This window comes from Longimicrobium sp. (assembly GCA_036389795.1).
In the GTDB taxonomy this organism is placed as follows: Bacteria; Gemmatimonadota; Gemmatimonadetes; order Longimicrobiales; family Longimicrobiaceae; genus Longimicrobium.
In genome coordinates, this window is sequence record DASVWD010000090.1 from 1 (window position 1) to 57,250 (window position 57,250).

51 protein-coding genes and 1 other RNA gene are annotated in these 57,250 nt (G+C 71.1%); 26 read left to right on the top strand and 26 right to left on the bottom strand.

Annotated features, from left to right (window positions below; all coding sequences use genetic code 11):
- Positions 1-308: 308 nt before the first annotated feature.
- Positions 309-1,028, bottom strand: coding sequence for a methyltransferase domain-containing protein (locus VF746_11515; protein ID HEX8693042.1), 720 nt, complete (start codon positions 1,026-1,028; stop codon positions 309-311).
- Positions 1,029-1,285: 257 nt separating this feature from the next.
- Here VF746_11515 and VF746_11520 point away from each other — a divergent pair, with 257 nt between their 5' ends.
- Genes VF746_11520 through VF746_11530 form a run of 3 tightly spaced genes read left to right on the top strand, consistent with a single transcriptional unit; the run spans position 1,286 to position 2,609 of the window.
- Positions 1,286-1,678: a helix-turn-helix transcriptional regulator gene (locus VF746_11520; GenBank protein ID HEX8693043.1), complete on the top strand. Its 393-nt coding sequence runs from the start codon at positions 1,286-1,288 to the stop codon at positions 1,676-1,678.
- 14 nt (positions 1,679-1,692) lie between these two features.
- Positions 1,693-2,199: a VOC family protein gene (locus VF746_11525; protein ID HEX8693044.1), complete on the top strand. Its 507-nt coding sequence runs from the start codon at positions 1,693-1,695 to the stop codon at positions 2,197-2,199.
- A 41-nt stretch (positions 2,200-2,240) separates the two neighbouring features.
- Positions 2,241-2,609 carry a VOC family protein gene (locus VF746_11530; protein ID HEX8693045.1) on the top strand — a complete coding sequence of 123 codons (369 nt, stop codon included), beginning with the start codon at positions 2,241-2,243 and terminating at the stop codon, positions 2,607-2,609.
- Here the strand turns inward: VF746_11530 and VF746_11535 are convergent.
- From VF746_11535 to VF746_11550, 4 genes are all read right to left on the bottom strand, one after another.
- On the bottom strand, positions 2,606-3,241 hold the full coding sequence (locus tag VF746_11535; protein ID HEX8693046.1) for a hypothetical protein: 636 nt from the start codon (positions 3,239-3,241) through the stop codon (positions 2,606-2,608). The genes VF746_11530 and VF746_11535 overlap by 4 nt on opposite strands.
- A gap of 8 nt (positions 3,242-3,249) precedes the next feature.
- A complete protein-coding gene (locus tag VF746_11540) occupies positions 3,250-3,816 on the bottom strand; it encodes a hypothetical protein (GenBank protein HEX8693047.1) in 567 nt (188 codons plus the stop codon).
- Positions 3,817-4,189: 373 nt separating this feature from the next.
- Positions 4,190-5,014: a PHP domain-containing protein gene (locus VF746_11545; GenBank protein HEX8693048.1), complete on the bottom strand. Its 825-nt coding sequence runs from the start codon at positions 5,012-5,014 to the stop codon at positions 4,190-4,192.
- Between the two features lie 77 nt (positions 5,015-5,091).
- Complete coding sequence (locus VF746_11550) at positions 5,092-5,667, bottom strand: hypothetical protein (protein ID HEX8693049.1); 576 nt, start codon at positions 5,665-5,667, stop codon at positions 5,092-5,094.
- A 401-nt stretch (positions 5,668-6,068) separates the two neighbouring features.
- Between VF746_11550 and VF746_11555 the strand changes: the two genes are divergently transcribed.
- The 5 genes from VF746_11555 (at position 6,069) to VF746_11575 (ending at position 10,556) form a co-directional block, all read left to right on the top strand.
- Positions 6,069-6,455, top strand: a complete 387-nt coding sequence (locus VF746_11555; GenBank protein ID HEX8693050.1) for an immunoglobulin-like domain-containing protein — start codon at positions 6,069-6,071, stop codon at positions 6,453-6,455.
- A 133-nt stretch (positions 6,456-6,588) separates the two neighbouring features.
- The gene (locus VF746_11560) at positions 6,589-7,194 is read left to right on the top strand and encodes a TetR/AcrR family transcriptional regulator (protein ID HEX8693051.1); all 606 of its coding nucleotides are present in this window, start codon (positions 6,589-6,591) and stop codon (positions 7,192-7,194) included.
- Between the two features lie 2 nt (positions 7,195-7,196).
- Complete coding sequence (locus VF746_11565) at positions 7,197-9,143, top strand: S41 family peptidase (GenBank protein ID HEX8693052.1); 1,947 nt, start codon at positions 7,197-7,199, stop codon at positions 9,141-9,143.
- 545 nt (positions 9,144-9,688) lie between these two features.
- Positions 9,689-10,061, top strand: a transfer-messenger RNA (tmRNA) gene (gene ssrA / locus VF746_11570).
- 147 nt (positions 10,062-10,208) lie between these two features.
- On the top strand, positions 10,209-10,556 hold the full coding sequence (locus VF746_11575; GenBank protein HEX8693053.1) for a DUF4377 domain-containing protein: 348 nt from the start codon (positions 10,209-10,211) through the stop codon (positions 10,554-10,556).
- A gap of 201 nt (positions 10,557-10,757) precedes the next feature.
- Here VF746_11575 and ligD read toward each other — a convergent pair whose 3' ends face one another.
- The 5 genes from ligD to VF746_11600 all read right to left on the bottom strand — a co-directional run bounded on the left by ligD (position 10,758) and on the right by VF746_11600 (position 18,655).
- A complete protein-coding gene (gene ligD, locus VF746_11580; GenBank protein ID HEX8693054.1) occupies positions 10,758-13,508 on the bottom strand; it encodes a DNA ligase D in 2,751 nt (916 codons plus the stop codon).
- A gap of 10 nt (positions 13,509-13,518) precedes the next feature.
- A complete protein-coding gene (locus VF746_11585) occupies positions 13,519-14,535 on the bottom strand; it encodes a Ku protein (GenBank protein HEX8693055.1) in 1,017 nt (338 codons plus the stop codon).
- A 988-nt stretch (positions 14,536-15,523) separates the two neighbouring features.
- Positions 15,524-15,784: a hypothetical protein gene (locus VF746_11590; protein ID HEX8693056.1), complete on the bottom strand. Its 261-nt coding sequence runs from the start codon at positions 15,782-15,784 to the stop codon at positions 15,524-15,526.
- A 90-nt stretch (positions 15,785-15,874) separates the two neighbouring features.
- On the bottom strand, positions 15,875-17,623 hold the full coding sequence (locus VF746_11595; protein ID HEX8693057.1) for a HEAT repeat domain-containing protein: 1,749 nt from the start codon (positions 17,621-17,623) through the stop codon (positions 15,875-15,877).
- A 267-nt stretch (positions 17,624-17,890) separates the two neighbouring features.
- Positions 17,891-18,655: a polyprenol monophosphomannose synthase gene (locus VF746_11600; GenBank protein ID HEX8693058.1), complete on the bottom strand. Its 765-nt coding sequence runs from the start codon at positions 18,653-18,655 to the stop codon at positions 17,891-17,893.
- 156 nt (positions 18,656-18,811) lie between these two features.
- Between VF746_11600 and VF746_11605 the strand changes: the two genes are divergently transcribed.
- The 8 genes from VF746_11605 to VF746_11640 all read left to right on the top strand — a co-directional run bounded on the left by VF746_11605 (position 18,812) and on the right by VF746_11640 (position 28,137).
- Positions 18,812-20,020 carry a glycosyltransferase family 4 protein gene (locus VF746_11605; GenBank protein HEX8693059.1) on the top strand — a complete coding sequence of 403 codons (1,209 nt, stop codon included), beginning with the start codon at positions 18,812-18,814 and terminating at the stop codon, positions 20,018-20,020.
- A 156-nt stretch (positions 20,021-20,176) separates the two neighbouring features.
- Positions 20,177-20,557, top strand: a complete 381-nt coding sequence (locus VF746_11610) for a DUF559 domain-containing protein (protein ID HEX8693060.1) — start codon at positions 20,177-20,179, stop codon at positions 20,555-20,557.
- A gap of 323 nt (positions 20,558-20,880) precedes the next feature.
- A complete protein-coding gene (locus tag VF746_11615) occupies positions 20,881-21,783 on the top strand; it encodes a class I SAM-dependent methyltransferase (protein HEX8693061.1) in 903 nt (300 codons plus the stop codon).
- A gap of 274 nt (positions 21,784-22,057) precedes the next feature.
- Positions 22,058-23,182 (top strand): glycosyltransferase family 4 protein, encoded by a 1,125-nt coding sequence (locus tag VF746_11620; protein ID HEX8693062.1) that lies wholly within the window; start codon positions 22,058-22,060, stop codon positions 23,180-23,182.
- A 9-nt stretch (positions 23,183-23,191) separates the two neighbouring features.
- Entirely contained in the window at positions 23,192-25,636 is a 2,445-nt protein-coding gene (locus tag VF746_11625) for a YfhO family protein (GenBank protein ID HEX8693063.1), read from the top strand.
- A complete protein-coding gene (locus VF746_11630) occupies positions 25,633-26,586 on the top strand; it encodes a lysylphosphatidylglycerol synthase domain-containing protein (GenBank protein ID HEX8693064.1) in 954 nt (317 codons plus the stop codon). Before VF746_11625 ends, VF746_11630 begins: the two co-directional genes overlap by 4 nt.
- Before the next feature lie 603 nt (positions 26,587-27,189).
- Entirely contained in the window at positions 27,190-27,681 is a 492-nt protein-coding gene (greA, locus tag VF746_11635) for a transcription elongation factor GreA (protein ID HEX8693065.1), read from the top strand.
- A 162-nt stretch (positions 27,682-27,843) separates the two neighbouring features.
- Positions 27,844-28,137 carry a hypothetical protein gene (locus tag VF746_11640; protein ID HEX8693066.1) on the top strand — a complete coding sequence of 98 codons (294 nt, stop codon included), beginning with the start codon at positions 27,844-27,846 and terminating at the stop codon, positions 28,135-28,137.
- Positions 28,138-28,217: 80 nt separating this feature from the next.
- On the opposite strand, the gene VF746_11645 is transcribed toward VF746_11640, so the two are convergent.
- Positions 28,218-29,255, bottom strand: a complete 1,038-nt coding sequence (locus tag VF746_11645; protein HEX8693067.1) for a DUF2278 family protein — start codon at positions 29,253-29,255, stop codon at positions 28,218-28,220.
- Between the two features lie 484 nt (positions 29,256-29,739).
- On the opposite strand from VF746_11645, the gene VF746_11650 reads away from it, so the two are divergent.
- Positions 29,740-30,651, top strand: a complete 912-nt coding sequence (locus VF746_11650) for an ABC transporter ATP-binding protein (protein HEX8693068.1) — start codon at positions 29,740-29,742, stop codon at positions 30,649-30,651.
- Entirely contained in the window at positions 30,648-34,280 is a 3,633-nt protein-coding gene (locus VF746_11655) for a M1 family aminopeptidase (protein ID HEX8693069.1), read from the top strand. The genes VF746_11650 and VF746_11655 overlap by 4 nt, the downstream gene beginning before the upstream one ends.
- A gap of 380 nt (positions 34,281-34,660) precedes the next feature.
- Here VF746_11655 and VF746_11660 read toward each other — a convergent pair whose 3' ends face one another.
- From VF746_11660 to VF746_11670, 3 genes are all read right to left on the bottom strand, one after another.
- Entirely contained in the window at positions 34,661-35,590 is a 930-nt protein-coding gene (locus tag VF746_11660; protein HEX8693070.1) for a hypothetical protein, read from the bottom strand.
- Positions 35,591-35,752: 162 nt separating this feature from the next.
- Entirely contained in the window at positions 35,753-36,460 is a 708-nt protein-coding gene (locus tag VF746_11665; protein HEX8693071.1) for a hypothetical protein, read from the bottom strand.
- A gap of 46 nt (positions 36,461-36,506) precedes the next feature.
- Positions 36,507-37,139, bottom strand: coding sequence for a hemolysin III family protein (locus VF746_11670; protein ID HEX8693072.1), 633 nt, complete (start codon positions 37,137-37,139; stop codon positions 36,507-36,509).
- A 408-nt stretch (positions 37,140-37,547) separates the two neighbouring features.
- On the opposite strand from VF746_11670, the gene VF746_11675 reads away from it, so the two are divergent.
- From VF746_11675 to VF746_11705, 7 genes are all read left to right on the top strand, one after another.
- Positions 37,548-38,096 carry a GNAT family N-acetyltransferase gene (locus VF746_11675; protein ID HEX8693073.1) on the top strand — a complete coding sequence of 183 codons (549 nt, stop codon included), beginning with the start codon at positions 37,548-37,550 and terminating at the stop codon, positions 38,094-38,096.
- Positions 38,097-38,183: 87 nt separating this feature from the next.
- Entirely contained in the window at positions 38,184-39,254 is a 1,071-nt protein-coding gene (locus VF746_11680) for a hypothetical protein (protein ID HEX8693074.1), read from the top strand.
- A 433-nt stretch (positions 39,255-39,687) separates the two neighbouring features.
- On the top strand, positions 39,688-41,037 hold the full coding sequence (locus VF746_11685; GenBank protein HEX8693075.1) for a hypothetical protein: 1,350 nt from the start codon (positions 39,688-39,690) through the stop codon (positions 41,035-41,037).
- A gap of 294 nt (positions 41,038-41,331) precedes the next feature.
- Positions 41,332-42,882: a hypothetical protein gene (locus VF746_11690; protein ID HEX8693076.1), complete on the top strand. Its 1,551-nt coding sequence runs from the start codon at positions 41,332-41,334 to the stop codon at positions 42,880-42,882.
- 294 nt (positions 42,883-43,176) lie between these two features.
- Positions 43,177-43,650: a DUF2975 domain-containing protein gene (locus tag VF746_11695; GenBank protein HEX8693077.1), complete on the top strand. Its 474-nt coding sequence runs from the start codon at positions 43,177-43,179 to the stop codon at positions 43,648-43,650.
- Between the two features lie 2 nt (positions 43,651-43,652).
- Positions 43,653-43,889 (top strand): helix-turn-helix transcriptional regulator, encoded by a 237-nt coding sequence (locus VF746_11700; GenBank protein HEX8693078.1) that lies wholly within the window; start codon positions 43,653-43,655, stop codon positions 43,887-43,889.
- Between the two features lie 99 nt (positions 43,890-43,988).
- Positions 43,989-44,426 (top strand): hypothetical protein, encoded by a 438-nt coding sequence (locus VF746_11705; protein HEX8693079.1) that lies wholly within the window; start codon positions 43,989-43,991, stop codon positions 44,424-44,426.
- Between the two features lie 80 nt (positions 44,427-44,506).
- Here the strand turns inward: VF746_11705 and VF746_11710 are convergent, their stop codons facing one another.
- The 4 genes from VF746_11710 to VF746_11725 all read right to left on the bottom strand — a co-directional run bounded on the left by VF746_11710 (position 44,507) and on the right by VF746_11725 (position 46,579).
- Positions 44,507-44,920 carry a hypothetical protein gene (locus VF746_11710; GenBank protein ID HEX8693080.1) on the bottom strand — a complete coding sequence of 138 codons (414 nt, stop codon included), beginning with the start codon at positions 44,918-44,920 and terminating at the stop codon, positions 44,507-44,509.
- Positions 44,917-45,732, bottom strand: coding sequence for a hypothetical protein (locus tag VF746_11715; GenBank protein ID HEX8693081.1), 816 nt, complete (start codon positions 45,730-45,732; stop codon positions 44,917-44,919). The genes VF746_11710 and VF746_11715 overlap by 4 nt, the downstream gene beginning before the upstream one ends.
- Before the next feature lie 239 nt (positions 45,733-45,971).
- Entirely contained in the window at positions 45,972-46,154 is a 183-nt protein-coding gene (locus VF746_11720; protein HEX8693082.1) for a hypothetical protein, read from the bottom strand.
- Positions 46,155-46,408: 254 nt separating this feature from the next.
- Positions 46,409-46,579 carry a hypothetical protein gene (locus VF746_11725; protein HEX8693083.1) on the bottom strand — a complete coding sequence of 57 codons (171 nt, stop codon included), beginning with the start codon at positions 46,577-46,579 and terminating at the stop codon, positions 46,409-46,411.
- 42 nt (positions 46,580-46,621) lie between these two features.
- On the opposite strand from VF746_11725, the gene VF746_11730 reads away from it, so the two are divergent.
- Complete coding sequence (locus tag VF746_11730; GenBank protein ID HEX8693084.1) at positions 46,622-47,650, top strand: hypothetical protein; 1,029 nt, start codon at positions 46,622-46,624, stop codon at positions 47,648-47,650.
- 116 nt (positions 47,651-47,766) lie between these two features.
- On the opposite strand, the gene VF746_11735 is transcribed toward VF746_11730, so the two are convergent.
- From VF746_11735 to VF746_11770, 8 genes are all read right to left on the bottom strand, one after another.
- Positions 47,767-49,158 carry a hypothetical protein gene (locus VF746_11735; GenBank protein ID HEX8693085.1) on the bottom strand — a complete coding sequence of 464 codons (1,392 nt, stop codon included), beginning with the start codon at positions 49,156-49,158 and terminating at the stop codon, positions 47,767-47,769.
- A gap of 486 nt (positions 49,159-49,644) precedes the next feature.
- Complete coding sequence (locus tag VF746_11740) at positions 49,645-50,112, bottom strand: hypothetical protein (protein ID HEX8693086.1); 468 nt, start codon at positions 50,110-50,112, stop codon at positions 49,645-49,647.
- 672 nt (positions 50,113-50,784) lie between these two features.
- The gene (locus VF746_11745) at positions 50,785-51,513 is read right to left on the bottom strand and encodes a hypothetical protein (protein HEX8693087.1); all 729 of its coding nucleotides are present in this window, start codon (positions 51,511-51,513) and stop codon (positions 50,785-50,787) included.
- 158 nt (positions 51,514-51,671) lie between these two features.
- Positions 51,672-53,039 (bottom strand): helicase-related protein, encoded by a 1,368-nt coding sequence (locus VF746_11750; GenBank protein ID HEX8693088.1) that lies wholly within the window; start codon positions 53,037-53,039, stop codon positions 51,672-51,674.
- On the bottom strand, positions 53,032-53,841 hold the full coding sequence (locus VF746_11755) for a CBS domain-containing protein (GenBank protein HEX8693089.1): 810 nt from the start codon (positions 53,839-53,841) through the stop codon (positions 53,032-53,034). The genes VF746_11750 and VF746_11755 overlap by 8 nt, the downstream gene beginning before the upstream one ends.
- Before the next feature lie 80 nt (positions 53,842-53,921).
- Positions 53,922-54,803 carry a 3-hydroxybutyryl-CoA dehydrogenase gene (locus tag VF746_11760; protein HEX8693090.1) on the bottom strand — a complete coding sequence of 294 codons (882 nt, stop codon included), beginning with the start codon at positions 54,801-54,803 and terminating at the stop codon, positions 53,922-53,924.
- Between the two features lie 131 nt (positions 54,804-54,934).
- Positions 54,935-55,783, bottom strand: a complete 849-nt coding sequence (locus VF746_11765; protein HEX8693091.1) for a hypothetical protein — start codon at positions 55,781-55,783, stop codon at positions 54,935-54,937.
- A gap of 107 nt (positions 55,784-55,890) precedes the next feature.
- Positions 55,891-57,147 (bottom strand): acetyl-CoA C-acetyltransferase, encoded by a 1,257-nt coding sequence (locus VF746_11770; protein ID HEX8693092.1) that lies wholly within the window; start codon positions 57,145-57,147, stop codon positions 55,891-55,893.
- Between the last annotated feature and the right edge of the window lie 103 nt (positions 57,148-57,250).

A 57,250-nucleotide genomic window follows, 5' to 3' on the forward strand; every position in this document is an offset into this window, starting at 1 on the left:
CGCCCTTCTTCGCCTGTCCGTGCCAAGGCATCCACCGTGCGCCCTTGTTCGCTTGACCGGATATTCCTACCCGGTCCACCGTTCCTAAGAACACGCTTCGGTGCGTCGAGTCTCGCTCGACTTCACACCCAGCCCTCTACCCTTGTTTTCAATCAGCCTGGTCGCAGCGAAGCAAGCGCTGCGGAGCCCTCTAACTTACCATCCTGCATCGCGTTTGTCAACGGGCGTTTTCACCGTCCCGTTGCCCCGGGCAGCGCCGCCGCCCGTATCGCGAAGGGCCTCAAGTATATGCAGATGGCAGACTTATGTCAACCGTCGCCGCCCGGCGGGCCTCCGCCCTGCCGCGGCGGCTCCAGCTCGAAGAGCCCGATGGCACGCAGATCGTCCTCTTCGCCCACGCTCCACTTGGCCAGCGTGATCCTCCAGCCGTCCGCCTCCAGCTCCTCCAGCAGGCGGAAGCTCGCGGCCCTGAACGGGTCGGAGAGCAGGACCCGCCCCCCCGGCGCCAGGTTGGACTCGAAGATCCGGCGCAGGTGCGGATGCCCCGCCTCGGCGTAGAGGACGTCCGAGCCCAGGATCCACTCGTAGCGCCCGGCGTCGTCCCAGTCGGCCCAGTCCGCCACGCGGTATTCGATCGCCCCGGCGCCGTTGCGCTCGCCGTTGCGCCGGCAGACCGACATCGCCAGCTCGTGCCGGTCGGTCTGCACCACCCGCCCGCCGAGCGACGCGGCGACGATCCCCGGCAGCCCCGTCCCGGCGCCCAGCTCCAGGACCCTCGCGCCCCGGAAGCCGTCCGCGCGCGAGGCGACCTCGTGGGCCAGGGCGATGGCGGCGGGCCAGAGGGCGACCCCGTACGGCAGGCGGTCCTTCAGCTCGCGGAAGAAGTTCCACTCGTCCACGTGGGTCAGCACCGCGCCCGTGTGCAGCACGCTCCACTCCCGCCCACCCAGCTCGAGGCGGTACTCGTGCAGCGGGAAATCCCCCGTGGTGGTGTGCAGCGCCTCTGCCTGCGCGACGGACGTGCTCATTTTCTCCCTTTGACGAGCCGACTCGTGTCTGCGTGGAGCCACGGAGGCTGTTACAAGTTTCCTGCCCGGAGGGACCTCAGGACGGCGGCCTTCGCTCAGTGTCCCTCGTCAGGAAGTGTCCACGGGATCGATCCACACATATAAATACTGTTAGAATCACCACTTAGGTCCAGGACGCCGGGACCGGTTGACAGCGGGGTCTCACGTCCTTATTATATCCGCCGTGGATATATCCACACTGGAGTGAGCACGCCGACGTGACCGACCCGCGCGACCCGCGAGAGCTGGTGCCGCTCACGCCGGCCGTCTTCCACATCATGCTGGTGCTGGCGGACGGAGAGGCGCACGGCTACGGCATCATGCTGGAGGTGGAGGAGCTGACCGCGGGCCAGGTGCGCCTGGGCCCCGGCACGCTCTACCGCTCCATCCAGCGCATGCTGGTGGACGGGCTGATCGAGGAGGCCGGCGACCGCGCCGGCCCCGAAGACGACGAGCGCCGCCGCTACTACCGGCTGACCGGCTTCGGCCGCCGCGTCGCCGAGGCCGAGGCGCAGAGGCTGGCGACGCTGGTGGACGCGTCGGCCGCGCGCGGGCTGCTGCCGGGGCGCTCCGGACCCGGGCCGGAGGGCGGATCCGCGGACCAGGGATGAGGAGGGGGTGAGCGATGGCGCAGCCGGTGAGCCGGGTCCCCGAGGACTTCCACACCCTCACGCCGCACCTGGTGGTGCGCGGGGTGGAGCGGGCGGTGGCGTTCTACCACGCGGCGTTCGGCGCGCACGAGCTGCTGCGCAACCTGGCGCCCGACGGGAAGACGGTGATGCACTCGGAGCTGCTGCTGGGCGACTCGCGCTTCCTGATCAACGACGAGTTCCCGGACTGGGGCGTCGTCTCCCCCGAGACGCTGGGCGGCACGCCGGTGACGCTGCACCTGTACGTGGACGACGTCGACGCCGTCTTCCAGCGGGCCCTGGACGCGGGCGCCGAGGTGCTGATGCCGGTGCAGGACGCCTTCTGGGGCGACCGCTACGGCATCGTGCGCGACCCGTTCGGCCACCGCTGGAGCGTGGGCAGCCGCATCGAAGACCTCTCGCCCCAGGAGCTGCAGCGCCGCGCCGCCGACTGGAGCGCCGGAGAGCGCGACCCGGATTCCGGATCGCCCGCTGAGAGTTGATTTCGCACTTCGCACTTCGCACTTTCGACCGGAGCCCGACCATGATCAGCAGAGTGAAATTCGTCAGCATCCCCACGGCCGACCAGGACCGCGCCCTCGAGTTCTGGACGCGGAAGGTGGGGTTCAAGCTTGTGCAGGACGTGCCGATGGGTCCCGGTCAGCGCTGGATCGAGCTGGAGGTGCCCGGAGCGGAGACGCACGTGGTGCTCTTCACCCCCACGGGGCAGGAGGACCGCGTCGGGAGCTTCGTGCCCATGGCGTGGGCGACGCAGGACGTGGAGAAGACGTACGAGGAGCTGCGCGGCCGCGGCGTGGAGTTCCAGCAGCCGCCGAAGAAGGAGAGCTGGGGCACCTCCGCCGTCTTCAAGGACGCGGACGGCAACCAGTTCGTGCTGAGCTCGGAGAGCTAGGCCTGGACCGGATCGGCGTCGTCGGGGACCTCCGCGACGACGGCGGCCCGCCCCGGCTCGGGGGGCCAGAGGAGGCGCGTCGCCAGGGCCCAGCAGCAGACGGCAACGAAGCCGACGAGCTGCCCGGCGGGGCGCACCGGGCGGTAGTCCGCGAAGACGCGCCGGGCGCTCTCGGCCAGGTCACCCAGCCCGAACGCCGTCCCCGGCGCGGGGCCCACGCGCTCCCAGAGCACGGGGATCATCGAGAACTTGAGCAGCGCCAGCAGGATGGCCAGGCTGGCGAGCGAGGCCACCAGCCGCCGGCGCGTCCCCCCGGCGAACACGCCCCAGGCGGCGATCGCCACCCCCGCCACCACCACCCACTCCAGCAGCCCGGGCGGCGGGAAGAGCAGCTCCAGCACCTGCGCCGTCGCCACCGTCCCGTAGGCGGCGGCCGCCCACCCCGCCACCCCCGCGGGCCTCGGCCAGGCGCCGCGCAGCACCAGCAGGTACGCCAGCAGCAGCGCGAACAGCCCCTCCACCAGGCCGAAGGAGCGGTACTCCACCCCGCCCTCCACCGGCGCGACCCCGGCCAGCACCCCCGCGGCCAAGAAGAGGAGCGCCGCGGCCACCGCGCGCTGGGCGGCCGTCATCCCCGCCCTCACCTGGGCAGCCATTCCAGCGGCCCCGTGCGGAGCTGCCGCTCGATGCGCGCGGCCAGCGCGTCCGCCCGCTGCCGCGCCCCCGGCGACGTCGGCGCGGAGCGCACGCCCTGCACGATCGTCATCGCCTCGCGCAGGAGCTGCTCGTCGTCGCCGCGGTACCAGGGGCGCGCGCCGGCGGCCAGCATCAGCTCCGCGCGGTCGAGCGCGGCGCCCGCCCACAGCTCCGTCGCCGCGGCCACCCGCGTGCTGTCCCCCGCCCGCTCGCGCGCCGAGAGCGCCTCCTCCTCGGCCTCCGCGTAGCGCGCCAGGGCGCCCGCCGTGTCGCCCGCGGCGCGTGCCCGGAGCGCCGCGCTCACCCGCTCGCGCGCGCGCGCCATGCGCGGGGTGAAGGCGTCGGGCGCCACCGACACCCAGGTGGCGCGGCTCACCTCGGCGGCGCTCTGCGGGGCGCTGCGGTAGAGGAGGAGCGCCAGCACGGTGAGCACGGCCAGCAGCGCGAGCCCCGGGATCACCCAGGGGTCGCGCAGTCCGCCGCCGTCCGTGTCCGTGGCTGTCGTCGTCATCGGAGTCGAAGGGTGTCGCCGAACCCCGGGAACCGCGAAACCGCAACTGCTCGCTTGGGCGTGTCCCCCTGCGGGGGCCGGGCTGCGCGCGCGGTAGGGCACGATACCACCGTGCCCAACCGCGCCGGGCCGCCGCCGCCACGATACCCCTGTGGCGGCGCCGTCCCGGCCCTCCGGGCGCGCATCCCTCACGCGGTCCCCGGCGGACCTGGACCCCGGCGCCACGCAGGACGCCGCCCTGGCGCGGCGAAACCCGCGCCCGGATGCCGTTGAAGCCTCGCGGGGTTTGCGAGGCTTTCTGCCGTTGTAGCCGCGGCTTCAGCCGCCCTTCCCCCCCGGCGCACCCGGCGCACCCGGCGCCGGGGGATCTCCCCTACGCCGCGATCCCCCGCGACTCCAGCATCTCCCGGACCTCGTCCCAGCGGATCGCCCAGTCGCCCAGCCGGCCGCGGTGGGGGCCGTGCCAGTCCGAGCCGCCGGTGCGGAAGAGACCCATGTCGCGCGCCACCCGGTCGAAGAGCATCGCCTCCACCGGCGGCGTGTTGGGGCGGAAGCACTCGATCCCGTTCATTCCCCACCCCGCGAAGGTGCGCACCTCGCGCTCGAACACCTCCAGCTCCGGGTGCGCCCACACCGCCAGCCCCCCGGCCGCGTGGATGGTGTCGATCGCCTCGCGCACGCTGGGGAACTCGGTGGCCACGAAGGCGCTCCCCCCGTCCTTGAGGTACAGCTCGAACGCCTCGGACACGCTCCGGGTGTGGCCGCCCGCCTGCAGCGCCCGCGCCAGGTGCGGCCGCCCGAGAGAGGCCGCCTCGGGCCCGGCGATCTTCAGCACCTGCTCCAGCTCCACCCCCACCCCCTGCTCCTGGAGCTTGCGCACCATCTCGCGCATCCGCCCGGCTCGGCGGTCGCTGGCCCGCGCGTGGTGCGCCTGGAGCGCCTCGGAGTCGGGGTCCACGAAGTAGCCCAGCACGTGGATCTCGTGCAGTCCGTGCTCTGTGCTGAGCTCCACCCCGGGGATCACGGTCAGCGGCTGGCCGCGCGCCGCCTCCAGCGCCTCGCGCACCCCCGCCACCGTGTCGTGGTCGGTGAGCGCGATCACGTCCAGGCGCCCGGCCAAGGCCGCGCGCACCACCCCGGCGGGCGGGAGCTGCCCGTCGGAGGCGTGGGAGTGGATGTGCAGGTCTACGCGCTTCATGCCTTTGTGGGGGAAAGGGCCACCACCGGCCCGCGGGCCGGCGGTGGCACCCTGACGCACGATGCTGGCCGCGGGCGTCAGCGGGTCCGCCATGCCAGCCCCACGCCCCAGTCGGTCCCCGTGCCCAGGTTCGCCCCGAAGCGGAAGCTCAGGTTCGGGCGGAAGTCCAGGTTCACCCCCACGTCGGCCAGCACCTCCAGGTCCGCCTCGTCGCCCACGTCGACGATCGCCAGGCGCGGGTGGATGTAGGGGACGATGTTCAGGTCGGGCGTGGCGAAGACGTAGCCGAAGTCGAGCCCCACCTGCGCGCCGAACGCCTCGGCGTCGCCGACCAGCACCTGCCCCGCCGCGGTGAGCGCGACGTCGATCGGCGGCGCCCCCGCCAGCGCCAGCGGGTTGACGTACTCGACGCCCAGCGTGAGCGCCCCGTCGCCCGCGTCGGAGTAGCCGCCGCGGAAGCCCAGCCCGTACCCGCCGAAGCTGCGCCGCCAGCTCCCCTCCAGGTGCAGGGGGTCCTCGCTCACGTAGATCCCCAGCTCGTTGCTGAGCCGCGGGGCCTGGAAGCTGGGCGTGAACACCTGCGCCCCGGCCGCCGCCGCCCCCGCCAGCGTGAGCCCCGCCACCGCCGCCGCCACGCACGCCGCCTTCCTCATCCTCTCTCCCCCTGGACTGGTTCTCACGTCGAAAGCCCCGCCCGGCCTGGATCGGCCGGGCGAGGCGCCCGCGCGGCCCGGCTACAAGTTTCAGACCAGCAACGGCTTGCGGCCGATCTGCCACGGAAAGCGGGAGCAGCCCGCATCGCGCCATCTCCCGCGTTCCCGGGCCGCGCGCGGTCTACCGCGGCCGGGCGGGCGGAGTTCCATCCCCGCCGACGGAAGGGAGCCGGGCTTCGTCGCACAACGTCGCGCACCCGTCACACCCGTCGCCTTCCGGACGTTCGCATCCGGTGAGACGGCGGGAGCGGAGCACGACGGCCCGCCCGCCGCGGATCCAACCCATTCCCGGAGGGATGATGATCGCTTCCATCGTTCGACGCAGGAGATCGGCCGCCGCCATGCTCGTCGCGCTCGCGCTCGCCGGGTGCGGGTCCTCGACCGCGGCCGACCAGCGCGTGGCCGTCACCACCGACCAGCGCGAGTACCGCACCGGCAACCTCGTCACGGTGACGGTGACCAACGTCTCCGACGAGCCGGTCGGCTACAACCTGTGCGTGCACCGGATCGAGCGGCGCACCGGCGACGGCTGGCGCGTGGCGTCGGCCTTTCCCCCGCCGGGCAGCGCGTGCGTCGACATCCTTCTCACCCTGCAGCCCGGCGCCTCCACGGCCATCCAGGTCCAGCTGCCGCAGGACCTCGCCGCGGGCGTCTACCGCGTGCGCTTCGAGTCGCCGGTCCTGGCGACGCCGCCGTTCCGGGTGGAGCCGGGCTTCGTCCTCTTCTGACCCACCGGACCGGGCGATTCCCCGCCCCACCCGCCAGCCGCACGGCGCCGGAGCGATGCTCCGGCGCCGCTGCTTTTGCGGGCGAACACGAGATCCTTGTGCTCCCGCGGCGCCAGGTATACAATGTATACCCATGGTATACGGTGTAGACCCGACGCCGGGGCAGCAGCGGATCCTCGCCGCGGCCGAGCGCCTCTACAAGGGCGGCGGGCTGGACGCCCTCTCGATCCGGCGGGTGGCGGAGCTGGTGGGGGTGACCCCGATGGCGATCTACCGGCACTACCGGGACAAGGACGCGCTGCTGGAGGCGCTGGTGGGGCTGGGGTTCGAGCGGTGGGAGAAGTACCTCGCCCGCGCGGCCCGGCGGCGCACGCCGCTGCGGCGCTTCGAGGCGGCGCTCACGCAGTACCGGGAGTTCGCGCTCGACGAGCCGCGCCTCTTCGAGCTCATGTTCTTGATCCCGCGCCCGAACGTGCCCCACGCGCCCGCGTCGCTCCGGATGACCTCGTCGCCCGCCTTCGGCGTCATGATCGCGTCGGTCAGGGAGGCCATGGAAGCGGGGGCGCTCCGCCGCGGCGACCCCGGCGAGACGATCCTGGCGCTGTGGGCGGCCGCCCACGGCCTCACCGCGCTGCACTTCAGCGGCCGCTTCGGCGGCGACGACGCCGTCTTCCGCCGGGTCTACGACCGCACCATGAAGCAGCTCCTGCAGCTCTTCACCCCCGAACCCCCGAAGTAGTCATGTACGCTGCCGCGACAGGGAGAGCCTTCCCCGGGACCCGCCCGGCCCGCGCCGCCGTCGCGCTGGCCGTGCTCGCCGCGGCCTGCGCCTCGGGCGGCCGGTCCGGCGCCGCGGCGGCACCCGGAGACGCCGGGGCCGCGGCCTCCCTCTCCGGCCCCTGGCTGGTCACCCTCGACCAGGGCGGCGGGAACCAGTTCGCCGTGCGCATGACCTTCGAGCCGGGGGCCGCGGGCCGGTGGGAGGCCTTCTCGCGCCCCGGGGCCGCGGGCGAGCTGGTGGGCGGGGTCCGCGGCATCCTGGCGCGCCTGCTGGGGAAGCTGCCGCCGCGCGGGGCGCTGGTGCGCATCGAGAACGGCACCGCCGTCGGCCGCGGCGACACCGTGGTGGTCCGGGGGAAGCTCGCCTCGCCCCTGCTGGGGGAGCACTACCTGGCCGGCACCGTCGTCGGGGGGAGGCTGCGCGGCGAGCTGCGGCGCGACACCCTGGGCGCGCCCGCGGGGACGCTGGAAGCCGTTCCCCACGCCGGCGGCCGGCCCGTGCGCGACTACCGCGCCCTCGCCGCCGGCATCCGCCGCACGGTGGAGGAGCGCATCTTCAACCCGGCACTGCTGGAGCGCCCGGAGTGGCGCGCGTTCTTCCGCCGGCTGGACGCGCGGCTCGCCGCGGCGCAGGACGACGCCGACGCGGTTGCCGCGTTCTACGCGCTCAAGCCCGGGGTGCGCATCTCCCACTTCGAGCTCTTCCGCAACCCCGCGCGCGCGGCCCTGCCGGCCGACTCCCTGCTGCTGCTCGCCACGGCGCCGGCGGAGGGGCAGGTCGTGCTGTCGTTCCCGGCGCCGGGGGTGGCCCACCTGCGCATCCTGCGCTTCCACCAGGTGAGGGCCGCCGTCGAGCGCGCCTTCGCCCGCGTCGATTCGGCGGCGCCCCACACGCTGATCCTGGACGTGCGCGGCAACCCGGGCGGCGACGCCTCGGCGATCGCGGCGGCCGCGCACCTGCTGCGCGACACCACGGTGGTGGGGGCGTTCCTGGGGCAGAAGTGGTACCGGAGCCACCAGGCGCCTCCCACCCGGGCGGAGCTCGCCGCGCTCCCGGTGATCTCCGACGACCGGGGGATCGGGCTGATCCTGGCGGTGCGCGAGCACGGGGTGGCGGTGGGCGTGATGCCGCCGGCGGCGCCGCACTACGGCGGCCCCGTCTACCTGCTGGTGGACCGCCGCTCCGGCAGCGCCTCGGAGCCGCTGGCGCACCTGCTGAGGAGCACCGGCCGCGCCACGCTGGTGGGCGAGAACACCGCGGGCGCCATGCTCACCGGGCCGCCCTTCCCCGTGGGCGACGGGTGGATCCTGGTGGTCCCCGAGGCCGACTACTACGCGGCCGACGGCACCCGCCTGGAGGGCACCGGGGTGGCGCCCCACGTCGCCGTCCCCTCCGCGGACGCCCTGGGCGCCGTGGGCGAGCGCATCCGCGGAGAGCATCCCTACGCCGGCGCCCTCCTGCGGGCCGCCGCGGGCGTGGAGACCCGGCGCTGGAGCGAGGCCGAGCGCTGGTATCTCGAAGCACGGCGATTGGAGCCCGACAGCGCGGCGCCGGCGCACGGGCTCGGCCGGGCGTACCAGGAGCAGGCGAAGTGGGAGGAGGCCTTCGCCGTGTACGAGGGGCTCCTCGCCCGGAATCCCGGCGAGGTGGGGGCGCTGTACCAGGTCGGGCGGACGGCGGCGCTCTCGGGCCGGCGGCTCGAGCGCGGCGAGCAGGCGCTGCGCGCGTACCTCCAGCGGCCCCACCGGCCGGGGCAGCCCTCGCTCGCCGGGGCGCACTGGCGCCTGGGGATGATCCTGGAGCGGCGCGGCGAGCGCGACCAGGCCCGACGCGAGTACGAGACCGCCAGCCGCCTGGAGCCCCAGAACGCGGAGATCCGCGCCTCCCTGCGCGCCCTCGGCCCCTGACATTGCGCGGGGTCGAGTGCTGGATGATGGCACGCAGAGCAGCAGAGTCAGCAGAGAACAACGCTCCTCTGCTGACTCTGCTGCTCTGCGTGATACAAGGTCGGCTGGTGTGTGCTTGTCATCCTGAGGCCCGATCACACGAAACCAGCATACGCCTGGATGATCGCAGGGCCGAAGGATCTACTCGCCTCGCCACGTGGGTTGGGCGCGGCAGCGGCACGGATGCCCGCTCGCCTCATCACCCACTGTTCAACGGGATTCGGTATGAGGGAGCGTCGGCGCGTAACTCGTTTCCGCACCGATGCCTGGACGCTCCCGAAGGATCTATGGGCTGCCACCGCGCCGACCTGCGGGCCCTGGCGCGGTCCCGGGCCATAGATCCTTCGGGCGCCCGGAATCCTGCCCATTCCGCCGGTCCGGAGCAGCGCCCTCAGGATGACACCTCTTGCTCTTCGAGAGGGGATCTAAGTCGTTGTCAGTCAATCACATTGACATACAGGACCCACTCGCTTAGATTCAAGTCGTTGTTTGACAACACGGGTATTGGGGCTGTCATGGTTTCGACGCGTACGGTGAAGCCGTGGCTGCGTGCCGAGGATCTCGGGACCCTCGTTAAACCTTCCGGGAAATCTGTAACCGCGAACGACAACTTCGCTCTGGCTGCGTAACTGGAGCTTTCGGGCTCGTTACCTCCCATCCGTCGGTCAGCCCTGCCTGAGGCGGGCCGCCGGGTGTCGTTAAAATCGGGCTGGCCTGCGTTCGGCGCCGTGACGGCGCAGGCGAGACTTCCACGGCTGGCTCGCGATAGGCCTCTCACCGGCCGCTGAGCGGGCGAGGAAAAGGAACGGTGGGATACGCACGTAGACGCTGCGGGGGATTCGTGGGCGGACGCGGGTTCGACTCCCGCCAGCTCCACTGGCGAAAGGGCCGCGCCGGCACCGTCCGGCGCGGCCCTTCGCCGTATCTACCGGCGTGCGACGCCCGCCCCTCTTGTGCAAATCCGCCGTATTCATATGTTTATCGGCGTCCGCCACAGGCCCTCACCCGTCCGATTCAGCTCCCGCCATGCTCCGCTGCCGTCACCTCGTCATTGCCCTGTCACTCGTCGCCGCAGTGCCGGTGGCGGGCTGCGAGAACCATCCGTTCATAGCCGAAGAGCGCGTGACGTTCTTCATCGCTCCGCAGCAGGTGGACTGCGTCGGAGCGTTCCCGCAGAAGTGCCTGCTGGTGAAGCACCGGGCGGAGGAGGAATGGACGTACTTCTACGATCCCATCGCGGGGTTCGCGTACGAGCCGGGCTTCAACTACGAAGTGATCGTGGGCATTCGCCGCGCCCCCGAGCCGATTCCCGCCGATGCGCCGGCGTACCAGTACCGGCTGATCCATCTGGTCGCGAAGACGCCGGCCGGCTGACGGAAAGCGCCCGAAGCGAAAGAGAACGGTCCGCGCCCTTCAGTTCTGGTAACGGCGATGAACGTCGTTCTGGTTCCAAAACCGAAATATCACGCAGAGCAGCAGAGTCAGCAGAGAACAACGAAGTCTCTGCTGACTCTGCTGCTCTGCGTGAGACATTCAGTTCAGATCTGAATCCGAACGAACTTCAGCAATTCAGTATCATCCCTTCATTCCCAGCGCCTCGCGCATCTTCTTGGTGATGCTCTGGCGCGACTTGAAGAAGTCGGCCCAGGGGTCCTTCCTGAGCTTCCCCAGGCGGCGGATCACCGCGTCGGGGGTGAAGTCGTCGCTCCGCAGCTTCGGCGTCAGCTCGTCCCAGCCCAGGGGGACGGAGATGGCGGCGCTCGGGCGGGCGCGGATGCAGAAGGCGGAGATGGCCGTGGCGCCGCGGCCGTTGCGCAGGTAGTCCAGGAAGATCTTCCCCTTGCGCTTGGCGATCGTCGCCTTGGTGATGTACTTCCCGTAGTGGCGGGCCGACAGGTCCACCGCCAGCGCCCGCGAGAAGTCCTTCACCTCGTCCCACGTGTGCCGGCGCGCCAGGGGGACGGCCACGTGCAGCCCCTTGCCCCCCGTGGTCTTCACCCAGCTCTGCAGCCCCAGCTCGGCCAGGCGGTCGCGCACCTCGAACGCCGACTCGACCACGCGCGCCCACGGCACGTCGGGCGCCGGGTCCAGGTCCATGATGAAGCGGTCCGGCTTCTCGAAGTCGTCGATCTTCGCGTTCGAGGTGTGCAGCTCCAGCACGCCCATCTGCACCATCCCCACCAGCCCCTGCGCGGAGTCGACGTAGGTGTAGGTCTTCACGTCGCCGTCGTTCTCCGTGATCTGGACCCGCCCGATCTCGGGGATGAAGTGCTGGTCGCCGTGCTTCTGGTAGAAGCACTCGCCGGGGACACCCTCGGGGCAGCGCACCAGCGTCAGCGGGCGGCTGGCCACGTGCGGCAGCATCCAGTCGGCGATCTCCTCGTAGTAGCGCGCCAGGTCCAGCTTGGTGATCCCCTTCTCCCGGAAGAGCGGCTTGTCGGGGCTGGACAGCCGCACCCCCGCCACCTCGGCCACCGCCTCGCCCTTGCGGCCCCGGTGGCTGCGCGTGGACGGGGGAGGGGAGACGCTCGCCTTCCGCGCGCCGCCCGCGCTCTTCGCCTTCGACGCGGCGCGGGGGGAATCGTCCGTTTCCTCCGGGGCGGGGGAGGGCGGGGGAGCGATCGGCTCCTCGCGCACCACCTCGCGCGCCGACTTGTCCTCGCGCAGGCCCTGGAAGGCGGGGTGGCGCAGGATCCCCTCCCCGGTCCACTCGGTGAACGCCACCTCGCCCACCAGCTCGGGGCGCACCCAGTGCACGTCGCGCGGGCGCCGCTTGAGGTTGGCGAAGGGGGACTCCTCCGTCTCCAGCTTCGCCAGCCGGCGGTGCAGGGTGCGCAGCAGGGTGTCGTCGAACCCCGTGCCCACCTTGCCCACGTGCATCAGCCGGTTCCCCTCGTAGACGCCCAGCAGCAGGGCGCCGAAGCCCGAGCGCGAGCCCTTGGGGTCGGTGTAGCCGCCGATGACGAACTCCTGGCGGCGCATGCACTTGATCTTGAGCCAGTCCTTGGTGCGCTTGGAGACGTAGCGGCTGTCGGCGCGCTTGGCGATGATCCCCTCCAGCCCCATCCGGCACGCCTGGTCGTGGAAGGTGGCCCCGTGGCCCAGCACGTGGTCGCTGAAGCGCACCTGCCCGCCGGCGTCGGTCCCCGCCAGCAGCGCCCGGAGCGCCTCCTTGCGGTCGAGGAGCTGGGCGCCGCGCAGGTCGTAGCCGTCCAGGTAGAGGAGGTCGAAGCAGTAGAAGACCAGGTCGTCCTGGTCCTCGGCGTGGATGGCGTTCTGCAGGAGCTGGAAGCTGGTGGTGCCGTTGGGCGCCAGCACCACCAGCTCGCCGTCCAGGATCGCCTGCTTCGCCGGGAGCGCGGCGAAGGCGGGGACCAGGCCGGGGAAGAGCCCCGTCCAGTCGTTCGCCTTGCGGGTGAGGATGCGCACCTCGCCGCGGTCGATGCGCACCACCAGGCGGTAGCCGTCGTACTTGATCTCGTGCAGCCAGCCGTCGCCCGCGGGGACGTCGTCCACCAGGGTGGCGAGCTCGGGGAGCAGCTCGGCGGGCATCTTCGCCTTGCGCGCGCCGGGGATCGAAGCCGGGTCGCCCGCGTCGGCGCCCGCCGTCGAGGCGACGGTCTTCGCGGCGCGCTTCGGGGCGGACCTCGACTCGGCGGCCTTCTCGCGGGCGGCGCGGGCCACGGCGGCGAGTTGCGCCTTCATGGTCTTCGCGTCCTGCGGGGGGCGGTTGGAATGCCAGGTGGCGTCGCGGTCGGCGGCGATCTCCTCCATGGAGCGGCCGGTCTTGACGCTGAGCGGCTCCTCCTCGGTGATGACGCCCTCCGACTCGGGGCGGGCCTCCTCGTCCTTGTCCTTGAAGAGGAGCCACTGCTCCTTGCCGCCGTCGTCGCCGGCCCGGCGCGAGCGCACCAGGTGCCAGGCGCCGCGCAGCTTCTCGCCGTGCAGGTAGAACTTGAGGTCGCCCTTGCGGTAGCCCGCGCGCGGATCGATGCCGCGCGGCTCCCAGGCGCCGCGGTCCCAGAGCATCACGGTGCCGCCGCCGTACTCGCCCCGGGGGATCACCCCCTCGAAGTCGCCGTACTCGACCGGGTGGTCCTCGACGTGGACGGCCAGGCGGCGCACCGAGGGGTCCAGGGAAGGGCCCTTGGGCACCGCCCAGCTCAGCAGGACGCCGTCCAGCTCCAGGCGGAAGTCGTAGTGGAGATGGCTGGCCGCGTGCTTCTGGATCACGAAGGCCAGCACGTCGCCGGACCGGTGCTCGGCGCCGCGCGGCTCGGCCGTCCTGCCGAAGTCACGCTTGCGGTTGTATTCGGCCAGCCCCATCCGCCGCTCCTCAGGCCGTCTTGCGGTGCGGCTTCGGCTTCGCCGTCTTCGCCGCCGGCTTGGCCGGCTTGGCCGCGGGCTTGGCCGCCTTCGGGGCCGGCTTCGCGGCCGCCTTCGCCACGGGCCTGGCAGCGGGCTTCGCCGCCGGCTTGGCCGCGGGCCGGGAGGCGGGCTTCGCCTCCGGCTTCGGCTTCCGCTCGGTGTCGGCGGCCAGGCGGGGGCGGCCGCCGGTGGCCTCCACGCTCTTCTTCAGCAGCGACATGATGTCGATGACGTCGGCGCGCGGCGTGGGCACCTCGGGCGCCGGCGACTCGTCGAGCTCCTCGGTCTGGCCGCTCTCGATCTTCTTGTGGATGAGGGCCATGAGGTCGTCGCGGTAGGTGTCGTGGTACTTCTCGGGCTCCCACTCGCCGGTCATGCTGTCGATGAGCATCTGCGCCATGGCGAGCTCCTTGTCGCCGACGCCGATGTCGTCCAGGTCCTCGCCAGGGAGGTCCAGGTCCTCGTACGAGCGGACCTCGTACGGGTAGCGCAGGATCTCCAGCACCAGCACGCGGTCCTGCGGCACCACGGCGGCCAGGTACTCGCGGGTGCGGATCACCACCCGGGCGATGCCCACCTTGCCGGAGCGCTTGAGCGCCTCGCGCAGGAGGGCGTACGCCTTCATGTTCTTCTTGTTGGTAGGCCCCAGGTAGTACGGCTTGTCGTAGTAGATCGGCTGGATGTCGGCCAGGTCCACGAAGTCGGTGATGTCGACCGTCTGCGTCTTCTCGGGGCTGGCGCGGCGCAGGTCCTCGTCCGAGATCAGGACGTAGCGGTCCTCCTCGTACTCGTAGCCCTTCACGATGTCCTCGAACTCGACCTCCTGGCCGGTCTGCTTGTTGTACTTCCTGTAGCCGACCGGGGCCAGGTTCTTCTTGTCGAGCTGGCGGAAGCTGATCTCGTCGCGATTCTCGGCCGAGAAGAGGCCGACTGGGATGGTGACGAGGCCGAAGCTGATGCTGCCTTTCCAGATCGCGCGTGCCATTCGTGGCTCCTTGGGGACGTGGTGTTGTCTCGACTGTGCAGAAGATGCGCCATCGGCACTCCGGGAGCGTCGTCCTGTCGCCTGGAGCGTTCCCGCAGCGCGGATCGCTTTCCACCCGCTTCAGGATCTAAACTTCGTATAATATACATTATGTAAACTTACCCCAGGAAATCCTGTGGGAAACTCGAGCGGTTCTCAACAGGCTCCCCCGTAACCCTTCTTCCCCGCGCAGACCGCCGCCGCAGTCCGTCGCGCGCAAGCCACCCGTCGCTTCCGTCATCGCCTCAGATCGCATCGCCTGGTTGTCGGCTGCCGCTCTGTAGGTTGTCGTCCAAACCGTTGATCAGCAAGACTTCCGGCGGTCCTTTCCCTCCCGCCTCTCGCTCGGCCCGCCTGCCGAATCCACTTTTCCGCGCTGGTCGAGCTGCCGGACGAGCCCGAGCCGCGATCGAGCCCGGTGCCGTAGTGCTCTCAATTGTAATCTCCAGCTACACAGGCACTTACGTTGAACCGACCACGCGATTAACACCCTTAACAGGTGTGCAGGAGAACTGGACGGGTAACGATTTTAACGCATGTGATCAATGTAGTTGCGTGGCATGCAAGCAATAGATTGATGAACACTTTACCCTGATTCGATGTCATCCTACGGGAACCGCTGCGCGGAATCCCTGAACGCGATGGAGTCGGGCGCGTCCAACCTCTGGCGCGGAGGAAAGTCTTGTGAGGACGCTTCCTCAGGATGACCTCATTGAGTCCGTGTCTGAAAAGCCCGGGAATCGAAGACGGTCGCCCTAGAGGTACCGCGCATGTCCCAGCTCGAGATCGTGCGTCTGAGGGCATTCTCGAAAGCCTTTTTTCCGCACCATCGGAACCGAATGGAAAACCCCCCTGCTCTTCCCGTCGGGAGGCAGGGGGCGCGCAGGTCGCGGAGTGTGGAGCGCGCTAATCGATTGTCGAGAGGATGCGGCGGGCTTTCGGTAACAGCTCAAGCCCTGGGACAGCGCTTGGGAGTCTCGTACAGGTAGTGGTCGTGCTTGCTGGCCCAGTCGGCCGGCATCTCAAGCACGCCGGTTGCCTCGGCAAGCAGTTCCCACGCTCCCGGTTCCTGGGCTCCGCCAGCGCCTACCGCTGACGCATTTGCCGGGCTGTCCGGCTCCATGCTCCGCAGCTTCTGCGCGATCTCGTCCAGGGTCGCGTCTTCGGATAGGCCTTCGATCACGCGGATCGCGCGCTCTTTCGTAGACATACTCTCTCTCCCTTCGGAGGCACCTCTCCTCTGTGCCTGCAGCGGTGCAAAGATAACACAACGCCCCCTGCTCCGCTGCAGAGTAGCGGACTAATCGATTGTCGAGAGGATGCGGCGGGCTTCGGGGGCCAGGTCGGAGTCCCTCCCCGCGGCGAACGAGGCCAGGACGTCGCGGGCGGCGGGCGTGGGGATGCGGGCGATCGCGGCGAGGGCGGCGGTCTTCACGCGCAGCATCTTCTTCCCCCCGAACAGCGCGCGGCGGTTGACGACGTTCAGCAGCGCCGGGAGCGCCTCGCCCGAGCCGGTGCGGCCCAGCGCGACGATGGCGGCCACCTGCAGCTCCTCGTCGCCCGCTTCGACGACCAGGCGCGCCAGGAACGGGACCGCCGCGGCGTCGCCCACCGTGCCCAGGTGCTGGATGGCGGCGCGCTTCACCCCGGGGTCGCGGTCACCCAGCAGGTCCACCAGCACGCGCAGCCCGCCCCGGCCGCCGACGGCCGCCGCCAGCCGGGCCACGTCCGCCCTCACGCCGGCGTCGGGGTGCGCGGCGGCCTCGGCGAGCCAGCGGACGGCCAGGTCGTGGTCGACCTCGGGGAGCGTGGCCAGCTCCAGGACCATCCGCGTGCGCGCCGGCGCGGGGTCCTGCATGGCCCGGGCGACGATGCGCTGGGCCATCCCCTCCAGCGGCAGCAGGCGGCGGAAGACGGCCTTGCGCAGCTCGGCGTCGCCGGTGCGGAAGAGGAGGTTCTCCAGCAGCGGCACGGCCTCGTCGCCGATGAAGCCGAAGAAGTCGAGGATGCGCTCGCGCTCCCGGCCGCCGTGCTCGAGGAGGCGGGCCAGGAGCTGCAGCGTCTCGGGCGTCCCCGCCCGCTGCAGCGCGGTGGCGGCCGAGTCGCGGAAGATGCGGGTGCGGTCGGGGCGCCGGGCCTCGCGCACCAGCGCGTCGAGGAGCGCCACGGCCTGCTCGTGGCTGTCGGAGCGCACCAGCCTGAGCCCCGCGCGGGTGCACGCCTGCGCCAGCTCGTCGAAGCGCGCGGGGTTGTCGGCCGCGTGCAGCAGCGCGGGAAGCTGCTCCGCTTCGTCGTGGTGGCGCTCGTCCTTCGCCACGCGGAAGAAGTGGTACATGTCGTGGCTCCCCGGCTCCTCGCCCGGCGCCCCGGCCGGAGCGGCCGGCGCGGGCGCGGGCGCGTCGAGCACCGGGAACTCGTCGAGCAGCTCGAACTCCGACAGCTCCGTCCCGTCTCCCGCGAACAGCTCGAACTCCCCCACCGCCGCTCCCGCGTCCGCCTGCGCGTGGACGGCCGCCGGCGCCTCCTCGCGCGGCGGCGCCGCTTCGGCCGACGGCGCCTGCCCTTCGACCGCCGGCGCGCCGGCAGACGGCGAAGCCTCCGCCTCCGCGGCGGGCTCGCGCGGCGGGGCGGCGGGCGGGCGGTAGACCTCGCCGGCCGACGTGCTCAGGTAGACGCCGCGCGGCCGGCGCCTGGCGAGGAACGCGACGACGCCCCCCTCCCCCAGCTCGGCGGGGGTCTTCCCCACCGCCTCGAAGAGCACGCGCAGGTCGTCCGCGCCAGCGCCGGGGGTGAAACCGACGCGGCTCACGCGCAGGACGATGAGCTGCCCGGCCGCGCGCAGGAGCCGCGGGTCCGCCCCGCCCAGGAGCCGGCCGCGGAAGGAGAAGCCGGTGAACTGGACGTCGAGCACCAGGCTCTTGAGCTTGGCGAACACGCCCTCCAGCGCCGCGGCGGCCTCCCCGGCGAGCGCGGCGGGGTCGCCCTCGCGGAGCGCGGCGGCGGCCAGGGCGTGGAGGAACCGTGCGGCGGGTGCGGGCTGGTCGGGCATGGGTCGCGGAGGGCGGTGGGACTGGGGTTGTGGAGGGGCGGCTGAAGCCGCGGCAACAACGGCGAAAAGCCTGCCTTCGCAGGCTCCTTCGGCGCCGGGGTCGGCCTCGGCGCGTCGGGCCGGCACGGGCGAGGCAGGCCTCGCCCCTGCGGAACGCGGGTCGGCCGGGTCTCAGGAGAACAGTGCCAGGTTTATGGCAGTGCGCGATTTAGCGCTTTCCATCTCACGTACTTTCGCACTTTCGCACTCACGCACTTTCGCACTTCCCTACAGCTTCCCGAAGATCGACAGCACCCGCAGCCGCCACACCCGCCAGACGGCTTCGCGGACGATCTGCTTCGACATCTTGCTCACGCCCACGTCGCGGTCCACGAACATGATGGGGATCTCGCCCAGGCGGAAGCCTTTCTTCCAGGCGCGGAAGCTCATCTCGATCTGGAAGGCGTAGCCGTTCGACTCCACCCGGTCGAGCGGGATGGATTCCAGCACCTGGCGGCGGAAGCACTTGTAGCCGCCCGTGGCGTCGGCGATGGGGAGCCCGGTGACCTTGCGGGCGTAAACGTTGGCGAAGTAGCTGAGCAGGAGCCGGCCGATCGGCCAGTTCACCACCGTGACGCGGCCGTGCAGGTAGCGCGAGCCCAGCACCACGTCGTAGTTCTCGATCGCCTCCAGGAACTGCGGCAGGTGCCCGGGGTCGTGCGAGAAGTCGGCGTCCATCTCGAAGAGGGCGTCGTAGCCCCGCTCGATCCCCCAGCGGAAGCCGGCCAGGTACGCCTTCCCCAACCCCTCCTTGAGCTGCCGGTGGAGGACGTGCACGCGCCGCTCCCCCGCCGCGATCTCGTCGGCCAGCTCGCCCGTGCCGTCGGGCGAGTTGTCGTCCACCACCAGGATCTCCAGGCGCTCGTCGCGCGAGAGGATGGAGGGGACGAGCCGGGGGAGGTTCTCGCGCTCGTTGTACGTGGGGACGATCACCAGCGCGCGCTTGAGCCCCGCGAGGGCGGGCTCGCCTTCCAGCGCGGTGGCGCTCTCCACGGCTCCGAAGGCGGGTCCGGCTTCCAGGGTGGTGGAGCGCTCCAGGGCTCCCAGGGCGGGTCGGGTGTCCAGGGCGGTGGCGGCTTGTGACGGGTGAGACGGGCCCGTATCTTGGGCGGAATGTACAACATACGCCCGCCGTTCGCCCCCTGACAAGTGAAGGTCCTGTACCTGGTCACGGCGTACGCCCGCGACCCGTCCGACGTCATCACCCCCTGGCTGGTGGAGACGATCCGGCGCCTGCGGGAGCGCGGCGTCACCGTCGAGGTGCTGGCGCCCGCGTACCGGGGCCTGGCGACGCAGGTCGTGGGCGGCGTGACGGTGCACCGCTTCCGCTACGCGCCGCGCGGCTGGGAGACGCTCACGCACGACCAGACGGCGCCCGACCGGATCCGCGAGCGGCCGCTGTTCCTGGGGCTGGTCCCCGGCTACGTGGCGGCGGGCTCGCGCGCGGCGGCCAGGCTGGCGCGGGCGGGCGGCTTCGACGTGCTGCACGCCTTCTGGCCCGTCCCGCAGGGGGTGCTGGGGCTCTGGGCGAAGCGCCGCTCGGGGCTGCCGCTGGTCTCCACCTTCTTCGGGGTGGAGCTGACCTGGATGGAGAAGCAGTTCCCCTTCCTGGCGCCGCTGCTCGTCCGCATCGTGCGCGGCTCCGACGCGGTGACGGCGATCTCCACCTACACGGCGGAGCGCCTGCGGCGGCAGGTCCCCGGCGTGGAGCCGGCGATCATCCCCTTCGGCGCGGCGGTGGACGCCCCGCCCGAGCCGCCGCCGTACACCTACGACGCCCACCGCCCCTTCGACCTGGTCTTCGTCGGGCGCCTGGTGGAGCGCAAGGGCGTGCACGTGCTGCTGGACGCGCTGGCCATGCTCCCGCCGGAGCGCCGCGTGCGCCTGCACGTGGTGGGCGACGGGCCGGAGCGCGGGCGGCTGGAGGAGCGGGCCGCGCGCCTGGGCCTCGGCGGGCGCGCGGTCTTCCACGGCTTCGTCTCGAAGGACGAGCTGCAGGCGCATCTCACGACCTGCGACGCCTTCGTCCTCCCCGCGGTGGTCGACGCCAAGGGCGACACCGAGGGGCTGGGCGTGGTGCTGCTGGAGGCGATGAGCTACGCGCGGCCGGTGATCGCGAGCGCGGCGGGCGGCATCCTGGACATCGTGCAGGGCGGGCGCAACGGCTGGCTGGTCCCCCCCGGCGACGCGGCCGCCCTCGCCGCCGCGGTCTCGGCCTGCATGGACGACCCGGACCGCGCGCGGACGCTGGGGCTCCACGGCCGCGAGGACGTGGAGGCCGGGTTCTCGTGGGACGTGATCGCGGACCGGCTGGCGGAGATCTACCGGCGGGTGGCGGGGCGGGATCGTGCCGATTGACGGACGATCGCGCCGCCGCGGGGGCCCTCACCCGGCCGCCTTAGGGCGTCCACCCTCTCCCAACTTCGGGAGAGGGTACTTTGCAGAGTGTGGTGGTGCGCGCGGGACACGGTCGCGGAAGAGATATCCAACGGACCTTGAGTGCGGAGGCGGCGGATGAGGCAGGGGCGGATTCGCGGGGTGTCGCCGGAGCTGCGGGAGGCGGCGCGGGGGCTGCGGAAGGAGATGACGTACGCCGAGCGGTTGCTGTGGAACGGCATCCGGGGGTGGAAGGTCGGCGGCGGTGGGGCGAAGTTCCGGAGGCAGCATCCGCTGGGACACTTCATCCTCGACTTCTACTGCCACGCCGCGAAGCTGTGCGTCGAGGTCGACGGCGGCATCCACGACCTGCAGCCCGAGCGCGACGCGGAGCGGGACGCCTGCCTCGCCGCCGCCGGCATCAAGACCCTGCGCTTCCGCAACGAGGAAGTGTTCGGCGACATCCGCGCCGTCCTCCGCCGCATCGAGCAGGAGGTGTGGCATCGAACTGCGCCGTAATCACTTCTCGGCGCAGAGATGCGAATGTGTACGGACCGTTGAGTACCCTCTCCCGCAGTTTGGGAGAGGGTGGACGCCCTGAGGCGGCCGGGTGAGGGCCCCCCGCGCCGTCCTCCGCCGCATCGAGCACGAAGCCTGGCATCGCACCGCGCCGTGAACAACCTTGTGTGGCGCCGGGACAGGGATGCGCACCGGACCGGTGAAGTACCCTCTCCCGAAGTTGGGAGAGGGTGGACGCCCTGAGGCGGCCGGGTGAGGGTCCCCCGCGGCGGCACAGAAGCCCGCCGAATCGCACGAATCGTAATCCGGGAAGATCGAGAGACTTGAACACCGCCGAGACCCGCGTCAGCCGCACCGACACCTCGCACGTGGAGCCCCGCTACCTGGCGCTGCTGGAAGCGGAGCGTGCCGCCTGGTGGAGCTCGGAGAACTTCGACACCTGGAAGAACCTCTACGTCAGCGAGTACGCGCGCGGCTTCTACGTGGTCGACACGCTGCGCAGGTACGTGCCCGACTTCGAGGTGAGCGGCGCCCGCGTGCTCGACATCGGCTGCGGCGACGCGGGGGTGCTGATCGCCTTCGCCGAGCGCGGGGCCCGGTGCGCGGGGATCGAGCTGGACGAGAAGTCGCTGGAGCGCGGGCGGGTGCGCGCGGAGGAGCACGGCGTGGAGGTGGACCTGCGCAGGGGGATCGCCGAGGAGCTCCCCTGGCCTGACGGCAGCTTCGACCTGGTGATCCTCGACAACGTGCTGGAGCACGTCACCGACCGCGGGAAGACGCTCCGCGAGATCCACCGCGTGCTGCGCCCCGGCGGGCTCCTCTACCAGGTGACGCCCAAGCCGTTCGCGCTCTACAGCCTGTGGAACGACCCGCACTACGACCTGGCGGGGCTGGTGCTGATGCCGCGGAGCATGCAGATCTGGTACTTCGAGAAGGTGCGCGGCGGCGGCGAGGGCACCTACGACGTGGGCGTGATCCCCACCCGCCCGCGGCTCAGGAAGATGCTGCGCCAGGCGGGGTTCGAGCCGGTGGTCAGCCCGCGCGAGCTGTGGGTGCACTACCTGCGCAACCGCATCGCCCGCCCCGAGGAGGTGCGCCCGGGGCTCAAGCGGAAGCTGGCCTCCTTCTTCGGCAGCCGCCGCTGGCCGTTCGAGAACCCCCTGATGCGCTGGCTCTGGGACGTGTCGATCGGGTCCAACTTCTTCATCGCGCGGCGGAAGGCGTGACAGCCGCTTCTGGTGAGTCGATGCGCTCCGGAACTCCACGGGCTGTCATCCCGAGGGAGCGTCCGGCCGGAATCCTGATCTCGAGCGGGAGGTGGGACGCTCCCGAAGGATCTATGGGCGGCCTCGCACGGGTCCCGCGGTTCCGTTCGGAGGCAGCCCATAGATCCTTCGGCCCTGCCGTCTTCCGTGTGGACGCGGGTTCCGTCTGGCCGGGCCTCAGGATGACAGCGGGTGGGGTTCGCAGAAGAAACGGATTCGGTAGCGGGGCCGGACGATGACGCTGCGCGTCCTGCACGTCATCTACGACGACCCGCAGAACCCGTGGGTCGCGGGGGGCGGCGCGGTGCGGGTATTCGAGTTGTACCGGCGGCTCGCGGGGCGCGTCGACGCGACGGTGGCCACGGGGAGCTTCCCCGGCGCGCGCGACGAGACGGTGGACGGGGTGAAGTACGTGCGGCTCGGCGCGCGCTCGCCGTACGCGTGGAGCCGGCTGACGTACGCGGCGGCGGCCAACCGGCTGCTGCGGAGCATGGAGTACGACGCGGCGGTCTTCGACTTCTCGACGTACACGCCGATCCTGATGCCGCGCGGCCGGCCCTGCGGCATCACCGTGCACCACATCACCGGGCCCACGGCGCGCGAGCGGTGGGGGCCGGTCCTCGCCCCCGCGCTCGGGCAGGCGGAGCGCGCGATGCTGCGGCGCGCCCGGCGCCTCACGGCCACCTCCACGGCGACGTACGGGCTGCTGCGCGGGATCCTGGGGCCCGAAATCCCCATCGACCTTGTGTACGCGGGCGTCCCCGACGAGCTTTTCGCCCTCGGGCGCCGGCCGGAGGGGTACCTGCTCTACTTCGGGCGGATGGACGTCATCCAGAAGGGGCTCGATACCCTGCTGGAAGCCGTCGCCCTCCTCGCCCGCGGCCGCCCGGGGCTCGAGCTGAGGATGGCCGGGCGCGGCAAGGACGCCGAGCGGGTGCGGCAGATGGCCCGCGAGCTGGGGATCGAGGCGAACGTCCGTTTCCTGGGCGCGGTGGACGAGGCCCAGCGGCAGCGCCTGTTCGCGGGCGCGGCCGTGCAGCTGATGCCGTCGCGCTTCGAGGGCTTCGGCATGGTGGCCGCCGAGGCGATGGCGGCCGGCGTCCCCCTGGTGGCCGCCGCGGCCGGCTCGCTCCCCGAGGTGGTCGACGCGCCGAACGGAGGCCTGCTCGTCCCGCCGGGGGACGCGCGGGCGCTGGCGGACGCCGCCGCCGGGCTGCTGGACGACGCATCGGCCCGCGAGGCGCTCTCGGCGTCGGCGCGGCGCTCGGCGGAGCGCTTCCGCTGGGGCGCCGTGGCCGAGCGGCACCTGCGGTTCCTGGAGAAACTGGCCGCGACGCGCGGAAGCGCCCGCCGCCCCTGAATCAGACCGATGAAGAAGCCTGTCGCTACCGCCGCCCCCGCGCGCCGCACCTCGCCGCTGGCCCCCCCTCCCGAGACGGAGCCGGGGATGGGGCCGGGGCTGGCCGCCGCGCTGTACTTCGGCCTGGCGCTCCTCTACTTCCTCCCCGCCTTCCTGCCGGGGCGCCACATCTTCGGGACGGACTACCTGCAGTCGGGGTACTTCTTCTACGACTTCATCTCCCAGCGCACCGCGGCGGGGCACCTCCCCAAGTGGGTGCCCTACGTCTACGGCGGGCTCCCGCTCTACTCCAACCCGGGGAGCACCTACTACCCGGTCCGCTGGATCGCCGACCTGGTGGCGCCGACGTCGCGCTTCTTCCCGATCCTCTTCGTCTTCCAGTTCGGGATGGCGGGGCTCGGGATGTACCTGCTGGCGCGCGAGCTGGGGTGCCGGCGCTGGGTGGCGTTCGTGGCCGGGCTCGCCTTCCAGTGGACGGGGATCCTCACCTCGTGGGTGTACGCGGGGCACGACGGGCGCATCATCGTGGTCACCCTGGCGCCGCTCTTCTTCTACTTCCTGCATCTGGGCGTCCGCACCGGGCGGCTCCCCGCCTTCGCCGGGCTGGCCGCGACGACGGCGTTCGTGCTGCTCTCGTTCCAGATCCAGAACGCCTACTACCTGCTGCTGGCGGGCGCCATCTGGGCCGTCTTCTGCCTCTTCCGCCTGGGCGCGGTGCGCGACGTCCCCCGGCTGGGGAAGGTGGCGGGGATGGGGATCGGGGCGGTGGCGTTCGGCTTCCTCACCGCGTCGGTCAACTTCCTCCCCTTCCAGCACTACGTGGCCGAGTCGCCGCGCGGGCAGACGGGCGGGCGCGGCTGGGATTACTCGACCTCGTACTCGATGCCGCCGCGCGCCATCGTGGGCGTGGCCGTCCCCGAGCAGGTGGGGGCCACCGTCCAGAACGACCGGGGCGAGTACGTCTTCCCCATCTACCGCGGCGAGAACCCGTTCCGCCTGCACACCGAGTATGTGGGCGCCACCGTGCTGGTGCTGGTGGCGCTGGGCCTCTACTACGCGCGGCGGAACCGCTACTTCTGGTTCTTCTCCGGCCTGGGGCTCTGGGCGCTCACCATGGCGCTGGGCGGCAACACCTTCCTCTACCGCATCTACTACGAGCTCCTCCCCGGCCTCAAGCGCTTCCGGGCGCCGGACCTGGCCTACTACGTCCTGGCCTTCTCGCTCGTCTGCATGGCCGCGCTGGCGCTGGAGCGGCTGGCCCAGGCGCGCGAGGCGGCGCGCGCCCGGCGCGGCGCCGAGCCGCAGGGCGACCGGCCGGGGCTGGTCGGGTGGGTCGTCGCCGCGGTCGTCGCCGTCGCCGTCGTCGGCGCGGCGGCGTTCGGCGCGCCCGCCGCGGCGATGGCGGAGGGGACGACGGGGCTCTCCCCGGCGGCGGGGTGGATGCGCTTCGCGGTGTTCGCGGGGCTGGCCGGGGCGGCGCTCTGGCTGTGGATGGAGGGGAGGGTCGCCACCCGCGCGGCGCTCGTCGCGCTGTCGATCGTGACCGTGGCGGACCTGTGGGTGATCGGGAAGAAGTTCTTCCAGACCGTCCCCGCGCCGGGCGAGACGTACGCCGAGGACGACGTGATCGGCTTCCTGAAGTCGCAGGCGCTGCCGGGCGGACCCACGCGCGTCTGGGCGCTCCCCGGGCAGGGCGGCTGGCCGCCGTACATCAACTACCCGATGCGCTTCGGTGTGGAGCAGGCGGGCGGCGAGCACGGCAACCAGCTGCAGCGCTACAACCAGTTCGCGGGCGCCGGCCAGCAGAGCTACATCGACTACCACAACTTCGGCGACCCGCGCTTCCTGGCGGCGGCCAACGTGCGCTGGATCACCTCGCCGCAGCCGCTGGGGGTGCCGTGGCTGCGCGAGGCGTACCGCAGCCCGGCCACGGGGGTGGGCGTCTACGAGAACACGCTGCTGCTCCCGCGCGCCTACATCGTGGGCCAGGCGATGCGCGTCACCAACCCCGACGCCACGCTCCCCTTCCTCCAGTCGCAGCAGTGGGACCCGTCGCGCATCGCGGTGGTGGAGGCGCCGCGCGACCTGGGGCTGCCGAACACCGAGCTCGATGGGAGCGCGCGGATCACCCGCTACGAGCCCGACCGCGTGGACGTGGCGGTGGAGGCCAACCGGCCCGCCCTGCTGGTGCTCTCGGACAACTACTACCGGGACTGGCGGGCGACGGTGGACGGCCGGGCTACGGAGATCTACCGCACCAACCACACCTTCCGCGGCGTGGTGGTCCCTGCCGGGCGCCACCGCGTGCGCTTCGTCTTCGAGCCGGCGGACCTGTACACGGGCTTCTACCTCTACCTGGCGTGCCTGGCGGTGCTGGCGGCGTACGGCGCGTACCTGCTCGTCCAGCACCGTAGACGGCGCGCCGCCCCGGCCGCGGCGCCGGCGGCGGGATGAAGCTGCCGCGCGGGTGGAGGCGCGCCGCCGCCTTGCTGCTGGTGGCGGCGACGGCGCTCTACCTGGCCTGGACCGTGGCCGACAACTGGCGGCAGGTGCGGGCGTACCCGTGGGACGTCGACCCGCTCCGGCTGGCGGCGAGCGTGGCGGCGCACGTGGCGGTGCTGGCGTGGGGTGTGTGGGTGTGGGGGCGGGTGCTGCGCCACTTCGAGCACCCGCCGGTGGGGCTGGGGACGCTGCTGCGGATCTGGTTCCTCTCCTCCCTGGCGCGCTACATCCCCGGCAAGGTCTTCCAGTTCCTGGCGGTGGCGCAGCTCAGCAGCGCCGCCGGGCTCTCGGGCGCGGTGATGCTCACCTCGCTGGTGGTGCACACCGGCCTGGCGCTCCTCTCGGCGACGCTGCTCTCGGTGTGGACGCTCGCGGGCCCGCTCTTCCCCGCCCTGCCGGTGGCGCCCGTCGGCGTCGCGGCGACACTCCTGGCGCTCGCCTTCGTCCACCCGCGCTTCCTGAACGCGGCGCTCGGGGTGGTCCCGCGGCTGCTCAAGAAGGACGTGATCCGCTGGAACGGCACCTGGGCGGACGGCGCGCTGCTGCTGGCGCTCTCGGTCGGGAGCTGGATCTTCTACGGCGGCGCCTACTACCTCCTGCTCGCCGCGCTGGCGGACATCCCCGCGCGCGAGATCCCGATGCTCTCCGGCGTGAACGCGCTCTCGTTCGTGGCCGGCTACGTCTCGATCGTCGCCCCAGCGGGCGCGGGCGTGCGCGAGCTCGTGATGACGCAGCTCCTGCTGCCGCTGGTCCCCGAGTCCGTGGGCGCCGTGCTGGCCATCGCCTCGCGCCTGTGGACGATTGCCGCGGAGGTGGTCGGGGGTGTGATCGTGGTCCTCGCCTTCCGCCCGAAGACGCGCCCGGCGCCCGGCGCGACGGTGGAGGCGCCGCCGCGGGCGTGAGGCTCGACGGACGTCCCCCGCACTTCGACCGGCATCGGCGTGGCCGCGGGCGGGGCGCCGCCTCCCCGGCCCTCGCTGCGCGGGAGAGGGAGAACGGCGGCTCAGGGCTGCCTCTCGTGCACTGGGCCAGCCACCAGGAAGGCGGAGTAGATCCCTCGGGCGCCGCCGGGCTCCGGCGCGGACACGGGATCGGGTGCAGCGGCGCCTTCGGGATGACATCCTCTGGCAGACGGTGGGGAGTCGCGTGCCGCCGTCGCGCGAAGCGCCGAAGTCCCTCCCCTGGAGTTCGGGGGAGGGACGGGCGCGCCAGGCGCCAGGGCGGGGCCGCCCGCGGCCGCGCCAGCGCCGGCCGAGTAGCACCGGACCAGGCGTCGCTCGCGTCTCGGTTGACAAAAGCGGCGGCTCCGGCAATACTGGACGCGAGCGGCAGGACGCACTCGGAATCCGGCCCGGCGAGCGGATTCCGATTTCGTTTCGGGCCAGGACGGCAGACCGGCGGCGCAGGAGCCTCTGCGCCGCCGCTTCGTTGCCGTGCGCGCGCCCGTTCCCCTCGGCACCTTTCCCGGCCGGAAGCCCTCCGCGCCGGTCTGCGACGGACGAAACATGCTCGAAGAATTGAAGAACCGGCTGGGCAACGAGATCGAGCGCCTCTCGCACGAGCTGCAGGTGACGCTGCCCAGGGCGATCCGCACCGCCGTGGAGCACGGCGACCTGAGCGAGAACGCCGAGTACAAGGCGGCGCTCGAGCGCCAGCAGTTCGTGCAGGCGCGGCTGAACCACCTCACCCGCCGCATGAGCGAGCTGGCGAAGATCGACCTCTCCGAGATCCCGGCGGACCGCGTGGGGTTCGGCTCGCGCGTGACGGTGGTGGACATGCGCACGCGCGAGGAGGAGACCTACACGCTGGTCTTCGGCGACTACATCGACATCGACAGCGGGCAGATCTCCGTGGCCTCGCCGCTGGGGCAGACGCTGATGGGGAAGCAGAAGGGCGACAAGGTGACGCTCCAGGCCCCCCGCGGCGAGCGCAAGCTGCACATCAAGGACGTCGTCACCCTCCCGCAGATGGTGGAGAACCCGAACGACGGGGCGTGACCGGCGGCCGGCGGCGGGGCCCTCTCCCTGGCGCCTGAGGCGCCTGTCCCTCCCCCAAAACAGCCTGGGGGAGGGACCTTCCTCGCTTCGCTCGTGACGGGTGGACGCAGGACCGGGCGGTCGGCGAGGCACTCAATCACCAGACGGCGGCGGCGTTGACCGATGAAGTTCACCGTGGACGAACTGCTCGCCTGGGCCAGCCAACACGAGCACGACGACTGGGCCACCCTCGTCCGGCGGATACCGTTCCGCTACCACGTCACCGGGCCCGGCATTGAGTACATCCCGAGCAGCGGCACCCCTCGCAATGTGCCCCATAGCGAGCTGGCGTCGTTCTGCGACGAGGTTCAGGAGTCGGGTTCGTTCTCGCCGGGAAAGTACCCGGATCGCTGGCACAAGTCGTATTCGCTGCCCCTCATCCAGCGGTTTCTACAGGCGCGAGGCCAGCGTTCCTGACAAGGCGCTGATTTGCTGAGGCACGACGAGCCGCGGAGGGCGACCCTCCGCGGCTCGTGTCGTCTGCGATGGGAGGACGGCTACCCGCGGAAGACCACCAGGCGGTTCTCCTCCTGCGCCTGCTCGCGCGAGTAGGCGACCTCGTCCACGGCGGCGCCGGCAGAGTCGACCAGCTTGAGGGCGCCGCCGCGGTTGCCGAGCTGCACCGTCCCCGCCAGCCGCACCGTCCGCACCCCGTGCGGCTCGATGGCGCCCGCCAGCCGCTCCGCGTTCTCCCGGGCGTCCACCAGCTTCCACCCCGCCAGGTCCACGCGCGCCGGCGTGGTGTTGATGAGCGTCACCGTCTCGCGCCGCGGGTCTTCGCCCGGCGGGTTCACCAGCGCCGCCACGATGCGCACGCGGCCGTCGCGGGCGCCTCCACCCATCCCTCCCCCCGTGCCGCCGCCCGTGCCGGTGCCCGTCCCCCTCGGATTGCCCGCCGCGTCCGTTTCCCACGACTGCGACTGGAAGGCGAGGAAGACGGCCACCCAGCGGTTCTCGCCCTCGAAGTGGAAGAGCAGCGCGCCGTCCTGGTCGGCGCCGTTGTCGCCGAAGTGGCGCCCGGGCGGGTTCCCCTGGTTCATGTGGATGTCGTGCACGCCGTTGCCCGGCGAGAAGCGGAACACCTGGTCCTTCTCGCCCACCTCGGGCCCCCAGCGCGCCCCGAAGGCGTACACCATCACGTCGTTGGCGCCCTTCGCCCGCGCGGCGAGGCGCCCGATCTTCTCGTTCAGGTCGTTGTCCGGGCCCGGCAGGTCGTGCGGCAGCGCCTTCAGGTCCCGCTCGTGGACGAAGCCGCCGCGCACGTAGTCCAGCGACAGCCCGTTGGCGGGGCGCGGCAGGGGGTGGAAGCCGGTGCCCAGCCGCGACACCTGCGCCGTCACCGCGTGGCGGAAGTCCTCGTCGAGCCGGAAGAGCAGCTCCGGGGCACCGGGGTCGGTGGAGCGCACGTTCACGGCGATGCGGAAGCTGGTGCCGCCGGCGTTGACGCGCAGCTGGAAGTGCGGCGAGTCCCTCCCCGCCTCCACCCTGAAGTCGGTGACGCGGCCGACGAGCACGCCGTAGTTCTTGATGGGCATCGTGTTCCTCCGGGGGATGGGGAACGGGAGGAAGAGAGTTCCGCGGGTGGGCGCCGGCTGCATCTTCCGAGCCCCGCCGGAGCGGGACCGGCCAATTCTCGTAACGCAGTAGATCGACAGATACTTACGGACGCGTCGCTCCACTTCCGGCGCCATCCGGGATGGTGCCCCCGCTCCCCACTGGGGCGCCCGTGCGGCACCGTCTCGGAATCGCGGCCGCTAATCATGACGACGTTCTCTCGTAGGGGCGAGGCATGCCTCGCCCGGATGGCCACGGGCCATCACGAGGAGCCGGCGTCGCGCCCCTTTCCCAACCTCCTCGCGCGGGCGACCTTGGGGCGGTCGAGGCATGCCTCGCCCCTACGGTTTGGGTTCGAGGCGCGTCCGTCCCCCACCCCGCGCGCGAAACATCGCCGGGGGCGGGAGCGTACACTGCGCGTCTCCCGACCCGGCCCCTGCTCCTCCCCGAACTCGCGGCAACCGCATGGAACTGCGCATCTCGCACCTGTCGAAGACGTACGCGAACGGCACCGTGGCGCTCAAGGACGTCTCGCTCACCATCCCGCCGGGGATGTTCGGGCTGCTGGGCCCCAACGGCGCCGGCAAGTCGACCCTGATGCGCACCATCGCCACGCTGCAGGAGGCCGACTCCGGGAGCATCACCCTGGGCGACATCGACGTGCTGCGCGACAAGGACGCGGTGCGCCGCACGCTCGGCTACCTGCCGCAGGAGTTCGGCGTCTACCCCAAGGTCACCGCCGAGGACCTGCTCGACCACTTCGCCGTGCTCAAGGGGATCACCGGCCGCCGGGAGCGGAAGGAGACCGTGCGCGCGCTGCTGGAGCAGACCAACCTCCACCACGCGCGCAGGAAGAAGCTGGGCGGCTTCTCGGGCGGGATGCGGCAGCGCTTCGGCATCGCCGTGGCGCTGCTCGGCGACCCCAGGCTCATCATCGTCGACGAGCCCACGGCGGGGCTGGACCCGGCGGAGCGGGTGCGCTTCCTCAACCTGCTGTCGGAGCTGGGCGAGAACGCCGTCGTCATCCTCTCCACCCACATCGTCGAGGACGTGAGCGAGCTCTGCCAGCGCATGGCCATCATCAACCAGGGCCAGATCCTGCTGGAGGCCGAGCCCCTGGGCGCGATCGAATCCATCCAGGGGAAGGTGTGGAAGAAGATCGTCGCCAGGGACGAGCTGGCCGACCACGAGGCCCGCTACCGGGTGATCTCCACGCGGCTGCTGGCCGGGCGCACGGTGATCCACGTCTTCTCGCCCGAGCGGCCGGACCCGGGCTTCGACCCGGTGGAGGCGTCGCTGGAGGACGTCTACTTCACGGCCATGGCGGGGCTGCACACCGGGGAGGCGTCGCTGGCGGGCGCGGAGGCGGCGTCGTGAGCGGCAAGTTCGGCGAGGTGCTGCGCTTCGAGGTGCGGTACTACCTGCGCCGCGTCTCCACCTGGGTGTACTTCGCCATCTTCTTCGCCCTGGCCACGCTGCTGATGGCGATCGGCGGGGGGATGTGGGAGGACGCGGCGCTCTCGTTCGGCGGCGCGGGGGGCAACATCAAGGTCAACTCGCCGTACGCGCTGGCGCAGATCACCGCCTTCGTGAACCTCTTCGGCACCATCGTGACCGCGGCGATCCTGGGCAACTCGGTCTACCGCGACTACGAGGCGGTCATCCACCCCCTCTTCTTCACCAGCCCCATCTCGCGCTTCGCCTACCTGGGCGGGCGCTTCGCGGGGGCGCTCCTGGTGGCGGCGCTGGTGCTGGCCAGCATCCCGCTGGGGCTCATGCTGGGCAGCGCGCTCCCGGGGCTCGACGCGGAGCGCTTCCAGGCGTTCCGGCTGGCGGCGTACCTGCAGCCGTACCTGGTGGTGGTGCTCCCCACCGTCCTCTTCACCGGCGCTCTCTTCTTCGCGCTGGCCGCGCGGACGCGGCAGATGCTGCCGAACTACATCGGCGGGGTGGTGCTGGTGTTCGGCTACATCCTGGCGGGGGCGTTCACGCAGGACCTCGACGACCGCCGCGCGGCGGGGCTCATCGACCCGTTCTTCACGCGCACCATCGACTTCGTGACGCGCTACTGGAGCCCGGCCGAGAAGAACGCCCGGCTCCTGCCGCCGGACGGGCTCTTCGTCGCCAACCGCCTGATCTGGGTGGGGCTGGGGCTCGCCGTCTTCGCCCTGGTCTACTGGCGCTTCCGCTTCACCCACGTGGCGCCGGAGCGCGCCTCGCGGAGGAAGGCCGTGGAAGAGGCGTACGCGCCGCCCCGGCGGCTGGCGCTCCCGGCCGCCCGGCGCGACTTCGGCGCGGGGGCCCGGCTCCGGCAGCTCGCCTCGGTCTTCCGGCGCAGCTTCCGCGCGGTGGTGGGGAACCGCTACTTCCTGGCGATCGTGGCGGCGGCGGCGTTCTTCCTGGCCTTCGCCTCCAGCGAGGTGGGGAAGCTGTACGGGACCACCACCTGGCCGGTGACCTACTCGGTGCTGGAGGTGCTGGGGAACACCTTCGGGATCTTCGTGCTGATCATCCTCAGCTTCTACGCGGGCGAGCTGGTGTGGAGCGAGCGCGACGCGCGCATGAGCCAGGTGCACGACGCCACGCCCACGCCCACCTGGGTGCCGCTCCTGGCCAAGCTGGCGGCGCTGGTGGCGGTGATCGCCGTGCTGCAGGCGGTGGTGCTGGTGACGGGGATCATGGTGCAGGCGGCGCGCGGGTACACCCGCTTCGAGCCGGGGCTGTACCTGAAGTGGCTGTACGGGGTGCAGCTGGTGGACTACGTGCTGCTGTGCGTGCTGGTGATGCTGGTGCACGTGCTGGTGAACAACAAGTACCTGGGCCACCTGGTGGTGATCCTGTTCGTGGTGCTGCTGCCCTTCCTCCCGGCGCTCGGGCTGGGGCACAACCTCTACCGGTACGCCTCGGGGTCGATCGGCCAGTACTCGGACATGAACCGCTTCGGGCCGTACCTGCGGCCCTTCGCCTGGTTCTCGGCGTACTGGGCGGCGTGGGCGCTGCTGCTGGCGGTGCTCAGCAACCTGTTCTGGGTGCGCGGCGAGGAGACGGGCGCCCGCTGGCGCACGCGCCTGGCGCGGCTGCGCTTCCGCCGCCCGGCGCTGGCGGCCGCGCTCGTCGCGGGGGCGCTGATCGCGGGGCTGGGCGGGTTCATCTTCTACAACACCAACGTCCTGAACGAGTACGAGGGGCCGCGGGCCGAGGAGCGCGCGCTGGCCCGCTACGAGAAGCTCTACAAGCGCTTCGAGCGCGTGCCCCAGCCGCGCGTGGTCGGGGCGAACGTGCAGGCCGACATCTTCCCCGCCGGGCAGGACCTCCGCGTGCGCGGCGAGCTGCGCCTGGTGAACCGGACGGCCGCGCCGATCGACTCGGTGCACGTGATGGTCCCCGGCGAGGCGGAGGTGCGCTCGCTGGGCTTCGACCGGCCGGCGCGGCGGGTGCTGGACGACCGCGAGCGCCAGTACTCGATCTACCGCCTGGCGGCGCCGCTCGCGCCGGGCGACTCGCTGAAGCTGCGCTTCGACCTGGCGTACGTGACGCGCGGCTTCGAGAACTCGGTCAGCAACACCTACGTGGTGGAGAACGGCACCTTCTTCCACAGCACGCGGCTTCCAAGCATCGGCTACGCGGCCGGCGCGGAGCTCTCCGACGACGACACGCGGCGCAAGTACGGGCTGAAGCCGAAGGAGCGGGTGCCGCGGGTCACCGATCCGTCCGCGCGGCGCAACAACTACATCTCGCGCGACGCCGACTGGATCGACTTCGAGGCCACGCTGAGCACCTCGGCGGACCAGGTCGCGCTGGCGCCGGGGTACCTGCAGCGCGAGTGGCGGGTGGGGGACCGGCGGTACTTCCACTACAGGATGGACGCGCCGATCCTGAACTTCTACTCGTTCCTCTCCGCCCGCTACACGGTGAAGCGCGACCGCTGGCGGAGTCCCGGCGGGAAGGACGTGGCGATCGAGGTCTACTACCACCACGCCCACCCGTACAACGTGGACCGGATGATCGACGCGGTGAAGAAGTCGCTGGACCTCTTCACCCGCAGCTTCGGGCCGTACCAGCACCGGCAGGTGCGCATCCTGGAGTTCCCGCGCTACGCCCGCTTCGCGCAGGCGTTCCCCAACACCATCCCCTACTCGGAGTCGATCGGCTTCATCGCGCGGATCGACGACGAGAGCGACATCGACTTCCCCTTCTACGTCACGGCCCACGAGGTGGCGCACCAGTGGTGGGCGCACCAGGTGATCGGGGCCGAGGCGCAGGGGGCCACGGTGATGTCGGAGACGCTGGCCCAGTACTCGGCGTTCCTGGTGATGGAGAAGGAGTACGGCGCGGCGCAGATGCGGCGCTTCCTGGAGTACGAGATGGACCGCTACTTCCAGGGGCGGAGCATCGAGCGCAAGAAGGAGCCGCCGCTCTTGCTGGACGAGGGGCTCGGGTACGTGCACTACAACAAGGGCTCGGTGGCGATGTACGCCCTGCGCGACTACCTGGGCGAGGAGCGGCTGAACGGGGCGATCCGCGCCTTCCTGGAGGAGTGGCGCTTCCGTGGCCCCCCCTACCCCACGTCGCTGGACTTCTACCGGCACCTGCGGGCGGCCACGCCCGACTCGCTGCGCTACTTCCTGGGGGACCTGTTCGAGCGAATCACCCTCTACGACAACCGGGCGCGCGCGGCCACCTGGCGGCGCCTGCCGGACGGGAAGTACGAGGTGACGCTCAGCGTGGAGGCGCAGAAGCTCTACGCCGACTCGCTCGGCAACGAGCGCCCGGCGCCGATGCGCGACCTGGTGGACGTGGGCGTCTTCGGGCCCGCGCCGCGGGGGAAGGAGAAGGACGAGGGCCCGGTCCTGTACCTGCGCAAGCACTGGGTCCCCGCCGGCGCGCGGCAGATCCGCGTGGTGGTCGACCGGCAGCCGGCGCGCGCGGGGCTCGACCCCTACCACAAGCTCATCGACCGCCACCCCGACGACAACGTGGCGGACGTGCGGCAGCGGGGACGGTAGGCGGGGTCGTCGCTCGTTCGGCCAGCTCCGGCGCGGCCGCCGAAGCCCCCGCCCTGGCGCCTGGCGCCTCTGTCCCTCCCCCGAACTTCAGGGGAGGGGCTTCGGCGCTTCGCGCGACGGGTGGACGGCGGTTCTCAGCGTCGACCAGACGATGTCATCCCGAAGGCGCCGCTGCACCGGTTCCGCTCCCGCACCGGAGTCCGGCGGCGCCTGAGGGATCTACTTCGCGTTCCTGGCGGCCGGCCGATCGCGCGACGGGTGGCCTGGGGTTGTCGTTCTCCCTCACCGCGCAGCGGATCGGAAACGTACGAGGGGCCGCGGCGGATGCTTCCGCCCGCGGCCCCCTGCCCTGAAGCTCGTCCGCTCCTGGTTCCGCGCGGTCAACCAGAAAATTTCTGCCGCGCGGCGATTACGTAGGCCACTTCCTTGCCCGGAGCGCCCTGCTCGGCCTGCAGGAGCGTGATTCGCCCCCGCGCGAGGTCGAACGGCAGCTTGGCGAGCTTGCCGAACTTGAGCTTCACCAGGTCCTCCGCGACCTCCCCGAGGGTGGTGACGATGACCTCGATCCTGCCTCGCGTGGTCTGGATGCGGTGAGACTCCATGTGGGCCTGGTACTCGAACAGCAGCTCGTTGAGCTGGTCGACGACTTCGTATCCGCTCAGCTCGGCCTTGCCCATGCGGTTGATCCAGTTCTTCAGGCGGAAGAACTTCCGCCGGGAGTCCGGATCCCGCTTGAACTGCATCACGTCTTCCCAGGGCGTCGAGTCGGACGGGAACGGGAGGGTGTTCAGCGTGAGCCGGATCACGTGGTCGCGATCGGCCTTCTGGTCGATCCCGAGCCTCTCCGCCGACTCCGCGACCGCGACGGCGTCGAGCCCGTCGGCCTGGCGCAGGTGCGCGGCGGTGCGGCGGAGCAGGTGGCCCGGCCCCGCTTGAGCAACGTCGACGCCGGACAGGGTCAGTGCCGAGCGGAAGCCCTGGACCGCCCCCCGCGGCATCCCGGGAAGCGGCGCGCGAGCCGAGCTTCGCGCGTCCTTCAGCCTGTCGCGGAAGTCCTCTGCGTCACCGCCTCGCTCCGCTTCCATCGCGAGCACGGTGGTGAGCAATCCCTCCGAGGTCAACCAGTCGATGTCGCGGCGCGCGAGCTCCAGCGCCCGCCGCTCCACGACCCCGAGCCGCTGCTCCCCCAGGTTCACGGCGAGGCGGTCGAACAGCAGCAGGAGGCGCTTGAGGTGCGGGGTCTCGGTGAAGGTCGTCGGCTCCACGACCGCGACGAAGGGATGGCTGGCCAGCTCGGCGGTTACGCTCATGAAGTCCTCCCATTGTCGACCCGTCATCACCCCCTACGCTAACGAGATTCCGCGGCAAGGCAATCTTTCCGCTTCCGCCGCACGGGCAGGTACCTCCTCAGGCGAAGATCCCGCGATTTCTGATAACGATCGGTCGACGATGAGGGCCCGCGCGGTCCCGGTCTACAGCCGCAGCATGCGCCCTTCGATCCTCCCGCCCACGCCGAAGCGCTCCCTGCATTCGTGCGTGCCGGCGAGCTCGTGGAACCCCGCGGCGACGGCCGCCCGGCGCGCGCGCTCCGGCCACTCCTCGCCGTAGACCGAGCAGTGCAGGTTGCCGTACTTGCACAGCGTCCCCACCACCGGCGCCTCGCCGAAGCCGAAATGGACCTCGCCGTAGCCCGCGTCCAGCCGCGTGTACCAGAAGACCGGCACCAGCACCTCGGCCAGCGAGTCCCGGTCCGCGCGGATCCCGCCGTTGAACCCCTTCCCCGCCCCGAAGGCGCGGAGGCGCTTCCCGGCCTCGGCCAGCTGCGGCGGCGAGCGCCGCGGCGACGGCCAGCGCGCGCTCCGGCTGAAGTGCAGCAGCGTGAGCGCGTCGCCGCCCAGCGCGCCCAGGAGCCGGCCGGCGGCGTCCGGCAGCCCGGCGGCGAGCCCGTCCAGGTCGTCCGCCGGGAGCTCCAGCGCGAGCTGACCCGAGAACGGCGGCGCATCCGTCTCGGGGATGTCGTCGCGGACGGCGGCGAACCAGGCCACGTCCTCGGGGTCGGCCTCGCCGCCGTAGCGTGCGGCCTGGCGCTCCGGGTCGAAGGCGGCCTGCAGCGCCCGCAGCTCGTGCGCGAGCACCGGGTTCTCCCGCAGGCAGCGGTCGCGGGGGATCAGCGTGATCAAGGTTTTGCCGGCTGTTCCCTGTACCCTGTCCCCTGTCCCCTGCCGTTCAGACCACCTGCGTCGCCACGGCGAGCGCGTGGAAAACGCTGCCGGCGAGGACGAACAGGTGCCAGATGGCGTGGGCGTACGGGATGCGGCGGCTCAGGTAGAAGACGGTCCCCGCGGTGTAGGCCACGCCGCCCGCCACCAGCCACGCCAGCGTCGCGGCGGGGAGCCGGCTCAGCATCGGGCCGGCGGCCACCAGCACCAGCCAGCCCATCCCCAGGTAGATGGCCATGGAGACGCGCGGGAAGCGGCCGGTGAAGAAGAGCTTGAACACCACGCCCGCCATCGCCAGCCCCCAGATCACCCCGAACAGGCTCCACCCCCACCCGCCGCGCAGCCCCACCAGCGTGAACGGGGTGTAGGTGCCCGCGATCAGCAGGTAGATGGCGCAGTGGTCGAACACCTGCAAGCGTGCCCTGAGCTTCTCGGTGCGCGCCGCGTGGTAGAGCGTGGAGGCGGTGTACAGCAGCACCACCGTGGCGCCGAACACCGCCGTGCCGACGATCCGCCACGGGTCGCCGCCCAGGGCGGCGAGGACGACGAGCACGGCGGCCGCCGCGGCGCTCGCCACAAGGCCGACGGCGTGGGTGAGCATGTTCGCCAGCTCCTCGCGCGGGCGCCGGGGGAGGACCATGCGGGCCGGTCTCCAGGGTCGAAGGAGGCTTGCGCGCCGCCGGACGCGGCCGCACGATCAACCGTAACCGTTGAGCACCGCTCACGCGAGCCCCGCCCCGTCTCACCCACACGGGGTTGCTGAACTTCCCTATCCCAGGGATAAGGATAGGATCGTCATCCTGGGGAAGCGTCGCGCCATCCTTTCTCTCGGCGCGGATGGTCGGGACGCTTCCGAAGGATCTATGGGTCGCCTCGCGCTGATGCCGGCCTCCGTGCAAGTCTGCCCATGGATCCTTCGGGCGCACGAGTGTTGGTGTGACAACGGCTTCTGCGCATGCGCCCTCAGGATGACATCGCGGTTGAAGGTCTGGCAAAACTCTCAGGATCGTCGGGGAGTGGATCGAGGTTCTTCACCGGATCCGAGGCGATGACGACCATCATCGAGACCGGGCGGCTGGTCCTGCGCGAGCTGACCGACGAGGACCACGCCGGGCTCTTCGAGCTCTACCAGGAGCCGGAGGTGCACCGCTTCATCGGCGGCCCGCCGGCGCCGTTCGAGGAGTTCATGGCGGCGGCGCGCGAGCGCTGGCCGGCGTACTACCGCGAGCACGGCTTCGGGCTGTGGGCCACCGTCCGCAAGGCCGACGGCGCGCTGCTGGGGCGCGTGGGGCTGCTGGCGCAGGAGATCGACGGCGAGCGCGAGGTGGAGGTGGGCTACGCGCTCGGCCGGCCGTTCTGGGGCCGCGGCTACGCGCTGGAGGCCGCCCGCGCCTGCCGCGACTGGGCGTTCCGCAACCTCGGCGTGCCGCACGTGATCTCGCTCATCCTCCCCGAGAACGAGCGCTCGATCCGCGTGGCCGAGCGCAACGGGATGACGCTCTGGAAGATGGCCGACTTCAAGCAGTACCGCGTGCGCGTCTACCGCATCACGCGCGAGGAGTGGGAGAGGCTGGCGCCCGCGGACGGAGCGGGCTGAGCGCGCGGTCCGGATTGTGCCCCGCTGCGCGTTCGCAGGACAGATCCCCGTGGTATGCCTCCCCGCACCGGCATGCGGAGACAGCCGATGGAGCGCATCCGTCCCCGACCGTCGTGGTGGAAGTGGGCCGCCCTGGGCGCGGCCCTCGTCATGTCCGGGCTGCTCGTGGGCTGCTGCTCGCGGTCGCGGCTCGACCTGGGGCCGCCCCACCGCGCGCCCCTTCCCTCCGCGCTCGTCATCCCCACCCCCGACGCGGCCCGGCCCGCCGCCTCCGACACGATCACGGAAGCCTCGATGCGCAACGTGGCCCTGCACGTGGACGACGACGTGCGCCTGCGCATCCGCCAGCTCCGCGGCCGCATGCACGACCTGAGCGGGCAGCACGTGGTGCTGCTGGACGACAAGAACGCCATCCGGCTGGACGTGGCCTACGGCGAGATGGCGATCTCCGGCCGCGACCTGTCGATCCTGCTCAACCGCTACGTCTTCGGCTACCCGGGCTCGCCGCTGCGCGACCTGGTGGTGAGCGTGTCGAACGGCCAGCTCGTGCAGCGCGGCGTGCTGCACAAGGTGGTGGACCTGCCGTTCGAGATGACGGCCACGCTGAGCGTGGCCGACGGCGGCAGGGTGCGCATCCACCCCACGCGGCTGAAGATCTGCGACGTGGACGGCTTCGGGCTGCTGCGCGCGGTGCGGTCCGACCTGGAGAGCCTGGTGGACCTGAGCGGCGCCCGGGGCGTGGAGGCGGACGGCAACGACCTGCTCCTGGACCCCATCGTCATCATCCCGCCCCCGAAGATCGCCGGGCTGCTCACGGCGGCCCGGATCGAGGGGCAGGAGGTGGTGATGGTCTTCGGCAGCGCGGGGGCGCCGGGGGCCGGGCCGCTCGCGCCGGCGGTCCCCGCCAGCAACTACGTCTACTTCCGCGGCGGGACGCTGCGCATGGGCAAGCTGTTCATGCCGCAGGCGGACCTGGAGGCGATCGACGGCGACGAGAGCGACCCGTTCGACTTCTACCTGGACTACTACCACTCGCAGCTGGTGGCCGGCTACCACATGACGCGCCCCAACTACGCGCTGGTGGCCTGGATGCCCGACTTCGACGACCTGGGCACCCCCGCGGCGCACCTGGGCCCCCCTCCCCTGCCGCACGGTTGAACTGCCAGGCTCACACGGAGGACACAGAGGACACGGAGGAACGGCAGAAGCTCTCTGCGTCCTCCGTGTCCTCTGTGAGATCTCGACGGAGCTTGCCCGGCGCGGGCGCCCGCCGTACGTTCCGCCCCATCCTCCGCCGATCCGTCCGCTTCCCTTCCCGATGCTCGCCGCGGGCGGGATCGGGCACTACCCGGCGTCCGCGTGGGTGCCCCGATTGAAATCGGGGGCTACAACGGCGCAAAGTCCGCCTGCGCGGACTGCTCGCCGAGGCTCGCTGACATAAGGAGGGGCGGCGAAGCGGAGAGATCTCGCCCCCACAGCCTCGCGGGGTTTGCGAGGCTTCCTGCGGTTGTTGCCGCGACTTCAGTCGCCCGACCTGAGCCCAACCCCCTGAGAACCGACCCCGAAAACACATCCCAACCCAAATCCAGTCATGCACTTCGACCGATCGACCTCACGTCGTTTCACGCCGCTCCGCCGCCTCGCGGGGCTCGCCGCGCTCGCCCTGATGATCGGGGTCGGCGCCTGCGCGTCGGCCGGGAAGCGCTACGAGCAGGGGGTGGAGCTGGAGCAGCGCGGCCGCCCCGCCGACGCCGCCCGGCGCTACATCGACGCGCTCGAGAAGGACCCGCGCCTCGCCGACGCGCGCGCCCGCCTGCAGGAGACCGGCGACCGCGCCGTGCAGGAGTACGTGGCGTACGCCCAGTCGCACGAGGCCTCGGGCGATCCCGGCGAGGCCGCCGAGTCGTTCCTGCGCGCCGACAACCTCCGCCGCGACGCCGCGGCCGTGGGCGTGACCCTCAACGCCCCGGCCGACTACCCGTCGCGCCGCCGGGCCACCTTCGACCGCGCCATCGCCCACGCCGTCCAGGGCGCCGCCGCGGCCGCCCGCACCCAGCCCGACGAGGCGGACCGCGCCCTGGCGCGCGCCATGGAGCGCTGGGAGCCCACGCCGACGCAGCGCCAGTCGCTGGCCCGCGCCCGCGTGGACGCCGCCGTCGCCGCCTCCGAGGCCGACCTGGCGCAGGGCCGCTACCGCGCCGCCTACGACCGCCTGGAGCGGCTCCGCCAGGCGGTGGCCGGGGCCGACCCCGCGCAGCTCGACGCCGCCCGGCGCGTCCAGGAAGAGGCGCTGCGCCGCGGCACCCTGCGCGTGGCCGTCCTCCCCGTCTTCGCCGCCGCGGCCGAGGAGGGGAGGCTCCCGGGCGGGTTCCTGACGGACCTGCAGGACGAGCTGGAGACCGGGGAGTGGATGCGGCCGCCGCGCTTCGTGGAGGTGGTCGACCCGCGCGAGGTGCGGCGCGAGTGGCGCCGCCGCGGCGACCCCCGGCGGGTGCCCTCCAGCTGGGAGGCCGAGCGCCTGGGCCGCGCGCTGGGCGCCGCCGTGGTGGTGATGGCCGAGATCGACAGCGTGGCGCGCCTGGAGACGGACGTGCGCAGCACGCGCCGCCCCGCGCGCACCCAGGCCGGCGCCGACACCGCCTACACCGTGCGCGAGGGGCGGCAGACCACCTGGGCGCGCGTCTCCTACTCGCTCGTCGACGTGCAGGGCGGCCGCACGCTGGAGCGCGGCACCGTGGCCGCCGAGGGGGGCGCGCGCTTCCGCCGGGCCACGTTCGCGGGCGACTGGCGCACCCTGGCCCTCTCGCGCGACGAGCGCGAGCTGTTCCTCGACGACCGCCGCGGCGACATCGACCGCGAGCTGGCGCGCGAGCTCCTGGCCGGCCTCTCCGACCGCCTGGGCCGCGAGGTCTACGACCTGGTCCTGCGGCGGGTGGACTGACCCGCAGGGGAGAGGGGACAGGGGACAGGGAACAGCCGGCACGTACCGAGCGCGTGAAGTCCACCCTCTCCCAGACCTGGGAGAGGGTTGCCGCTCTAAGGCGGCGGGTGAGGGCCCCGGCGCGGCGCAGAAGCTGGTCGAGACGCGCGGGTCCTCGCGAACGACGTTCCCGTCGCGAAGTGCCGAGGTGTTTTCTTCCTTTGCCCTTCCCCGCCCCGGCGCGTATTCTTCCCTCCCAACCGAAACCCGTCCCCCGGTCTTCGCCCCCTCCGCCTTTCATCCGAGGACTTCATCGTGCACCCGCCGACCATCCCCCCCGCCGGCCCGCTCCGCCGCGCGGCCGCGGCCGGGCTCCTGCTCCTCGCCTCCGCGCTGGCCACGGGCGCGGCGTCCGCCCAGACGGCCGAGGAGCGCACGGCCCGCTACTTCGAGTCCATCCGCGAGCGGCCGCCGCTGCTGACGGCGTTCCTGCGCGAGATGCCCAAGGGCGGCGACCTGCACAGCCACCTCTCCGGCGCCGTGTACGCCGAGAGCTTCCTGCGCTGGGCGGCCGAGGACAGCGCCTGCATCGACGTCCGCGCGCTCACCTACGTGGGCCCCCCGTGCCGGCCCGCGGGCGACACCCTGGTCCGCGCGGCGCAGGCGGTCGCCAATTCCGCGCTGTACGGCCGGCTCGTCGACGCCTGGTCGATGCGCAACTGGAACCCGGCGCGCGACAAGAGCGGCCACGACCAGTTCTTCGACACCTTCGGGAGGTACGGCGCCACCGACCGCCGCACTGGCGACATGCTGGCCGAGGCCGCCTCGCGCGCGGCGGGCGGGCGGGTGAGCTACCTGGAGCTGATGCTCACCCCCGACGGCAGCGCCGCCCGCAACCTGGGCGCCCAGGTCGGCTGGAACGACGACTTCGACCGCATGCGCGAGGCGCTGCTCGCGGCCGGGCTGCGCGGCATCGTCGCCCGGGCGCGGGCGCGGCTGGACAGCGTGGAGGCGCGGCGCGACACCGTGCTGGGGTGCGGCACGGCGCGGCCCGGCCCCGGGTGCGGCGTCACCGTGCGCTGGCTGTACCAGGTGGCCCGCGCCCGGCCGCGCGAGCAGGTGTTCGCGCAGATCCTGATGGGCTTCGAGATGGCCACCGCCGACCCGCGCGTGGTGGGCTTCAACCTGGTGCAGCCCGAGGACAATCCCCTGGCCATGGGCGACTTCTCGCTGCACATGCGCATGATCGACCACCTGCACCGGCTCTACCCGAACGTGCGCATCTCGCTGCACGCGGGCGAGCTGGCGCCGGGGCTGGTCCCGCCCGAGGGCCTGCGCTTCCACATCCGCGAGTCGGTGGAGGTGGGCCACGCCAGCCGCATCGGCCACGGGGTGGACGTGATGCACGAGGACGGGGCCACCGAGCTGCTGCGCCGCATGGCCGAGCGCGGGGTGATGGTGGAGATCGCGCTCACCAGCAACGACGCGATCCTGGGGGTGCGCGGCGCCGACCACCCGCTCTCGGCCTACCTGGCGGCGGGCGTCCCCGTGGCGCTGGCCACCGACGACGAGGGGGTGGCGCGCTCGGAGATGACCCTGGAGTACCTGAAGGCCGCGCGCGAGCAGGGGCTGGACTACCGCACCCTGAAGGCGATGGCGCGCAACTCCCTGCAGCACTCCTTCGTGGGCGGCGAGAGCCTGTGGATCGACCCGCGCCGCTTCGTCCCCGTGGCCTCGTGCGCGGGCGGCCTGGACGCGCCCCGCTGCCGCGAGCTGGCCGCGCGCAGCCCCAAGGCCCGCCTGCAGGTCGACCTGGAGCGCGCCTTCGCCCGCTTCGAGGAGCGCTGGTCGCAGATGCCGCGCTGAGCGGCAGGTCTTCCAGACACGCAGAGGCGCCGCGGCGAGGTCCACCGCGGCGCCTTCTTGTTTCCCGGCCTCCTTCCCGTGCGAGCCGGTCAGGGCTTCTCGATCCGCAGTGTGGCCGTGCAGCGCCCACGACCCAAACGGTGCGGCGTGACACGACTCACCTCACTTGACGAGATTCGATATGCCTATTATCGATTATCAATAAGGTGACGGAACTACACGGGCCAGCTTCGAGATAGACCGATGTCGAGATCACAGGCAGGGGCTCTGGTACTGACGCGGAGGGTGCTCCGCGTGCTGATCGCCCTGAACCTGGCGGCAGGCTTCCTGATCCTGGCGCTGCTGGTGGCCAGCCTGCTGGCCGAGTCCTGGGTCATGACCGCCCTCGGCGTCCGCCCGGGCGAGGGCCGCCAGGCGCTGATCCTGGGAATGCGTCTCGTCGCGCTCCTGGGCATCGCCGCGGTCCCGCTCGTCCACGTCGTCCTCACCCGCCTGGCGGCGATCGTCGAGACGGTCCGCGCCGGCGACGCGTTCGCGCCCGGCAACGCGATGCGGCTGCGGACGATCGCCTGGGCGGTGCTGGGGCTGGAGGTGCTGCACCTGGTCGTGGCCGCCGTCGCGGCCGCCGCCTCCTCCCGGGGCCAGGCGCTGGACATCGGCTGGGCGCCGTCGCTCACGCGCTGGCTCGCCGTGCTGCTCCTCTTCGTGCTCGCGCGCGTCTTCGAGGAGGGCGCCCGGATGCGCGAGGAGCTGGAGGGGACGGTTTGACCATGCCGATCATCGTCAAGCTCGACGACGTCCTCTACGCGCGCCGGATGACCCTGACGGAGCTGTCCGACCGGGTCGGGATCACCCTGGCGAACCTCTCGATCTTGAAGACCGGCAAGGCGCGCGCGGTCCGCTTCTCCACGCTGGAGGCCATCTGCGAGGCACTGCGGTGCCAGCCGGGGGACCTGCTGGAGTTCGTGCCGGGGCCGTCCGGGGCCGTGGAGACCGGGGAGGAGTGACGTGCGGCGCGGCGCCCGGCGGCCGTCAGCCGATCAGGAGCGCACATTCACCTTTTGATCGCATCGCCCGGGCGGGAGCCCGGGGGGAAGGAGTGCACCGTGCAGGAAGTATCCACTCTTCGGCTGTACCTGCTGAGAGGCACGTACCTGCTCATGGTCGTGGGGCTCGGGCTCACGATCTGGCCGCTCCTGCTGAGCGGGGAGATCCCGGAGCACATGCGGGGCGTGGTGTGGAGCGTGCTGGCGGCGGTCTCCCTGCTGGCGCTCCTGGGGATCCGCTACCCGCTCAAGATGCTGCCGCTGCTCTTCTTCGAGCTGGTGTGGAAGTCCGTCTGGGTGCTGGCGATCGGGCTCCCGCTCTGGTCGTCCGGCCAGCTGGGCGCGGGTACGGCGGAGACGATGAAAGAGTGCCTGATGGGCGTGGTGTTCCTGGTCGTCATCCCCTGGCCGTACGTGCTGAAGCACTACGTCAGGGCGCCGAGCGACCCCTGGAGGGGCGTCGCGCGCGTCGCGGCGGAGAGGCCCCGGCCCGCGTGACCTGCGCGGATCCTGAACCGGCGGATCGCCGACCCGTCCACCCCGGCTGGATCACGTACGCAGGTTCTCCGACGCCCCGGTCACGGCTTCTCAATCCGCAGCGTGGCCGTGTAGCGCTCCGGCGGCCCCTCACGCGTCGGCAGCGGGTCCAGCCGCACCAGGTGGACGCGGTACGGGCCGAGCGCGGCCGAGCGCGGCTCCACCGGCGTGGCGAGGACCACGCCCTCCACGCGGTCGTCCACGCGCAGCTCCAGCTCCACCTTCGCCTCGCCGGCGCGCACGCACTGCACCCCCTGCGGGCAGCGCGAGTCCTCGGCCACGCGCAGGAAGGAGACGGCGAGCCGCTCGCCCTCCACGCCCGCCGTCTGCCCCGGCGCCAGCGCGACCTCTTCCCCCAGCCGCGCGGGCACCCGCGGCTGCGTGGACGGGTAGGGACGCGGACACGCGGCCAGCGCGAGCGCGAGCGCCGCCGCGGCGAGGGAGCGCAGCGTCATCTGACCACGCGCGCATCCGGCGGGGCCACTATTTCGAGCTCGTGGTCGACCTCGCACTCTTCCTCGCCCGAGTAGGGCACCTTCGCCCCCTTGGTGAAGCGCCCGCTCCGCCGGTCCCACACCAGCTCCATCTCGGTGAACTTCCGCGCCGTGAAGAGCTCCCGCAGCTCCTCCTCGCGGTCCTCGGGGAGGGCCGACGTGAAGACGTGGAAGGTCGCCGTCGTCCCCTCCCGCGGCCACTCGATCGAGTACGCGCCCAGGTCCAGGAAGAAGCGCGGGCCGATGCCCCTGGGGAGCGGGTGGTCGCCCCAGAAGTCCGCGTAGGTGACGGCCGGGAGCACGTCGCGCGCCTGGCGGGGGGTGAAGCGCCCGCCGGAGAGGGTCCAGAACCAGTCGCCCCGCGTGGAGCCGGCCGACTCGTCGAAGTCTTCCGCGTGCAGCACCACCAGCCGGTCGCCGTTGCCCTGGACGAAGTAGGTGAGCACCAGGTCCACCCCGTACGCCTCGTCGACGTCGCTCGGGAAGAACAGCCGCAGGTAGCCGTTGCGCGTGTCCACCACGGCCTCCGACGGGCCGCGGAGCGCGCGCTCCACCTCCGCGTTCCTCTGCTCGAAGGTGCCCAGGCGAGCCCTCACTCCCGCGAGCGGGTCCGCGCCCGGGCGGGGGGCGGGGAGCGGGAGCGCCAGGAACACCTCGCGGACGTCGCGCGGGCCCGCCACGATCTCGGCGCGCGTGCGCGGCGCCTGCCCCGCCGCGCCCGCGGCGGTGGCGCCCAGCAGGGGCAGCACGGCCAGCAAGAGCTTGTTTCGCAAGGGAAAGTCTCCCGGGTCGACGATCTTCGCGGCGCGCGGTGGGATGGAGAGAGAGGCCGGCGGAGGGACGCGCCCTTCAGGGATAGGGCTTCCGCCTCTCCGGCACAAGGCTCGTGTCCCAGTGCCGGCCGTGGGAGAGCGCGGCCGAAAGACGAAGGGCGGAGCTGCCGCCCCGCCCTTCGGCGCTCTCCGCGCGGCCGGGACCGGAGCCCGGCCGCCGGAGCGAGCGGACGCCCGCGTCAGTACCCGGGCTGCGCCGGACAGACGAAGGGGCTGCCCGATCCGCCGCAGTCCTGCGACCCTCCGCACTCGGCGCAGATCGAAGCCGGACCGGCCGGCCCCGTGTCGGCCGGCACCTGCGTCGACGCGAGCGGGGTGGTGGGGAACGACTGCACGTCCAGGCTTTCGGGATCGAGGCGCATCGCGGCTTCTCCTGAGGGGATGGTCAGAGCGAGGATGACACGTGACAAGCGTACCCGGACGACGCGGATCCTGTCAATCAATTCAAGCGGTGGATACGCGTTCCCCGGCCGGGCGAGGCCACGTCGGTACGCCCCCGCCACGACGCAAGCTGCATTGGGGACAAAACCGCCGTCGATGGAATTCGGTGTCCCACCCGCCGTGAGGCATCTCTGCCCCTCCTGGACCGGTACGCCCCAGGAAGCGGCCTGCGAACTCACTCCCGGTAGACGCCGATCTTCATCTCCAGTCCGCCCGCATTCGCCGACGCCGCGGGGACGATCGCCGCAAACGCCTGGCGGGCGGGGACGCCATCCGGCGCGCGGAACCGGCCTTGCCAGACGCGGCGACGACCGCCCGTGACCGCACCGGGCGGCCGCGGCGCCATGGGGGCGCCGCACGTTTCGAATAGATCGAAGGGGAAACTCCGATGAACCTGCACGCCTTCCTGCGCGGCGGCGCCGTCCTCGCCGCGCTCCTCGCCACCGGCGCATGTAACGACCAGATCACCGATTCCGCGGCCCGGCCCCTGCCCGGGGACACGGTCCCCCGCACCACGATCTCGATCGCGGCGCTGCCGTCGGTGAACGTGGTCGCCCTGATCGACACCGTCGACAACACCATCATCGCGGACTCGACCAGCGCGTACGACGTCCCGACCACCACGCAGACCAACCACTTCCGCGCGGCCGTCGACTCCGTGCTGGCGGGCCGCGTGGCCGGCGCCGACGCGCTGCTCGCCCAGTACGGCTACGACGTCTACTCCATCCGCGAGGCGGTCACCGGCGACTCGCTGGTGGTGTTCCGCGAGCGGGCGCCCGCCGGCGGCGCCGACGTGCCGCGCGGGTGGGGGACGTACGTCTACAACCCGTCGCCCACGGCGCGCCGGGCCGACATCCACGCCAACCACCCGATCAGCGACCTGAACACCGAGGACATGGCGGCCGACCTGTACCAGCGCTGCCGCTGCCGCTGGCTGTTCGTGGCCGGCGCCGAGCGCGACGCCAACCACCTGGACCCGGCGCAGCAGTCCGACATGGCGCGGGTGACCAACAGCGTCTTCCACCAGATGTACACCCGCGTGGCCGCGGCCAACGTGCGGACCCTGTCCATCCACGGGTTCGTCGCGTCGAAGCACACCCTGCCGTCCGGCGTGGACCACGTGCTGAGCAACGGCGGGCGCTTCCTCAACGACGCGGCGCAGACGTACACGGCCGCCGACACCACGCTGCGCACGCGGCTGGTGAACAACGGGTTCGTCTCCGGGCTGTTCAACCGCGACGCGGGGTACGACGAGCTGGGCGCCACCGTCAACCCGCAGGGCCAGCACTCCAACAACTCCTTCGGCTTCGGCCGCTGGATGAGCATCGAGACGGAGAAGAACGTGCGCGACAGCACCACCCTGCGGGCCACGATGAACACCGTGCTCCGCCAGTGGATCATCGACTTCCCCGCGTAGTGCGCCGGGCCTGAAGTCCAACCGACCACCCACAACCGGGAGCGGCCCCGGGCGGAATCCGCCCGGGGCCGCGCGCGTGGATGGCACTGCGCCGGAGCGGCGCGAAGGAGCGGGCGTCAGCGCGCCGACGCGAGCAGGTCCGCGGCTTCGCGCCGGATCTGCGAGTCACGCCAGTCCCACAGGCGGCCGGGCCGGAGCTCCACGGAGACCGGCGTGTCGTTCCAATCGTCTCCCCTCCCGTACGCGAACGCGCCGAGCGCCTGCACGCCGACGGAGTAGGCCAGCAGCACGGCGAAGGCGGCCGCCGCCCACCTCCGGCGCCGGTACAGCTCCGCCGCGGGCACCGAGAGCACCACCAGGACCGCGGCCGCTTCGGTCAGGAGCCGGGGGCCGTACGAGTACCCGCCCCACCAGGGGACCCAGGCGGCGATGCAGACCAGCTGCGAGGCGAGGAACAGCGCGGCGACGGCGTACACGGGCGTTCCGCGGAAAAGCCCACGCCGCCAGGCGACGTAGAGACCGGCCACTCCCGCCAGGAGGAATGGACTGTAGACGAACAGGCCGCGGCTCGGACTGGCCAGCACCCCCGCCAGCCCCTCCGCGAAATTCCCCCGGAAGCCGGTGTCGGGCCGCGCGTACGGAGCGTATCCGCCGCGCAGGTCGTGGAAGACCACCCAGTTGTAGGCGGCGGTGGCCGCGCCGGCCAGCGCGCCGGGGAGCGCCAGCGCCGCGGTACGCGCGAGAGACCGGCTCGTCCAGGCGCCGACGAGGACCAGGGCGATCCAGAAGAACAGGTTGGTGGGCCGGATGGCCATCGCCACCCCCGCGAAGAGCCCCGCGAGCCAGGCCCGGTCGGGCCTCCTGGCCAGCACCGCGAGCGAAAGCAGGATGAACAGGACGCCCGCGCCGTGCTGCCAGAGCGCCTGGCTGGACGTGGTCCAGGTGGTGGTGCCGAAGGCGAAGCCCAGGGCGAGGACGAGGGCGAGGCGCCTGTCGGCCAGTGCCGAGAGCAGCCAGTACATCGCCACCACGCTGAGCGCGGCGACCACCGCGGCCGCGCGCTTCTCCATGGTCGGCGCCAGGCGGAGGACCTCCCCGGTCGACCAGCCGTCGCCCCGCCGCGCCCACACGACGGGCACGTAGAGGGGTGTGACCAGGACCGGCAGGGCGATCGGGTAGGTCGAGTACAGCCTCCCCCGCGCGGGCGTGAGGTGGTAGTACCGCATGCGCGCATCGGCCGGCATCCGCTCGAGTCCGGCCGCGCCTCCGGTCTCCTCGGCGTAGAAGCGGTCCAGCGTCACGGTGCGGTCGAGGAGGATCGAAAACGGGATCAGCTGGGCCGGCCGGGAGTCGTTCGCGGCGATCAGCCGGTGGTTCGCGCAGTATGCGCCCACTCCCAGGAGAAAGAGGAAGAGCGAGGCCGGCCAGGGCGAGGCGGAGACGGCGGACAGGAGCCGCGCCAGCGACCGCGGCCTCCGACCGTGCAGGAGCAGGAGCGATGGTTCCATGATGGCGTAGCGCCGCCGTCACCGGTTCCCGGAGAGCTCCGGCACGGCAGGTTCATGAAATGTTTCTCTGGTAACGCACCCGAACGCTGGATAATAAGTCATCCCATTAAGAACGCAACCAAATGGACAAGTTGAGGAGACCCGGGGAGTGGCTGAACCGCGGGACGGCCGGCTCAGGTGGCTCGGAGCTGAAGGGGACGAGAAGACACCGGGACGGACTCTCCGGGTCTCACCGCGTCACACGGAAAGAAGAGGGGGATGCCGTGCGCACCCCCCTCCGTTCGCTCGTCCGCCGGAAAGACCGTCGCGAGGATTTCCGCTAATGGCCTGATCCGTCGGCGCCGGCTCCGGGGTGGTCCCCCGCCGAGGCGTCCCAGGCCCGTCCGTCACGCCGGCGTGCGCCGGCGGCTCACCCGCCGCGCTGCTCCAGCACGAGCTGCCGGAGCCGGCGGTGCCGCATCTCGGGCTGCGCGGCGGCAGCGTGGCTCACGGCAGCGGCAGCCGGATCTCCACCTCGGCGCTCTGGACGCGGGTGCCCGTGGGCACGAAGCGCAGCATCACGCGGGCGGAGTCGGAGACCAGCCGGTCCTGCGGGTACTGCGCTCCGGTGGCGGTCACGCGCAGCCAGGCCGGCACCTCCGTGCCCTCCGGCGGGGCGCCCGCGAACCAGTGCACCGTGCTGGCGAAGTGGCCGTTTGCGTCGATGATCACGCCCGGGGAGTTGCACGGGCACTGGCCGTCGGGCCGCAGGAAGCCGCTGAGGCCGGAGCCCGGGACCGGCGCTCCGTTGCGGTCGACGACCCGGCCCACCACCGACGCGCAGGCGGCCGCGCCGAACTCCCCCGCGGGCGACCGGCAGATCCCGGCCTCCGGCTCGATGCGCGTGGGCGTGGCGCACCCGGCCGGGAGCCCGGCGGCGAGGAACAGCAGTGGAACGAGGCGATGCAGGGACATGGCACCGGGGAGAGACAGGGATGGCGCGACGCTTCCAGTCCACGCGCGTTCAAGTAGCCCGACCAGCCTGGAAACGCAAGGCGTGGCGGGGTCGTGGACGCGTCCCGCATCCGGACCGCGGGCACTCGACCCCCCGAGTGAGGCGCGCTAGATTGGGATGATCCCGAAAACATCCTTTTCCTCGCCCCCGATGCGAAAGGCACGTATGCGCAAGCTCAAGCTCGACCTGGACGCCCTGGCCGTCGACTCCTTCGACACCCGCGCGGCGTGGCCCGGAGACCGGGGCACGCTGTTCGGCCGGAGCGGGCCGGCTCCGTGGTCCGAGGCGACGGTCTGCTGGGGGCTGACGTGCCCCGAGTGCGGCGACACGGCGTACGCGCTCTGCACCGCGGCTGCGTCGAGGACACCGCCGACGGGTGCGGCGGCGGCGGGTCGGGCGACACGTGCAACACCTGCCCCGAAACGGGGGAGACGGCGTGCGCGGAGTGCCCGTCCACCGCGCCCCTCTGCACCGCGCCCGAAGGCGGTTGCTGATCCTGGCCGATCCCGATCGGCGCGCCGCCGGTCCGGGCCGGCGGCAGGTCTTCGATGGAGTGAAGAGGCGTAGACGGTGAAGGGCGCCGCGGCCGTGCAGCCGCGGCGCCCTTCTTCGGACCCGGCGGCGGACGCCCGCTACATGGCGGGCAGCCGGGACACCACCTTGCCGTCCGCGTCGATGAACTCCAGCCGGGCCACGTCCAGCGAGTCCACCACCATGCGGATCCGCGGCCGGCCCGCCGTGTCGTGGACGCGCACCTCCGCCGTCCTCCCCTCCTCCCCCACGAACACCCGCTTGATCTCCCACTTCCCCGCGGTGAAGAAGCGGCGGCGCAGCGCCCGCATCGCGGCCGGGCGCTCCGCCTCGGGGAGCCGGTTGATGGAGTCCTGCGCGAGGGACCACTCGATCAGCAGGTGGCGCGGCAGGTGCGACACGTGGAGCCCGGCGCCCCAGTAGCCCGGCTGTTCGGTGTAGTTGAGCGTCACCACCTGGTCGCTCTCGAAGCGGTCCAGCGAGAGCTGGCCGAAGGCGGTCACCGAAGTGTCTCCCCGCTCGCTCCGGAAAACGAGTCCCCCCGCCTCGTCGCCCTCGCCGTTGTAGAAGATCAGCCCGCCGATCCCCTCGCGGTCGGAGTACTCGCGGCCGTTCATGACGTTGCCGGGGAGCCGCGCCTGGTTGGCGATCACCACCACCGGCCGGCCGTCCGCCTCGACCACGTTGATGCGCTCCACGTCGATCTCGGTGAAGCGCTGCCTCTGCCGCGCCCCCTGGAACGCGCCCAGGAACAGGAGCAGGAAGAGGAGCGTGGAGCCGGCGGCGTACAGCTTGAGGAAGCGGACCTCCCTCTCCAGGCGAGTCGTCATCGCGATCTTCTCTCTTTCTGGGACCGAAGCAGCAAGGGGTGCCGTTGACCACGGCACCCCTTGTTCCATTCACCGCACCTGCGGCTCACACCAGCGGCATCGGCTTCGGCGGGTCCTGAGAGTAGAAGCCTTTCGCACAACATGGATCTGAGGCCATTCTATTCGGTAGACGTAGGTAGCTTCTCCATGCTGGCCTCCGCCCTCTCTAAAGACATCCGAGTGGTACCTACTGCGTCTATCAGTACATAGTGGTCGACAGGCGCACGGCGTGAAGGAGAGACTCGTGTCATACGAACCCAATAAAGCAGTGGATTTTCGGGAAGGTCATAGTGGATAACCGAATCACTTGAAAATTCCATGCCCTTCGAAGAGTGCGTAGTGGCAATGATGACCTGTGAAGCCCGCAGACGTTCTTCACTTAAATCAACTACATTGGATTCACCCAATCCAATGAGAACACTCGTCTGAAAATCACGTTCTTTTGTAAGTTCACTTAGATAAAGCGCAGTTTCGCGCGAATCCGTATAGAGGACCACAGGTTCCGTGCGCTTGCGTGAGAAGAGCTTGAGCAAAATAGTTTCACACTGGGACCACTTAGAATCGCCGGTTATGCGTTCCAAGGCGTGGAGTAAATTAGTCGCTTCCACCCTGCCCCGCTCACCCAGATCCACTCTAGTTGAAAGCTCTCTCTCAGATCTATCCAGATCCGGACGCCATTCCGCCTCATGCGCAATCACGGCACGGCGTAGCACCTGCTCGACTGCATACAAGGAACTCCCCCACGCACGTAAAAGTGAGTGAGCAAAGACTGCATCCTTCGGGGAAGCAGCGGTCAATTGATCCGTACTTGCCTTGATTTGACGTGCAAACTCCGCCTCAGCTTCCGAGAGTTGTACCTCGACGGGATGAATCCGCCGCTCTGGCATAACTACAGCTCTCTTCACGCTCCACTGCACAATTTGTGTGGCAGGCCGTCTCAACCCATACATGGCCAAGTCGGTAGACGGAAGCACGGCAAGGACTGACGTAATCTTTGAAGAAGCCCAGAACACACCGAGTACCTCGCTCCACTGCGCGACCAGAGCAGCGTCAGAGCCGTCGAACAGAACTTCATCCCATTCTGTTGCAAGTACCTCAGCGAGACGATGTCCTTTCATAAGGAACTGGGGTGAGACAAGATAGTAGCCGCTCCCGAGCCACGGATTCCCACTTAAGTCGGACTCCGCTTGCATGCGTCGGTATGCGGGGGGATCAACAAGCCGCACCGGAGCTGAAAATCGCTCCATACGCATCGCGTATTGCTGAAGGAACTCACCAGGAGCTATCACTAGCGAACGCCCTCGCCGCAACTCTGACAATTGTGGTAGTGCAGCAAGCGCAGCAATCATCGCACTGGTCTTCCCGCTCCCTGGCGCACCAGAAAGAACGAAGCGTCGTGGTGGATGGGCAGCTTTCACCAACTCTACAAACTGCAATTGCTCCGGAGACAGAATGGCTGCTGGATCGATCTTTCCGTGATCAATCATCCTGATCCTCCGGAGCACTGGGCTGGGCCGTTTGAGCCTTATCGCGTAGCCAGTCACGCATGGCCACAAGATCTTGCTGGTCTAAACTGCTCAATTCACTGCGGAAATGAAGCACCTGATTCCGGAGAACACGAATGCGCTCGAGCTTACTACTAATAAGAGCGCGGTTCTGGCCTAGCGTACCCTCGAAATACTTCCAATTTTTTCCGGAGATTACAAGACTACGAAGATCTTCAAAGGACATTTCATCCAGCTTCTCAGGTACCTGACGCTGTTGCTCTTCGTACATCTTCCGGATGGAGTTATCGATGCATTCAGAGAGCAATGCTCCTGGGGTACGCATCGTGATCAGTGCTCGCAAAGCCTTTTCTATCTCACCTAACAGTACGAATGGCTTTGCAAGCTTGTAAAGGTAGCGGAGTGCGTCGGTCGGGGTAGCTACCGCCTGCAGTCCTGACGGTGAACCAACGAGGATCGCCTCACGCTCTTCAAGCATCGGGAGAACAGAATGCAAGCTATCTCGGACGGTAACGAAAGGAACAGATTCCATGACATCTCCAACTAACAGCGTGTGCAACTCGAACTTTGGTTCGGTCGCAACTACGCGAGCCAGCGTAGCGAACGAAAACAATCCCCTCACGGTCCCGTTATCTATAACAGGCACCTGAGAATAACCCGCGGACAGCATCAGACGTAGCGCCTCACCGACCGGAACGTGTGGACCGACCGAGAGAACTTCGACTTCCCCGGGAAAAAGATCCCCAACCTCGTGGAACGAAGTCGGATCTAGATGACGGTTCATCTAACCGCTCAGCTTTCTCTTCGTAGACTTTAGAGGAGGTGCCGCAACCGCGACACCTCCTCTACTCGCCCCAAGCGCCCTCACACCAGCGGCATCGGCCTGGGCGGGTCCTGCGAGTAGTCGTAGAAGCCCTTGCCGGACTTGCGGCCGAAGTAGCCGAGCGAGACCATGCGCTTGAGCAGCGGCGGAGAGGCGTAGCGCTTCTCCTTGTACTCGCGGAACATGATGTCGCCGATCTTGTCGAGCGTGTCGAGGCCCACGAAGTCGCCCAGCACGAAGGGGCCCATCGGGTAGCCGGTGCCCAGCTGCATCCCCTTGTCGATGTCGGTGATGGAGGCCACGCCCTGCTCCAGCGCGCGGATGGCGTCCATCATGTAGGGCACCAGCAGCAGGTTCACCACGAAGCCCGAGTTGTCCTTGCAGACGATCGGCTCCTTCCCCAGCGACCTGGCGAACTGGAAGGCCGTGTCGAACACCTGCGGGTCGGTAGCGATGGTCTTCACCACCTCCACCAGCTTCATCACCGGCACGGGGTTGAAGAAGTGCAGCCCCACCATCCGCTCGGGGCGCTTCGTGGCCGCCGCCATGTCGGCGATGGTGAGCGACGAGGTGTTGCTGGCGAAGATGGTGTGCGCCGGGCACACCGCGTCCAGCGTCTTCCACATCTCGTTCTTCACCGCCAGGTCCTCGACGACGGCCTCGATCACGATGTCGCAGTCGCGCAGCTCCTCGAGGCTCGTGGTGCCGCGCAGCCGGCCGAGCGTGGCGTCGCGGTCCTCGGCGGCGAGCTTCCCCTTCTCCACCGCCTTGCCGAGCTGCTTGCCGATGCCGCCGATCCCGCGCTGGCACAGCTCGTCGCTCACCTCGCGGACGATGGTGTCGTAGCCGGCCGCCGCGCTCACCTGGGCGATCCCGCTCCCCATCAGCCCGCACCCCAGCACGCCCACCCGCTTGATCTCCATCCGCTGCTCCTATGGGTTGTGATCTTTCCAAGAAGTGCCCAGTGCCCAGGAACTGCACTGCCCTCGCGCTCGGGACTCGACGCCATGCACTACCTACTGGGCACCTGGCACTGGGCCCTGGGCACTGCTGTTCAGATCCCCAGCTGCTTCCGCCAGTCCGGCTTCTGCGGCGGCAGCTTGAGCTCGTTGTGCTCCAGGCGGTCCAGGAAGCCCTCCAGCTTGTCCTGGAGCTGGCGGGCCGTGTAGCGATAGCCCACGCGCATCCCCAGGATCCACGCGGCGAACATCGGCACGCCCAGCAGCGCCAGCAGGTCCGGCGCCCCGGTGACGAGCGCGAAGGTCGCCGCCCCCCCGGCGGTCATGGTGCCCGCCGCGGCGGCCCCCGCCAGCACCCCCGCGCGGGTGGGGCCCAGGTCCACCGACAGCTCCACCAGCGCCTGGTCCTCGCCGGCCAGGGCCACGCCCACGTCGAGCTTCTCCAGGTCCAGCGTGGGCTGGCGCGAACCCATCTTCCCGAAGGTGCGGCTGAGCGCCGCCCCGATCCCCGGGGCCTGCGCGTAGCGGGTGCGGTCGGGGAAGCGCCGCTCCACCACCATGTGCTCGCATTCCAGGAGGTAGCGCTCCAGGAACATCCCCAGCTCCGCCGCCGGCCGGCGGATGGTCCGCGACGCGCGCACCACGCCCGGCCCCATCACCCCCGCCACGAAGCCGCGCTCGGCCGGCGGGCGCGAGCGCACCTCCGAGATGGCGCGGCGGACCACGTGCGGCTCCAGCCCCAACTCCTGGCCGATGCGCACCACCTCGTCCTCGGTGAGCCCCTCGGCCGTCTCCTCGCGCGCGCTCTGCAGCTCCGCCGCGCGCTGGAACACCGCCTCCAGCTCCACGCTGGTCAGCCGGCGCGCGGGCAGCCCCGCGCTCCCCGGCGGGCCGGGGGGCGCGGGAGCACGGTCGGGGCGCGGCGCGGGGTGCTGGTCGCTCATCGGTTTCTAAGTGCCCAGTCCCAAGTGCCCAGTGCCCAGGAACTGCACGGCACCCGACACGCAGGGCCTTTCCTGGGCACTAAGCACTGGGCACTGGGCACTGTCGTTCAGTCCGCCGCCGCCCGCTCTTCGACCGGCGCCGCGGCTTCGGCGGCCGCCGGGAACGCCTCGACCACCACCGCGATCCCCTGGCCGCCGCCGATGCAGGCGGTGCCCAGCCCGAAGCGCTTCCCCTGGCGGCGCAGCTCGTGGAGGAGGTGCACGGTGATGCGCGCGCCGCTCATCCCCAGCGGGTGGCTCATGGCGATGGCCCCGCCCGAGACGTTCACCCGCTCGCGGTCCAGCCCCAGCTCCTTCTCCACCGCGCAGTACTGGCTGGCGAACGCCTCGTTCACCTCCACCAGGTCCATCTGCCCCAGGTCCATCTCCGCGTTCTTGAGCGCCGCGCGCGAGGCCGGCGCCGGGCCGATCCCCATCTCCTTCGGCTCCACGCCCGCGATCCCCCACGAGACCAGGCGGCCGATCGGCTGCAGGCCGTTGCGCCGCGCGTACGCCTCCGACGCGATCACCAGCGCCGCCCCGCCGTCGCCGATCCCCGAGGCGTTGCCGGCCGTCACCGTGCCGCCCTCCTTGAAGTACGGCTTGAGCTTGGCCAGCATGTCCACCGTGGTCTCGGGCCGCATGTGCTCGTCGCAGGCGAAGGTCGTCTCGCCCTTGCGGCTCTTCAGCGTGACCGGCGTGATCTCGGTGTCGAAGCGCTTCTGCTCGCACGCCAGCTTCGCCAGCGTCTGCGAGCGGCAGGCGTACTCGTCCACCTGGTCGCGGGTGATGCCGTAGCGGTCGGCCAGGTTCTCGGCCGTCATCGCCATCGAGCAGCCGGCGAAGGTGTCGGTGAGCGCCTCCCAGAGCAGGTCCTCGTAGAACTTCCCCGAGGGCCCCAGCCGCTGGTCGCCCCAGCGGGCGCCGCGGATCACGTGCGGGGCCTGGCTCATGCTCTCGGTGCCGCCGCAGAGCGCCACCTCGGCCTGGCCCAGCATGATCTCCATGGCGCCCGAGACGATGGCCTGGAACCCCGAGCCGCACAGGCGGTTGAGCGTGAGCGCCGGCGTGTCGAGCGGGAGCCCCGTCTTGAGGCCGATGTGGCGCGCCAGGTAGATGGCGTCGGACGAAGTCTGCAGCGCGTTGCCGAAGACCACGTGCCCCACCTCCCCGGCCGGCACCCCCGACTCCTCCAGCGCCGCCTTCGCGGCGAACACCCCCAGGTCGGTGGCCGAGAAGTCCTTGAGCGACCCCCCGAACGTCCCCATCCCCGTGCGCTTGGCGGAGAGGAAGACGACGTCGATGTCCTTGCCCTGCGTAGCCATATGCCTTCTTTCGGATCGTCGGTTGAGTGGGCGGAAGTCGAAGCGCGACAATATGTCCCGGGGGTGGGGCGGGTCGCAAGCGAGGGGAAGTGCGTGAGTGCGT

Coding starts and splice junctions, on each gene's coding strand:
- VF746_11515 (HEX8693042.1), bottom strand. CDS start 1,028: ATGAGCACGTCCGTCGCGCAGGCAGAGGCGCTGCACACCACCACGGGG.
- VF746_11525 (HEX8693044.1), top strand. CDS start 1,693: ATGGCGCAGCCGGTGAGCCGGGTCCCCGAGGACTTCCACACCCTCACG.
- VF746_11530 (HEX8693045.1), top strand. CDS start 2,241: ATGATCAGCAGAGTGAAATTCGTCAGCATCCCCACGGCCGACCAGGAC.
- VF746_11535 (HEX8693046.1), bottom strand. CDS start 3,241: ATGACGGCCGCCCAGCGCGCGGTGGCCGCGGCGCTCCTCTTCTTGGCC.
- VF746_11540 (HEX8693047.1), bottom strand. CDS start 3,816: ATGACGACGACAGCCACGGACACGGACGGCGGCGGACTGCGCGACCCC.
- VF746_11545 (HEX8693048.1), bottom strand. CDS start 5,014: ATGAAGCGCGTAGACCTGCACATCCACTCCCACGCCTCCGACGGGCAG.
- VF746_11550 (HEX8693049.1), bottom strand. CDS start 5,667: ATGAGGAAGGCGGCGTGCGTGGCGGCGGCGGTGGCGGGGCTCACGCTG.
- VF746_11555 (HEX8693050.1), top strand. CDS start 6,069: ATGCTCGTCGCGCTCGCGCTCGCCGGGTGCGGGTCCTCGACCGCGGCC.
- VF746_11560 (HEX8693051.1), top strand. CDS start 6,589: ATGGTATACGGTGTAGACCCGACGCCGGGGCAGCAGCGGATCCTCGCC.
- VF746_11565 (HEX8693052.1), top strand. CDS start 7,197: ATGTACGCTGCCGCGACAGGGAGAGCCTTCCCCGGGACCCGCCCGGCC.
- VF746_11575 (HEX8693053.1), top strand. CDS start 10,209: ATGCTCCGCTGCCGTCACCTCGTCATTGCCCTGTCACTCGTCGCCGCA.
- ligD (HEX8693054.1), bottom strand. CDS start 13,508: ATGGGGCTGGCCGAATACAACCGCAAGCGTGACTTCGGCAGGACGGCC.
- VF746_11585 (HEX8693055.1), bottom strand. CDS start 14,535: ATGGCACGCGCGATCTGGAAAGGCAGCATCAGCTTCGGCCTCGTCACC.
- VF746_11590 (HEX8693056.1), bottom strand. CDS start 15,784: ATGTCTACGAAAGAGCGCGCGATCCGCGTGATCGAAGGCCTATCCGAA.
- VF746_11595 (HEX8693057.1), bottom strand. CDS start 17,623: ATGCCCGACCAGCCCGCACCCGCCGCACGGTTCCTCCACGCCCTGGCC.
- VF746_11610 (HEX8693060.1), top strand. CDS start 20,177: ATGAGGCAGGGGCGGATTCGCGGGGTGTCGCCGGAGCTGCGGGAGGCG.
- VF746_11620 (HEX8693062.1), top strand. CDS start 22,058: ATGACGCTGCGCGTCCTGCACGTCATCTACGACGACCCGCAGAACCCG.
- VF746_11625 (HEX8693063.1), top strand. CDS start 23,192: ATGAAGAAGCCTGTCGCTACCGCCGCCCCCGCGCGCCGCACCTCGCCG.
- VF746_11630 (HEX8693064.1), top strand. CDS start 25,633: ATGAAGCTGCCGCGCGGGTGGAGGCGCGCCGCCGCCTTGCTGCTGGTG.
- greA (HEX8693065.1), top strand. CDS start 27,190: ATGCTCGAAGAATTGAAGAACCGGCTGGGCAACGAGATCGAGCGCCTC.
- VF746_11640 (HEX8693066.1), top strand. CDS start 27,844: ATGAAGTTCACCGTGGACGAACTGCTCGCCTGGGCCAGCCAACACGAG.
- VF746_11645 (HEX8693067.1), bottom strand. CDS start 29,255: ATGCCCATCAAGAACTACGGCGTGCTCGTCGGCCGCGTCACCGACTTC.
- VF746_11650 (HEX8693068.1), top strand. CDS start 29,740: ATGGAACTGCGCATCTCGCACCTGTCGAAGACGTACGCGAACGGCACC.
- VF746_11660 (HEX8693070.1), bottom strand. CDS start 35,590: ATGAGCGTAACCGCCGAGCTGGCCAGCCATCCCTTCGTCGCGGTCGTG.
- VF746_11670 (HEX8693072.1), bottom strand. CDS start 37,139: ATGGTCCTCCCCCGGCGCCCGCGCGAGGAGCTGGCGAACATGCTCACC.
- VF746_11675 (HEX8693073.1), top strand. CDS start 37,548: ATGACGACCATCATCGAGACCGGGCGGCTGGTCCTGCGCGAGCTGACC.
- VF746_11680 (HEX8693074.1), top strand. CDS start 38,184: ATGGAGCGCATCCGTCCCCGACCGTCGTGGTGGAAGTGGGCCGCCCTG.
- VF746_11685 (HEX8693075.1), top strand. CDS start 39,688: ATGCACTTCGACCGATCGACCTCACGTCGTTTCACGCCGCTCCGCCGC.
- VF746_11700 (HEX8693078.1), top strand. CDS start 43,653: ATGCCGATCATCGTCAAGCTCGACGACGTCCTCTACGCGCGCCGGATG.
- VF746_11710 (HEX8693080.1), bottom strand. CDS start 44,920: ATGACGCTGCGCTCCCTCGCCGCGGCGGCGCTCGCGCTCGCGCTGGCC.
- VF746_11720 (HEX8693082.1), bottom strand. CDS start 46,154: ATGCGCCTCGATCCCGAAAGCCTGGACGTGCAGTCGTTCCCCACCACC.
- VF746_11725 (HEX8693083.1), bottom strand. CDS start 46,579: ATGGCGCCGCGGCCGCCCGGTGCGGTCACGGGCGGTCGTCGCCGCGTC.
- VF746_11730 (HEX8693084.1), top strand. CDS start 46,622: ATGAACCTGCACGCCTTCCTGCGCGGCGGCGCCGTCCTCGCCGCGCTC.
- VF746_11735 (HEX8693085.1), bottom strand. CDS start 49,158: ATGGAACCATCGCTCCTGCTCCTGCACGGTCGGAGGCCGCGGTCGCTG.
- VF746_11740 (HEX8693086.1), bottom strand. CDS start 50,112: ATGTCCCTGCATCGCCTCGTTCCACTGCTGTTCCTCGCCGCCGGGCTC.
- VF746_11745 (HEX8693087.1), bottom strand. CDS start 51,513: ATGACGACTCGCCTGGAGAGGGAGGTCCGCTTCCTCAAGCTGTACGCC.
- VF746_11750 (HEX8693088.1), bottom strand. CDS start 53,039: ATGATTGATCACGGAAAGATCGATCCAGCAGCCATTCTGTCTCCGGAG.
- VF746_11755 (HEX8693089.1), bottom strand. CDS start 53,841: ATGAACCGTCATCTAGATCCGACTTCGTTCCACGAGGTTGGGGATCTT.
- VF746_11760 (HEX8693090.1), bottom strand. CDS start 54,803: ATGGAGATCAAGCGGGTGGGCGTGCTGGGGTGCGGGCTGATGGGGAGC.
- VF746_11765 (HEX8693091.1), bottom strand. CDS start 55,783: ATGAGCGACCAGCACCCCGCGCCGCGCCCCGACCGTGCTCCCGCGCCC.
- VF746_11770 (HEX8693092.1), bottom strand. CDS start 57,147: ATGGCTACGCAGGGCAAGGACATCGACGTCGTCTTCCTCTCCGCCAAG.